Source organism: Streptomyces herbicida, assembly GCF_032656585.1.
GTDB classification, from domain to species: domain Bacteria; phylum Actinomycetota; class Actinomycetes; order Streptomycetales; family Streptomycetaceae; genus Streptomyces; species Streptomyces herbicida.
Genome location: NZ_JAUYWJ010000032.1, coordinates 1 through 54,755, shown reverse-complemented (window position 1 = coordinate 54,755; position 54,755 = coordinate 1). Strand labels below are relative to the sequence as shown.

The window sequence follows — 54,755 nt, the reverse complement described above, 5'->3', positions numbered from 1 at the left end:
ACGCCTTACGACCCAAGGAGCGAGCGCCGCGATGCGGAAGTCGTACTACGCAGCACACGTCTACATGATCGTGGGAGTGGTTTCCGGGCTGTTCTACCGGGAATTCACGAAGGCCAACGACTTCACGGGGGACACTCAGCTGGCCCTCATGCACACCCATCTGCTGGCTCTGGGCATGCTGGGCTTCCTGATCGTGCTGGCCCTGGACAAGCAGTTCCAGCTGTCCGGGACGCGGTTGTTCAACTCGTTCTTCTGGTTCTACAACGTGGGGATCGCCATCAGCACGGCCATGATGGGCGTCCACGGCTGCCTGACCGTGCTCGGCGACCATGTCCCGGAGGCCGTACCGCTGATCGCGGGGCTCGGGCACATCCTGCTCACCGTCGGGCTGATCCTGCTGTTCGTGCTGCTGGGCAAGCGGCTGAACGAGTCGATGGCCAAGCCGCCGTCCGAGGAGCCCGAGCCGGCCAAGACCTCGGTCTGAGCCGAACGGACCTGCCCGCCCTGCGAGTTCGGGCGACCTGCCCGCCGGCTGCATTCAGGCGACCTGCCCGCCGGCTGCATTCAGGCGACCTGCCCGCCGGCTGCATTCAGGCGAGCTGCGCGGCGGGGCCGGTCAGTACCTCGGCCAGGACTGCCAGCCGCTCGGGCGTGGCCTCCGGGCCGAGCCGGCCGCCGTGGGTGAGCGTGGCCAGACCGTGCCAGGCGCTCCAGACGACCTCCGCCAGGACGCGGGGGTCGCGGTCGCCGGCGAGGGGCCGGACCACCTCCTCGATCTCGCCCAGGACCTCCCGCAGCGGCTGCGGGGCCGGTTCGCCGTCCGGGGGTGCGGCGCCCGCCTCGAGCACCAGCATGGCCTGGTAGAGGACCGGTCCCCGGACGGCGAAGTCAGCGTAGGCGCGGGCGACCGCGCGCAGCGCCTCGTGCGGGTCGTCCACGCCGAGGCGGGCGGCGCGCAGTGCCGTGGCGAGTTCGGCGAGCCCCTCCTGCGCCACCGCGTGGATGATGGCGTCCTTGTTCTTGAAGTGCTGGTAGAGCACGGGCTGGCTGTACTCGATACGGTCCGCGAGGCGCCGTGTGGTGACGTTGTCCCAGCCCTCCGCCTCGGCCATCTCGCGAGCCGTGGCGAGAATGAGCCGGTGCCGTTGGGCCTGCTCGCGAAGGCGGCGCTCTCGGGGGGTCATGACCCCACGTTAGCATTTCGCCGAAACTCTAGCTAGCGATGATAGGGTCCCTGCTTTTGGCAAGTTCCGTGCGTTCGGCGGGCTTTCTGCACGGATGCTCGAGCGGCCTTCGAGGTGCGGTCGGCACGATCGCGGCAAGACCGCCACAGAGAGGGCCAACAGAGAGGGCCATCCGATGCCGATGCGGACTTCCCTGGAGGCACTGCTCGACCTGGCCGCCGACGTGATGGGTCACGACCCGCGCACCCTGCCGGCCGAAGCCGCCGGCTCCCCCTTCATCACGCTGGCCGGCACCCTCGAGCAGGCGATGCGACTGCAGGCGCGCGCCGAAGAACAGCTGCGGTTCTCCCTGGACCTGGCGCTGCTGCTGGGGCCCGCCCCGCTCGCCGAGGTGCTGGCCCTGGCGGTGCCGGTGGCGGCCGTGTCCCCCGAGCAGCGGCCGAGGCCCTGGCAGGGTCCGGTGCTGCCGCAGCAGCGCACGGCCCTCGCGCCGGGCCGGCCGGCGCGCGCGGCGTACCGCGTGCTGAGCGCGGAGCTTTCCGGACCGCTCAAACCGGCGGCGCTGCGTACGGCGCTGGACGCGCTCGGCGCCCGGCACGAGGGGCTGCGGACCGTGTTCACGCCGTCCGCCACGGGTCCGGTGCGCCGGGTGCTCGCCGACTGCCCGATACCGCTGGTGACGCTGGAGCGGGTGACGCCCCGCCCGGCGCAGGACGCGGTGGCCGCCGTACACGCGCGCCTCGCCGCGGACGTACAGGAACTGGCGGGCCTTCCGGGCCGCCCCCCGCTGGCGTTCGTGCTGACCCCGCTCGGGTCCGGCCGCCAACTGCTGTCCTTCCTCCACCACGAGGCCGTGGCGGACGCCTGGTCCGCGGCGCTCGTCTGGCAGGAGCTGCTCGACGACTACGGCCGCACTTCGACGGGCCGCCCGCCCGCCCGGACGGTCGCGCCCGGCCCGGACCCGGTGGCCCGGCGTGCGGAGTCGCTGCGCCGCTCGGGCGCGCTGCGCGCCCTGACGGCCGAGCGCGCCGGCCAGTTGCGGGACGTGCCGGCCGGGGCGGCACCGACAGCCGTCGGACGGCCGGAGGACTTCGACTTCCGTGGTGAACGGCTGTCGTTCGGGATCGACGAGGACCTGCGCGACGCGGTGGACGCGACCGCCCGGCGGGCCGGTGTGCCGCACAGCACCGTCGTACTGGCGGCCTGGGTGCTGACCCTGGGCAGGCGGGCCGGCGTCGACCGGCTGCTGGTCGGCACGGAGATGCCGCTGCGGCCCACGGCCGCGCTGCTGCGCACCGTGGCGCCCTGCACGGCGACGCTGCCGGTGCGCTGCGAGGTGGAGCCCACGACCGACTACTTCCTGCGGGGCCTTGCCTGCGCCTTCAGTGAGGCGCTCGCGTACGCCGAGGTCGACGCCGCCTGGCTGACGCGCGAACTCGGGCTGCCCGAGGCGCCGTCCCGGCCGGCGGCGCCGACCCGGGTGACCTTCGCGGCCCACGACGAGCTGCTGCCCACGAGCGTGCGGGCCGGCGGCCTGACCGCCCGCTTCCACCACGGCCACCTGGGCGGCGCCACCGCCGACGCGGCCCTGACGGTGCTGCGCTGGCGCGAACGCCCGCTGCTGGCCCTGGATTTCGCCACCTCGGCACTGCACCGCTCCGACGCCGTCCGCCTCGCGGCCGAACTCCGCACCACCCTGCGCGCCCTGGCCCACTCCCACCCCTGGACCCCGGTCGACGACCTCCTGCCGCGGGCGGCGGTGAGGGGGGCGCGGGCGGCGGCGGTGGGGTAGCCGGCGACGCCGGGGCCCACGAACACGGTCCGGGCGCATGTGCGTCCGGACCTGCCCTGGTCGCCGCCGGTTTCCGGTCGGATGGCGGGGCGGTTCTGTGGCGGGGTCGGCGGTGCGGGCTCGACGACAGCGCCCTTCGGTCAGCCCAAGGGGACCTTGGCGAACGTCTCCCACTCGTACATCTGACGGTCGCGGTGCAGCACGATCAGCTCTGCGCTGGTGATCCGCGCCCGCGCGGGCGTGAAGTCGAGGCCGGCGAGCGCGGCCGCCACCGGCGCGGCCGGGCCGTCGGCGGCGCTGTAGGCCACGGAGACGTGCGGGATGAATCCCTCGGCGCGCTCCGGTGCCTCCCCGAGGACATCGCCGATGGCCGCCCGGATACTGTTGCGCACCTGGCGCACCGGCTCATCCGGGTGGACGTGAAGCAGGATCGCCTCCGGGTCCATGACGGCCGGGCCGATCTCGACGTCGAAGGCCGGGATGTCGGCGAGGCGTTCTCCTGCTGCCGCCACGATCGAGTCCACGTCCTTCTCCTTGGACTCGCCCACGAAGCCGATGCCCTGCATGGTGAGGTGCAGCCACTGGTCCGGGATCGGGGTGAAGGCATCGCCGAGCGGTGCCAGGGCGGCCCGGTACTCGGCAGCGAGGCGGTGCACGTCGTCCTGCTGCTCGAACGTCAGGTGCCAGGTGTAGAAGCGCCGACCCACGCTCCAGCCGGGCCGCCACCACCAGTGGTTCCGCATGGTCTCGGTGTCGGATGTCATGACCCGAGATCCAATCAGGCGGCGTCCTTCCCTGGCGAGAGTGCGAGCTGCCGTGGAGCCGAGTAAAGGCAGAATTCCTCGATCGCGCCGCGCAGGCCCACCCTGACCGAGCCGGCGGACGGGCCGCGGCCCAGGACGGCTGTCAGCTCGCGCAGCCGCATGGTGACCGGTGCGAGCCGATGGTCTGGAGGGAGGGCGAGTACCGGGGCGAGAGCATCCAGCGCCCCTTCGGCCTCACCGGTGGCCAGGTGCGCCGCCGCCTTGCTGATGTGGATCTGCGCCTCCGTGCCGTACGCCCGGACCGGCTGCGTGGTGAGCAGAGTGAGGGCGTTGTCCGCCGCTCGCAGCGCTTCGGCCGGTTCGCCGACGCGCAGGCGCACGGCAGCCGCGTAGTTCTCCTGCCGTGCAGGCTGGCAGGAGAAGAGGCCGCCAATGTCGTCGATGTCGACGACCGAGTCTCGGGCGTCCTCGGCGCGGGAGAGGGCGTTCACCGCCTCCTCGTGGGCACCGAGCTGAGACCAGGCGTCTGCCTCCTGACAAGCCAGCAGGACGCCCACAGTTCCGGTCGGCTGGCAGGTGGCCCCCCGGCGCGCGTAGGCAATGGCGTCCCGGAGACGGCCGTCCCAGAAGCAGATCTTCGAGCGGGTGGACAGCACCCAGGCGCGCAACGTGTTGTGACCGGACAGCTCGGCGCACAGCCAAGCGGTGCGGCCTTGGGTGTCGGCGTCGCGGAGCTGGCCGAGATCCGACGACATCCAGGCGAGGAGCCCGCACAGGTATCCGGCCACCATGTACAGGTCGGCGGACTGACGCGGGTACTGGTGCCCCTCCAGCAGCGCGAATGTCCGGTCGCGCAGCTGCCGGGTGCGGTTGAACAGCAGGATCGGGTCCGATGTGAGGTAGTCGGCGGCCAGGGCACGCGTCTCGGCCATGAGTTGCTCGATGGCGATGTCACCGACGTTCGAGGCTTCGGCCCACTGCGCCCAGGTCGCTGACTCGTCGGCGGCCAGGTGTACGAGGTCCGGTCCGGACGGGGTGGCAGGAGCAGGGGCAGCCGGAACAGCGGCGGGCAAGGTCTCCGGCTGCGGGCTGGTGAGGGACCGCAGTTCGGCATCCGGCAAGGCTCGCCGGTCCTCAAGGTCGAGGAGATCGGTGGCCCGACAGTCATAGGCGGTGGCCATGGCGAAGAGCACGGCCGTGCTGGGGCGGCGCGCCGATGGGCCGGGCCACTTCTCCCACTTGCCGACGAGTGAGGCGTCTGCGGCGACAGCCTCCCCAGGGCTGTGCACGCTGGCTTGCGTGATCCGGTCGGCCGCCTCGTGGAGAGTCCAGCCACGGGCGTGGCGCCAAGCCTCGCGGGGCCTCATCCGGTAGCGGGTGCGCATCTCGATGGCAATGTCCGCGGCCGTACATCCGGCGGCGGTCATGTTGTGGCGCAGGGCCTCCCGGTTTTGCTTGGAGCCGGGCTTGGCGGGGGCACTCATTGGCAAGCTCCCTGTGGTGCGTCGTGGGCCCAAGGTAGCGGCGACGTCGCCCAGTTGAGTGACAAGCGCCCCGAGCTGGGTCCGCACACTGCCCAACGGGTTGCCCAAAAGTGCGAGTTGCCGCAGGTCGCGGCGTATAGCGGCGTCCAAGAAAGTTGGGCACGGCTGCCCGTGACGCGGAATGTCCTTCTTGGAACCGTAGGAACACGGAGACCAGCACCCACCGACCACTCTGCGGGTGCGGACAACCCACCAATTCAAGCGCCCCGGGCCGCGTCCACGACCGGGGGCACGTCAACGCCCAGCGAGGGAGCGTCGACCCAATGCACGGTACCGCCCGGCCTCAGAGAAGCACACACGGTGCGAAGATGACGATCAAGGTCTATACGGTCACCCCCGAGGGCATCGTGACCGCGCCGCGCGCCAGTGTGAGCGTGCCGCACGACTACGTACCGCCCCTCCAGGGACTCGGTACCCAGCTCCCGCCCTGTGCCTGCCCGGGGCACACCAAGGTGGGTGCGGTGCGGTGACCGCCATCAGCCCTCATGCAGAGATGGCGCCGCTGGACACGGTGGCGATGCGCGGTAAGGCGCACGACTTCATTCGCGCCGGGGATGTGCTCCTGCGCCACGGGGAGTTGAAACAGCACAGCACCGAGTTCAGCCAGAACCTGTGGCAGCTGATCGACCAGATCGGACAGCATGCCGCGCGCCGGCCGCAAGAAGTGGTCGTGATCGTGGCCATGGCCGGAGTCGCCGAGGCGCAGCGCCGACTCGGCCTGATCGAGCGTCCCGGGCTGCAAGGCGAACACGAGCGCGTGAAGAAGCTCGCCTGCTCCGTGCTCGCGCTGTGCGACCACTACGAGACCCTGTCGGGGATCACGATGTGCCTGGTCTGCGACAAACCCATTGCGGACGGCGATGAGACCGTCCCGTACGACCAGCTGAGCCCGTCCGGCGGCGCCACCAGATCCGGGCGCATGCATGCCGCGTGCGGCAACCGCGCACGCCGCAGCCGCTGACCGGCGCCACCTGCCCCGGTGATCAGGGGCCCCACGGCGGCCGCTTCGGGTCAGGGCCGCACCCTCAGCGCCCCTCCCGCTGGAGCAGCGGCAGTCTCCGGCGGCAAGGGCCCCACGGCCCCGTCCCGGCCACGGGCGATCGGAACGGGTGCACGACGGCGCGGAGACCGCTTCTCCGACAACGGATGAACCCGGAGGTTGGCTATGAACCTGTACGAGATGCCTGCAGCCGCAGACACCCCCGCCAGGAACTGGTGCGGCGGGAATCTGGGCGGCGACAACGAAACTTGTGTCACCACCACTCCACTGGCTGAAACGGACGCGTTCATCGTCGGCGATTCCAAGCCGCAGGGCGCCGGTCGCGAACTGCGCATGACCGGTGCGGAGCTCGACAGTTTCGCCACCCGGTGGGCCCGTGACCGAGGCCTGAAGCTCTAGCCTGACCGCCCGCCACACGCACTCCAGGGGCCGCCCCGCCACCACGGGGCGGCCTGTCAGGGAAGGACATGCATGACCACCACCGCACCCGAACAACCAAGACTGACCAGCCAGAACTGGGGCGGTCACTGGCACGGCTTCGGCCCTTGGATCGGCCCGCCGGAGCACTACGCGAAAGAGGGCAGCAAACGCCCACCTCACCCCGTGCAGCCGGGGCCCGACAGCGACCACGCCGGCCGCTACCGCGAGGCCGCCGGCGAGTTCGCAAGCGGCAACCTGCCGCCTCTGATGACCGGTCACTGGCTGATGAAGCGCGGGCAGGCCGAAGCCTCCCGCACCTGGACGCACGTCACCGACGCCGTGGAGTGGCTTCGGGGGCACTACACCAGCAACCTTCCCTTCGAGCGGCCCGACGGCTTGCAGGCCTACGCCGAGTTGGACGTCAAAGTCGCCTACGTCTACGACGTCCTCCCCCGCGGAGTCGACGTCACCTGGGTCCACTACACCGAGTCGCGCAGCCTCTTCTCGGCTGCCGTCGTGTGCTGCCCGAACCTCTTCCACCCGGCAACTCCGTGCCCGCTGAAAGCCTCATCGATGAGGAGCTCCGATGTCGCTCAGTCTGCTGTTGCCCCCGGATGGGGTAGCTGATCTGCTGGCCGACTGGCCCGACGCGCCGCGCGTCTACGAGCGTGGCACCACGGAGATCGACCACGTCGCCGCCGGCCAGCTGGACGAGTGGATCGACACCGGGTGCGTGCCCGCCTGCGAGGTCGCCGCCGTGAGGGCCGGCCCTGCGCTCAACCCGGGCGCCTTCAAGACGAACGGGCGCCTCGACCCGGCCAAGCTCCGCCGTCTCTACATCGCCGGCTACACCATCCGCCTGGGAAACCTGCAACGCGTCATCCCCACGTTCACCCGCGTCTGCCAGGCCATCCAGAAAGAGACCAGATACAGCAACTACGTGCACGCCTTCCTCACCCCCGCCGGTGAACAAGGACTACTGCACCACTGGGATCAGCAGATGGCAGTCATCGTGGAGGTCGCGGGCGCCAAGACGTGGCAGCTGTGGAAGCCGGTGTACGACGCTCCCATGCGCGAGTACCAGGAGTCGTGGCGAATCTGGCAGGACCACTTCATCCCGATGTGGGAGAGCGCCGGACCGGACCTGACGATCGACCTCGCAGCCGGGCAGACACTCGTGCTGCCGCGAGGCTGGGTGCACAACCCGCACGCCCGGGACAGCACCGCGGACAGCATCCACCTGACCTTCGCCATCAGGGAACGAACGCCCTTCTGGGCTGCCGAGCAGCTCGTTGCGCGGGCGATCGAGCGGCCTGAATTCCGCCGGATCATCCTGCCCCGAGGTACACGACCTGACGGTCCCTCAAGCAGCCCCGTCCGTCCGCTTCCCCCGTGGCGGATGGGCGGGGCCTCTCCGTCGCGGGCGGCCAGTCGGTCGACGAGGACGGAGACTCAAGTGTCGTCTGCGGCGGAGATGTGCCCCGGCTGGTGGTCGTCTTCGCGGCGGAACGCGGTGCTGCTCAGCCACGCGGGTGACCACGCAGACCGAAGCGGGAGGACGAGGCCGACTGCGGGTAGCGCCGCAAACATGACAGACAGTCATGATCCCGCACAGGGTGGTGGGCCTGAACACGGACGCCGTTCGTCGGACAGCACCCTGAGCGCAGGGGTGGCCCTGCGCCACTGGTCCGCCGTCGGCGCAATCGCGGGCCTGTGTTTCTTTGGCCTCCTTGCAGCGATGTATGACGAGTTCTACACAGAATTCGGTATCACTTCGACGGATGTTGAACTGTCATATTCGGACACTTTGACGCGTTCATGGGGCTTCATCATTACCGTTGCCGTCGCACTGACTGTCGGCATTTGCGTGGTTCTTTGGATCTGGAAACGGATCTTCAAGAGAAAGCATGGGAGGGACTGCAAGATCGATCAGCTGCCAGTCCCTGCTTACCTCACCGCGCTGGCCGCGATCTTCGCAATCTTGATCTGTGCCGGGCTCATCGGCGAGAACTTCATGGAGGCGGCCGGCAAGCGTGGCGCGGCAGGCCAACCCGTCACGGGCCTGCGCCTAGGACTCTTGTTCTTCGATGTGCGAGCGCAGCCAGTCGCAGAAATCGTGTCTGTTGCGTCCAGTCCCGTGACCATCCCGACACGGGGGCTGACATTCCTGGGAAAAAGCGGCCGCTCCTTCGTTCTTTATTGCACGGCCGACGGCCAGATCTTGAGACTCTCCATGGAGCGATTCACGCTCCGCACATCCACCCACCAGGCATTGAGGGAACCGGGGGCCAGGGACTGCGGGACGGCGGTTACACGGCAGCTCCCCCAGTGAGAGTGCCGGAAGGATGCACATCCCGAATGGACGCGAGCGTAAGCCGGCCATGGTCACCTTGCCGAAGCCGGGACGGTCGCTGGGGAACGGGGACTCGGGCGTCCCGCCGATCAGCACCGCTCCGAGGAGGACCGCCCATGCCGCGCTCGCGTAGAACGCCCGCAGCGGGCTGTCGCACGTGAACAGGCCGAGATCCAGCTTCCGCTCGAGCATCGTCTCCCGGGCCACCGCCACCAGACGGCGGCCGTGTCCGCGGCCCCGGGTCTCGCGCCGCGTCCCTGCTTCTCGCCCACCGGGCCAAGTTGCAACTCACCCGCGGCAGCCCCGTGAGCCGGGCTCACGTCAGTCGTCGTAATCGTCCGCGCCCGTGTCGTCCAGTCGCCGGCGCCGCTGAGGCGCTCGCGCAGGTCCTGGAGGCGGAATTCCCCGCGGCCATGTCGCTCGCCGAGCCTCTCGAGATCTCGGAGGGTTCGGGTATCGGCCGCGGCGTGGACGTCGATGAGGTCTCTGGCCGCGCCGCGATCGGCCAGAGCCCGGACCTTGGTACCGATGACGTCGTCGATGGCGAGGACCGGACCGTGTTCGGTGGGCTGAGGAGCGGTCCAGAAGTTTTCCTTCAGGATGTCGACCTCGCAGCTCTCACCCGTGTCGGGGCTCGTCGCCACCAGGCGCGCGGACAGAGGGTCGACGCTGATGATGTTCACCTGCCAGCCACGGTCCGCAAGGCCCTGGTGCAGGTCCTGGGCGATGGTGTCCATCGAGGCCGGGTTCTCCGTCGCGACATCGATGTCCTGACTGAGCCGGTCGACGAGCCCGTGTGCCTGGACGGCGTAGCCGCCTGTGATCACCAGCGGGTAGGGGCTGCCGATCGACATGACGTCGGCAAGGAGCCGGCGGTGGAGGGAGCTGAGGTTCACGCTGCCGCGGACACCCGGTCGGCGAGCTCGGGAAAGGCCTCTTCCCACACGGTCCGGATGTGGCGGCTGACGAGCGTGCGCAGCACAGGCCATTGCTCGAGCAGCAGGTCGGCATCGAGGAAGGCCACGAGATCGTCTCTCTGTCCCTCGGCCAGGACAACGCGGTACAGGCTCATGCGCTGCCGGGGCCGGTCCAGGTCGTAGGTGCGCATGCCCGACCAGGCGATGTGGAGCGGCAGCGCGACCTGGCCGTATGTAGGCCCGGTGAGCTCGTCGATCGCGCGCGGGAGTCGGCCTGCGTAGCGCGCGTGCAGCAGCTCGGCAGTGGACGACGGGCTGGACGGGGATGGTGCGGCCATGGGAACGATTATTCCGTCCCGTCCGAGCATGCGGCTACACAAAGAGGGTGTCCGACACTGATTCCCTGGATCCCGCCGGACAGCCGGGGCAGGGGCCGTACACATACCCTGGGGTCTGCCTCAGTCGCTGGGACTCGATACACGCGCCCCGCGAGCAAAACGCGACTGGTCGCGGCGCCGGACACCTGAGCTCCCGGCGTCCCGGCGGACCTCACCAGAGCTTGTCGATCTCCCCGGGATACAGCTCGACACGGCTGTCGCGGAACAGCGCCTCCGCCCGGCGGGCCTCGGGTGAGAAGAAGCCGGCCATGGTCACCTTGTCGAAGCCGGGACGGTCGCTGGGGAAGGGGAACTGGGGCGTCCCGCCGATCAGCACCGCTCCGGGGAGGACCGCCCAGCCCGCGCTCTCGTAGAACGCCCGCAGCGGGCTGTCGCACGTGAACAGGCCGAGATCCAGCTTCCGCTCGAGCATCGTCTCCCGGGCCGCCGCCACCAGACGGCGGCCGTGTCCGCGGCCCCGGGTCTCGCTCCGCGTCACCACGGTGCTCAGCCCTCCGGCGGCATAGCGCCCGCCCGCGTGGACGATCTCCTTGGACAGGATGTCCAGCGCGGCCACCACCCTCCCGTCGTCCACGAGCAGCATCGACAGCGGCCGCAGCGCGGGATCGTGGGCCGGTGCGTCGGGCGGAGCGACCGCCCCGGGCTCGGACGGCCACGCCTGCTCCTGGATCTCGCGCACCTGCACGCGCAGCTCGGAGGGAGTGGCTTCTTCGGGGAACGACAGGATCTGCACGCCCCGATTGTGGTCACTCATCGCGCAGGCGCAAGGAGGTTTTCGCAGCTCCTGGCGCCGCGCCGGGCAGAAGCAGGGCGACGCCGGTGCGCACGCCGCGGGGGAATCGGCGCGCGCACCGGGGCCGTTGGTCCCCCGGCGGCCCGAGGGGACCGGACGGTGGCCGGGACCGGTGCGGGCCGGTCCCGGCGGGTTCAGCCGGCCAGTTCGACGAGCCTGGCGACGTTCTCGGCCGGGTCGGGCATCGCCGCGATCTCCGCGGCGACCTTGCGGGCGGACACCCGGTAGCCCTCCTCGGCCAGCAGGCGACGGGTGGCCTCGGTGACCGCCTCGGGCGACTGGTCCGCGGCGAGGACGACCTCGCCCGCGCCCGCGGCGGCGACTGCCTTCCCGTTGGCCGGGCCGTCGGCGCCCTGCGGCAGGACCAGCTGCGGCAGTCCGGCCGCGAGCGTGGCAAGGGTGGTGCCGGCGCCGCCGTGCTGCACGACCACCGACGCGTGCTTGAGCGCCTCCGGCTGTGCCACCCACGGCACGGCCACCACACGTTCGGGCAGCTCGCCCAGTTCCTCGACCGGCACGACGGGTCCGGCCGCGACCAGCACCGGCACGTCCAGCGGCAGCAGCCCCTGCAGGACCGTGCGCAGCACCTCGGGCGAGCCGAGCGCGGTGCCCAGGGTGAGGTAGACGAACGGCCTGCCCGACTCGCGGATCCGCTCGGGCAGTTCGCCCGGCTCGGAGTAGGCGACCGTGCGCTGTTCGATGCGGGGCAGCGGCGCGGCCAGGAAGCCGGGGTCCTGGATGGACGGCGGGACGATGTCGATGTAGCTGCGGGACAGGGCCAGCAGCTGGCCGAAGGGCACGTCCACGCCGAGGTCGCCGGCGGTGGCGAGCAGCTCCTGGCCGATGCGCTCCTCCTCCGGGCCCTGCGCCATCACGCCCACGCCGTGCGCGACGGCGGGCACGCCCGCGAGGGCGGCGGCGAAGGCGGCACCGGGGTTCAGCGCCTCGTAGACGACGAGGTCGGGCCGCAGCCGCTCCAGGGCGGTGGCGAGGTCGGCCGCCACCCAGCGCGGCAGCACGGAGCCGAACACCTGCACATGCAGGTCCGCCAGCACCTCCGGCGGCACGTCCTGGGCCCCGAGTTCGCCCGCTCCCGCGAGGTCGGCTCGAGATTTCACTGCTTCCATGAACGCCTCGGGCACCGACCGGCCCGCGGCCACCGGCTCGAGGCCGGCCGTCACCACGGCGGGGTGCAACTGCTCACCCGTGGCGAAGGAGACCTCGTGGCCCGCAGCCCGGGCGGCCTTCGCCAACGGCAGGAGGGGGTAGACGTGGCCGAAGTTACCGGCGCCGGCAAAGAGGATTCTCATACCGCCTCAGCGTAGGGACGCGCACACCGGTTGTCTAGTGCTGACAGATTTCCTGTCGGCGACAATTACCGCTGACAGCAGGTCATTTGAAGGCCGGTCGGAAGTCGCTCGGCGGATCGAGCGGCTCTCTGGGGCAGGTCGAGGTGCTCTCCAGGCACAGCCGATCGCGCCGCCCCATCGTCGTGGTGCGGCCGCCCGCCCCAGGGTGCGCGCGACAAGCCGAAGGAGCCCCTTGATGACCATCACCACCCAGGCAGTTGCGCCTCCGGGTGTCTCGAGGAGTCATGTGCAGCGGTTCATGCTGTCCGCGCAGGCCCTCGACAGCGCGGTGACGCCCAACGAGGTGTTCCACGAGTGGTTCTCCGCCCAGCGCCGCACCAACCGCTACGACGTGCGCCGTATCCCGTTCTCCGAGCTCGTCGGCTGGCACTTCGAGGACGCCACCGGGAACCTGGTGCACGACAGCGGGCGGTTCTTCTCGGTCGAGGGCCTGAGCGTGCGCACCGAGTGGAACGGGCACGAGGCGTCGTGGGAGCAGCCGATCATCAACCAGCCCGAGATCGGCATCCTGGGCATCGTGGTCAAGGAGTTCGACGGCATCCTGCACTGTCTGATGCAGGCCAAGATGGAGCCCGGCAACGTCGACACGGTGCAGCTCTCCCCCACCGTGCAGGCCACCCGGAGCAACTACACCGGGGTGCACAAGGGCGCCGCGGTCCGCTACATCGACTACTTCAAGCCGCCGCGCATGCAGTCGCGGGTGCTGTACGACTCGCTCCAGTCCGAGCAGGGCTCCTGGTTCCTGCGCAAGCGCAACCGGAACATCGTGGTGGAGGCCGTCGGGGACGTCCCCGAGCACGAGGACTTCGTCTGGCTGACCCTGGGCCAGATCCACCAGCTGCTGCACGAGTCGAACGTCGTCAACATGGACGCCCGTACGGTGCTGTCGCTGATCCCGGCCTTCGGCGAGAGCGGGCTGCCGCTGCACCCGACCGAGCAGGTGCTGAGCCGGCTGACCGAGGTCAAGGCCCGGCGCGAGCTGGTGCAGCGCACCCTGCCGCTGAACCGGGTGGAGCGCTGGCGGCGCACCGACGAGGGCATCGAGCACGAGACGGGCCACCACTTCACCGTCATCGCCGCGTCGGTGGCGGCCGCCAACCGCGAGGTGAAGAGCTGGACCCAGCCCCTGCTGGCCCCCGCCGAACAGGGCCTGTCCGCCTTCCTGATCCGCCGTATCTGCGGGGTGCCGCATCTGCTGGCGCAGGCCAGGTCCGAGGCGGGCGTGCTGGACGTGGCCGAGCTCGGCCCGACCGTGCAGTGCCAGCCGGGCCGGGCGCTGACCCTGCCGCCCGAGCTGCGGCCGCGGTACCTGGACGTCGTCCTGCGCGCGACCCCTGACGAGCTGCTGTACGACACCGTGCAGTCCGAGGAGGGCGGACGCTTCCACCACGCGGGCAACCGCTACGTCCTCATGGAGGTCGGGGACGAGTTCCCGGTGGACGTACCCGAGGAGTTCGTGTGGGTGACGGCCGAGCAGCTGAGCGCGCTGGTGCGGCACAGCAACTACCTGAACATCGAGGCCCGGACGCTGCTGACCGGGCTGCGCGCGGTCTGGTCGCTGGGCGGGGTGTTCGCCCGGTGAGCGCCACGGCCGTACGACCCTTGCGCCTGGGCGTGCTGGGCTGCGCGGACATCGCCCGGCGGCGCATGCTCCCCTCGCTGGAACGGCAGCCGCTGGTCGAGGTGACCGCGGTGGCCAGCCGCACCTCGGAAAAGGCCCGGCAGTTCACCGACCGCTTCGGCGGCACGCCCGTCGAGGGCTACGAGCGGCTGCTGGAGCGCGACGACGTGGACGCGGTGTACATCCCGCTGCCGCCCGAGATGCATGTGGAGTGGACCCTGCGGGCGCTGGCGGCCGGCAAGCACGTGCTGTGCGAGAAGCCGTTCGCCACCAGCCGGGCCGACGCCGAGAAGGCGGTGGCCTTCGCCAAGGAACGCGGACTGCTGCTGATGGAGGGCTTCATGTTCCTCCACCACTCCCAGCACGCCCGGGTACGGGAGCTCGTCGCGGACGGGCTGATCGGCGAAGTCCAGCTGTTCTCCTCGGAGTTCGGCATCCCCCTGCGGCCGGCCCAGGAGCCCGGCGGCACGCCCCGGCGGGCCAGCACCCTGCCGGAGGTGGCCGCCTATCCGATCCGCGCCGCCCAACTCTTCCTGGGCCCCGGGCTCCGGGTGGCCGGGGCCCAGGAACGCCCGGTCAGTGCCTACGGGCCGAGCCCCGCGGGCAGCGCGCTGCTGGTGTCGCCGTCCGGCGCCGCGGCGCAGCTGGCCTACGGCGTCGAGCACGCCTACCTCAGCGGGTACCGGCTGTGGGGCAGCCGGGGGCGGCTGCGGCTGGAGCGGGCCTTCAGCACCCCGGACGACTTCACCCCCGTACTCAAGGTGGAGCGCGACGGTGAAGTGAGCGAGCTGGCCCTGGAGAAGGACCACCACTTCACCAATATCGCCGGTGTCTTCGCCCGTGCCGTCCTGCACGGCGAGGACTTCGCCCCGCACGCGGAGGCGATCCTGGACCACGCCCGGCTCGTGGAGGAGGTCGAGCGGGCGGCCGGCCGCTGACGGAGCGCGGCCACAGGGAAAGCGGCCCGGCGCGACGACAGGGATCATCCCGTCGTGGCGCCGGGCCGCAGGTGTACCGGCCCAGGTGCGCTCAGGCGCCCTGCAGGGCGTAGAAGTCGACGCCGAGCTGGTGGAACATGCCGGCCATGTCCAGCTGGTCCCAGTGCTCGGCCAGCAGCCCGTCCTCCACGCGCCAGATGTCGATGGACTGGAAGCTCAGCGTGCGGCCCGTGCCCTCGACGCCGAAGAAGGTGCCCCGGTGGGTGCCGGAGTACTCGAACCGGCCCGCGATCCGGTCACCGTCGACGATCACGTCGTGGGCGACGACGTGGACGTCCGGGAACGCGTCGAAGATCTGCTGGAAGAAGGCCGCGTTGGCCTCGATGCCGTCGGCGACGACCGGGTTGTGGTCGATGTGCCCGGGCGCGGTGTGCTCGCTCATCGTGCTCACATCATGACTGTTGATCATGTCGACGAAGGCCTGGATGAGTGCGCGGTGGTTGTCTGCCATGGGTGTATTGCCTCTCTCGGGCTCGCCTCACGGAATTCCTGACGGAACTCCTGCCGAATTCCTGACGGAACTCCCGACGGAACTGCACCGAGGATCCGCACTCCCTCTCGAGCCCCCCTGGAGGGTTCCTGTGGGCCCGGCCGATCCCCCACCCCCGCTCAAGTGCCCGCTCCTAGCCTCGAGGCCATGAAGGCTCTCGTACTCTCCGGCGGGGCCGGAACCCGCCTGCGCCCCCTCACCCACACATCGGCCAAGCAACTGGTGCCCGTGGCCAACAAACCCGTGCTGTTCTACGGTCTGGAGGCGATCGCGGACGCCGGTGTCACGGAGGTCGGGATCGTCGTCGGGGACACGGCCGACGAGATCAGGGAGGCCGTCGGCGACGGCTCCAAGTTCGGTGTCTCCGTCACCTACATCCCGCAGGAGGCGCCGCTGGGCCTGGCCCATGCCGTGCTGATCGCCCGGGAGTTCCTGGGCGAGGACGACTTCGTGATGTACCTCGGTGACAACTTCATCGTGGGCGGCATCTCCTCCCTGGTCGACGCCTTCCGCGCGGACCGTCCCGACGCCCAGATCCTGCTGACCCAGGTCTCCGACCCGCGGCAGTTCGGCGTGGCCGAACTCGGGGCCGACGGACGCGTGGTCAACCTGGAGGAGAAGCCCGAGTCGCCGAAGAGCGACCTGGCGCTGGTCGGCGTCTATCTCTTCACCCCGGCCGTGCACGAGGCCGTACGCGCGATCGAGCCGTCCTGGCGCGGCGAGCTGGAGATCACCCACGCGCTGCAGTGGCTGATCGACGACGGACGCGACGTCCGCTCGACGACGATCTCCGGGTACTGGAAGGACACCGGGAACGTCACCGACATGCTCGAGGTCAACCGGACGGTGCTGGAGCGTGCGGAGCCGCGCCTGGCCGGCAGCGTCGACGAGGCCAGCGAGATCATCGGGCGGGTGCAGATCGACGAGACCGCGACGGTGACGGCGTCTCGCATCGTCGGCCCGGCCGTGATCGGTCCGGGCACGGTGGTCACCTCCTCCTACATCGGCCCGTTCACCTCGATCGCCGGCGACTGCGAAATCACTGACAGCGAGATCGAGTTCTCGATCGTGCTCGACCACTCCTCGGTGCGCGGCGCCCGCCGTGTGGAGGCGTCGATCATCGGACGCAACGTGGAGGTGACGCCCGCTCCGCGGGTGCCCGCCGCGCACCGGCTCATCCTCGGCGACCACAGCAAGGTGCAGATATCGTCATGACGACCACCACACGCATCCTCGTCACCGGCGGCGCCGGCTTCATCGGCTCGCACTACGTCCGCACGCTTCTCGGCCCCGACGGGCCGGGCGACGTCTCCGTCACCGTGCTCGACAAGCTGACCTACGCCGGCAACCCGGCCAACCTCGACCCGGTCCGCGGCCACACCGGCTTCCGTTTCGTGCAGGGCGACATCTGCGACCGCGACCTGGTCGCCGAACTCGTCGCCGGGCACGACCAGATCGTGCACTTCGCGGCGGAGTCCCACGTGGACCGCTCCATCCTGGGAGCGGCCGAGTTCGTCCTCACCAATGTGCTGGGCACCCAGACCCTGCTGGACGCGGCCCTGCGCCGCCCCGGGGCCCCCGCCCGCTTCCTGCACGTGTCCACGGACGAGGTGTACGGCTCACTGGCGGAGGGCTCCTGGCCGGAGACGGACCCCCTCAAGCCCAACTCCCCCTACGCCGCGTCCAAGGCCTCCTCGGACCTGCTGGCGCTGTCGTACCACCGCACCTTCGGCCTGGACGTCCGGGTGACCCGCTGCTCCAACAACTACGGCCACCACCACTTCCCGGAGAAGGTCATCCCGCTGTTCGTCACCAACCTCCTCGACGGCTTGCGCGTGCCGCTGTACGGAGAGGGCCTGAACGTCCGCGACTGGCTGCACATCGACGACCACGTCCAGGGCCTGGAACTGGTCCGCACCGGCGGCCGCGCGGGCGAGGTCTACAACATCGGCGGCGGCACGGAGCTGAGCAACAAGGAACTCACCCAGCTCCTCCTGGACCTGGCCGGCGCCACCTGGGACAGCGTCGAACACGTCCCCGACCGCCTCGGCCACGACCTGCGCTACTCGGTGGACTGCACCAAGATCTCCACAGAACTGGGCTACCGCCCCCGCAAGGACTTCACCGAGGGCCTGGCGGAGACGTTCACGTGGTACCGCGAGAACCGGTCGTGGTGGGAGCCGCTGAAGGAGCGGGCGGCGCTGTGAACTGACCGGGCGGGTCCCGGTCCCGCATGCCGCCCCGGACCCTGCCCGGTCCGGGGCGGCCGCGCTTCAGGAGGACGGGGGTCCCCTGCGGGTTCCGTCCGAGACCTCGAGGTTCACGAACCCGCGGTCGTAGCGCCCGGGCAATTCAAGGAGAGCATCCATCTCACTCGTGTCGGCTGTGTTGGGAGCCCAGACCGCAGCCGTGATCAGGACGACTCGTGCACAACCAGTCGCGACTGCCGACCAGCGAACGCACTTCGCAGCGCCTGGGCCTCCCGGTTCCGCGAAGCGAAGACTCCCTGCTTGTCCACGTGGACGACCAGGACGTCGTAGCTGTCGATGACCTCAGAGATGCCTCGTGTCTGGATGGTGTCCCGCCAGGCTTCTGTATTCCGTCCGAACCACTCTGGCAGTCCGCAGGGCTCGGCGACAGCGTCCCAGAAGTCATCGAGCGTCTCCATCGACCGGCCCCGCAGGTCAATGACCAGCTCCGACTCCGTCTTCTTGGCCATCGCGGCAGAGTAACCGGCATCCGCCACACCGCGGCACACAGGTGGCGGCGTGCAGTCGGTCAGCCGTGCTGGGCGCTGCCCAACCGGTCGACCTGCTTCTCGACGAGGGCGAGAGGGAACTTCGCCTTCCCGCGCACGTTCAGCTTTTCGAAGTCGGCCGTGGTGTTGCCGACTCGGACGAAGACATGGTGCTCATCCCGCAGTCCACCTCCGTCCGGCAACTGCGAAAGCTGGTGAAAACTCAGGGCTTCGTCACCCACGTCGGGGGCCTTGTCCACGGTGATCCTGACACTGAACCTTCCGGTCCACCCAACCCCGGTGTAGGACCGGCAGGTCTTGAGTGAGTCCTGAAGTCGGCGAAACGCCCCCTGCGCCTTCGCGCCCTCGTACGAAGCGAGTGTGGAGCCGCCACCCCAGATGTCGTCCTTCCAGTTGAAGATCTGGGTCACGACAGCGGACGCGGTTTTGGCGTCGAGCACGTCGAGAGCCGTCTGGCACGAGGCGTCGGAAACCGGCGGGAAGGTTCGCTGCTCGCTCTTCGGAACAGGGTCCTGTATCGGCACGCTGTGAGCCCGAGGCACCTCATTGGCCTTCAAGGCGAGAGCCTTCAGCTGCTCAGCCGTCAGCGGGGGTCTAGAGGTTCTTGAAGGTCTTGCCGTCGTCTGAGACGCCGATGAGCGGTTCCCCTCTGCGGCCGAACAGCCGGACACGACGAGCGCCCCAGCAACTAGCACCGTATTTGCCGATATCCATCGCTTCGTCAACGCAGCCATGACTAACTCCCCTGGTCCATGTGCAAAGACAGGCAGACGCTAGCCGTAGTCGCCGGCGGACCTCGCATCCATATCCCATTTGATCTCGCCGCCGGGCGACCGCCTGACCTGTGGAACCGGTCGGCCAGGTGGCGCGTGAAGGTGCCAATCCATCCGGTCCCCGCGACGAACTGTCATCCCGTACGCGAGGGGAAGCCCGGCCCTCTCTTCGTCGACGGCCCGTCCGCATGAACACCGTCAAGATCCCAGCCCGCCGGCACCGGCGCCCTGCGCGTCCGATGGGAAAGCGTGGCCCGCATCGCCTTCCACGACCGGTTCCGTTTGAACGGCATCTCGAAGAGCTCCGCGAACAGCCACGCCCCCAGCACCGAGGCGGGCACGGCCAGGAGCAGGGTGAAGAAGAACGTCGGCAGGCCGGCGGAGACGAAGTGCGGGGCTACCTTTCGAATGACGAGCATGACGATCGGGAGATGGATGAGGTAGAGGCTGTAGGAGAAGTTGCCGAGACTGCGCACGGGACGCGTGGCGAGGAGCCGGGTGAGGAGGGCGGGCCTGCCGGTGGCCACCGCGGCCAGGAGCATCGTCATGGCGGGTACGACGGCGAGGTCCACCCAGAAGTAGTGGTCCACCGTCCAGATCGATCCCTTGACGACGACAAGCGCCAGGGCCGGCGCGGCGGTCAGCGCGGCGAGCCAGTGCCACGGCAGGCTCCGTACCCGCTCGGGCGCGGCGACGATTCCCGCGCCGACCAGGCCGGCGACGAACACCGGAGCGAGATCCGGGGTCAGCCGGTTCATGCCCTCCACCGGCGTTCCGTTCGCCGCCGCCAGGCCGTGCGCGACCACCAGGAGTGTCACGCCCGCGAGCAGGACCACCGCGCCCAGGCGGCGCCTGATGAGGAGGAGCAGCGGGAAGCAGAGGTAGAGCTCCGCCTCCACGCCTATCGACCAGAAGGCGCCGTTCGGCGTCGGGGCCGTGAACATGTCCTGGAGGACGAGGCCGTACACCAGGAGCGTCCTGCCGGTCGGCGGTCCGAAGTGCGAGGCGGGCACGACGAACCAGGCGACCGCCAGGCTGAGCGCGAGTGCCGCCCAGTACGGCGGCAGGATCCGCCAGGCCCGTCTGCGCAGGAACCGTGCGGTGCCGCCCAGCTGCCAGCCGCGGCGGGCCGGCGAGATGGCCAGGGAGAACCCGGACAGCACCAGGAAGAAGACGACGGCGAGACGCCCGTACATCAGCCAGCCGAGCCAGGAGGGACCCGAGTTCTGGGGGAAGCCCGGAAAGGTGAGCAGCCAGCAGTGGAACAGCAGCACGTACAGTGCGGCCAGGCCGCGGAGTCCGTCGAGGCCCTGCACATGGCTGCGATCGTGCACTTCGTCCGTCCCGTCCCCTGGCCGCGCCCGGACGGCCAGGTCGATGTCGGTGCTGACGGGATGGTTCGATTGTAGTGAGATCGTTCGGCCCTTTCTCTCGGCGCCGTGTGCACGGCACGTAGCCACCCCTTGCGGCGTTCCGGGTGATATGACGCCACCCACTGCGACTGATACGTCGCGGGCAGCTACGTCGTTCAACACACGACCGCGCCCCCGGCGCGGACCGGGGGCGCGGTGGGGCGGGCCGGGGGACTGAAGGGCACGCCCGGGGGCGCGGCGCCGGCAGGATGTGCCTCAGCCGCCGCGCGGGCTCAGCGGGCTATGCCGAGGCTGAAGGGGATCAGGCCGTAGCGGATGACGAAGGGGCCCAGGAACAGGATCAGCCACTCCTGGGTGCGGGCGCTGTAGAGGCCGCCCAGGTCGAGGATCCAGTCGTCCTTCCAGCCCAGGTCGCGCAGCAGGCCGACGACGGCCTCCTTGGCCCCGGGGTCGTCGCCGGAGACGCACGCGGTGGGCGGCATCGACAGGATGGAGGGGTTGGTCATCACCCGGCTGTCCATCGAGTTGAGGGCCTTGACCACCCGGGTCCGCGGCAGCGCCTTCTGGAGTTCCTCCGCCAGGCTGGACTCCGCGTAGACGGGCGCGGCGGGCAGTCCGTCGGGGCCGCGTACGTACGCGTTGGAGACGTCCACCAGGACGCGGTCGCGCAGCTGCGGCTCCAGGGGGCGCAGGAGGTCGAGGGACAGTTCGCCGGGGGTGGCGTTGAAGACGACCTCGGACGACTCGGCGGCCGACGCGTGCGTCTTCAGCCGTACGCCTGCCTGCGCCAGTTCCCCCTCCGGTGCGCGGTCCGGGTGGCTGGAGCCGATCAGCACCGTGTGGCCGGCGCGGGCGAGGCCCAGGGCCAGGCCGCTGCCGACGGTGCCCGAGCCGAGGACCGCGATGGCCGTCATGACAGCACCGGCGTCCGGTACGACGCCTTCGCCTCCTCGTACGTCGGCAGCAGACCGGCGGCGACGGCCTCGGCGAGGGTCGGTGCGGCGGCGTCCTTCTCCGAGCGGACGAACGGCTCGGAGGTGTCCCAGGGAATGCCGATCGCGGGGTCCAGGGCCTGGATGTCGACCATCGTGCCGTGCACGTACTCCTCGGAGCACAGGTAGTTCATGCAGGTGTCGTCGGTCAGCGCGAGGAAGGCGTGGCCGAGACCGTCGGCGAGGTAGACGCCGATGCCCGAACCGGCCTCCTGCAGCGTGGTGTCGAACATGCCGAAGGTGGGCGAGCCGACCCGCAGGTCGACCACCACGTCCAGGGCGGCCCCGCGCACGCAGGTCACGAGCTTGGCCTGGCCCGGCGGCAGGGTGGTGCCGTGGATGCCGCGCAGTGTGTTGCGGTGCGAGACCGAGTAGTTGACCTGCCGGACGGCGAACGTCTGGCCGCTGGCCTCGCTCAGCTCGCTCAGTCGCCACGCCTCGAAGAAGTGGCCGCGGTTGTCCGGGATGTGCGACGGCGTGATCCTGAAGGCGTCTTTGACCTTCATTTCTTCGATTGCCATGCTCCGCTTCCTCGGTTTCCTCGGTTCGTCTCTCGGCGTGTTCGGACAATCGGCATGTTCGGACAACGGGGTCGAGCTGGTCGAACGCCCGGGCGCGGCGCCGGACCCCCCGCGGGCGTGGTCGGGTTGCCGGGGCCCGGTGCCCCGGAGCGGGGAGCCGGCGCCGCGCCCGGGGGTCAGCGGGCCGGGGCGGGTGCGGACTTCTCGTCCGCGGTGGCCGGGGACGACTTCGCCACCGGCGCGGACTGGGTCGCGTCCTGGGCATGGCGGCCCGGCACGATCAGCATGAACAGGGTGCCGAGGCCCACCGCGGCGGCGCCCACCCACATCGCCGGGACCAGGCCGTCGACGAAGTTCTGCGGGGAGGCGAAGCCGCCGTTGGCGCTGAAGATGGAGGCCAGGAGGGCGACGCCGAGCGCCGCGCCGACCTCACGGGTGGCGGCCGTGACACCGGAGGCGATGCCCTGCTCGTGCTCGGCCACCGAGCCCATGGTGAGGTTCATCAGCGGGGCGTAGAACATGGCCATGCCCGCGCCGCAGATCATCAGGGCCGGCAGCTGCTTGACGTAGGAGACGTCCGGGTCCATGACGAGCGCCCAGTAGGCCATGCCGGCCGTCATCATGGCGAGGCCGACGGCGACCACCGGCTTGCCGCCGATCCGGTCGGAGACCATTCCGGCGATCGGCGCGACGACCATTGGCATCGCGGTCCAGGCGAGCAGCCGGACGCCCGCCTGCATCGCGGTGTAGCCCTGGATGAGCTGGAAGAACTGGGTCATCAGGAAGATGGCGCCGAACATGCCGACCGACATCAGCACACCGGCCAGGTTGATGCCGGTGAACGCGCGGCCGCGGAACAGCCGCATGGGGACCATGGGCTTGTCGGTGCGGTTCTCCCACAGCACGAACAGGCCCAGCACGGCGGCGCCGCCGACCAGCCCGGTGAGCACCATCGGCGAGGTCCAACCGTCCCCGTGACCCTTGATCAGGCCGAGGACGATGCCGAACAGGCCGACGCCGGACAGGACCGTGCCGACCGCGTCGAGGCGGGAGTCGGCGATGCTGCTCTCGGCGAGCTTGCGCCAGGACAGCGGAGCCAGGAGCAGACCGAGCGGCACGTTCAGCCAGAAGATCCACTGCCAGGACAGGTGCTCGACGACGACACCGCCGACCAGCGGACCCGCGGCGATCGACAGGCCGTTGATGGCGCCCCAGATACCGAGGGCCGAACCGCGCTTCTCGGGCGGGACGGCGACGGTCAGCAAGGTGACCGACAGCGGCATCACGATGGCCGCGCCCGCGCCCTGGACGGCCCGGGCGGCGATGAGTTCGCCGACCCCCGGCGCCAGCGCCGCCGCCGCGGAGGCACCCGTGAACAGCAGCAGACCGAGGCAGAAGACCTTGCGCCGGCCGAACCGGTCACCGAGTGCGGCACCGAACATCATCAGGACCGCGAAGGACAGCGTGTAGGCGTTGACCGTCCATTCCAGGTCCGCGAGGCTGCCGCCGAGCTTCTCCCGGATGGTGGGCAGCGCCGTGATGATCACTAGGTTGTCCAGGCCCGCCATGAAGGAGGCGAGGCCGGTGGTGAGGATGGCCCAGAAGACCAGCCCCTTCGTTCCTCCGCCCGTAGATGGGGGGTTGACGGTGCTCATTCGAGCATCCTTTCTGGAGGCGGTCAGTGCGAGATGCTCGTCGCGGAGACTTGTCCGACGTACGACAGCGCGGACCGGGCACACGGCCGGCCGGCGCGGACGACGCTACGGACGGGCACTCGACTTCCCCTTGAGTCTCGGTCGGCGACCGCTCGACCCCCTCGTGGTGCGCCGCGGGGCCCCGGGCCGTGGCCGGCCGGGGCCCCGCGATGCCGCGGCCCGGGATCAGGCGAGCTGGCGCTTGAAGGTGTCGATGTCGAAGTAGAGCGTCTCGTCGACCAGCACGTCACCGTCGAAGTGGAAGATGACCAGGATCGGCGCGTCGATGGACTTGCCGCGGTTGGGTATGTCCCGCCAGTCGGCTTCCTGCTTGCCGCGGGCCCAGGCCTCGAGGATGATCGCGGTGGGGGTGTGGTGCAGGTGGAGCACGTCGTGCTCCAGGTTCGGGAAAGCCGCCTGCATGCCGTCGAAGTAGCCCTTGCGGATGGCCTCGGGGCCGACGAAGGATTCCTCCTCGAAGGCCTGGATGCGGTAGACGGGGCCGCGCGGGAACGTGGCGAAGACGCCGTCGATGTCCCACTGGGTCTCGGCGATCGTGTGGGCGATGACCACCGCCTCGCGCCGGGCGCGCAGGTCGGCGTCGGGCGCGGGGAGATCCGCGCCCGGGAGAGTGAATCCGTTGTCGCTGGCCATGTTCCCGTTCCTCCACGCGTCGCGGTGAATCCGTTGGGGCCGACGCTAGGACGCACGCCTAGGCCGGCCCTCGCACGGAACTCGAAAACCGGCCGAGCGACCTGAACCGGCCGAGCGACCCGACTCAGGCCATCAGGCCGTCTGCGGCTGCCCGGCCCGCTCCTGCGGCGGACGGTAGGTCGGGCGGTAGCCCATGGCCACCGACAGCGGCGCCAGCGCGGTGCACAGCGCCATGTCGACCAGGAACGGCCGACCGGTGACGACGCGGTACTCGTCACGGAAACCGAGGGCGAGCAACGGCATCTGGAGCCTGGGGGTACCGTCGGGCTTGAGCCGACCCTCGTTGGTCAGGCCCCACAGGGTCTCGAAGACCTTCTCCGTCTTGTAGGCGGGCGTGGTGCGCCAGGTGATCCGGGCCCGCTCCGGGCCGGGGTTGTAGATGGAGTGCACGGCGCCCGGCGGGATGTAGAACTCGTCGCCGGGGCCGTACTCGTGCAGCTTGCCCTCGAGCAGCAGGTGCAGATGCCCGCGCTCCACCTGCATCCGCTCGGTCTGCCTGGGGTGGTAGTGCTGGGGCGGCTTGATGCTGGCCGGGGAGTACTCCACGGCCACCTCGACGTAGGCGCCGTTGGTCTCGGCCGCCGTTTTCAGGAAGGTGAGCCGGTCCTCGCCGAGCCGCAGGACGTCTCCGGGGCTTGCCATGGGGGTCTCCCTCGTAAGGGTGGGGGGTCAGGTGGTCTGTGCCCGGGCCGTGCTGGTGGCGCGACGCCGGCCGGGCAGACCGACGACGGCGTTGATCAGGTTGAGCACCGCGATACCGGCCGCGATCCAGAAGCCCAGATGCAGTCCGTCGAGCCAGGCGACGGCCGGGGCGGTGCCGCTGGTGAGTTCCGAAGTGGTGCGGGTCAGGGCGCTGGTGGCGACGGTGGCCACGCCCAGCGAGGCGCCGACCTGGAACGCGGCGACGAGCACGCCGGAGGCGATGCCCTGCTGTTCCTGCGGTACGTCGGACACGCCGGCGACGTTGACCGGGATGGTGCAGCACTGCATGGCCGCGCCGAGGATCAGCAGCGCGGGCAGCACCTGGGTGACGTAGTCGCCGTCGTGCGGGGCCTGGGTGAGCAGGAACAGGCCGGCGACGGAGCCGACGGCGCCCGCGATGTAGACGGGGCGGGGGCCGAACTTGTGCATCACCCGGGTGGCCGGGGCGGTGATCACGATGGCGATGATGCCGAGCGGCAGGAACGCGAAGCCCGACTTCAGGGTGGACCAGCCGAGGGTGCGCTGCAGGTAGTAGCTGCTCAGGAAGAGTACGGCTGCCTGCACACCGCTGGTCAGGATGCGGCCGATGGAGGACGCGACCAGGGAGCGGGTGGCGAACAGCCGCATCGGCATCAGCGGGTCGGCGACCCGCAGTTCGACGAGGACGAACGCGGTCAGCAGCACCACCGAGCCGGCGAACGGGCCCACCACGTACAGCCCCGAACGCCAGCCGTGGTCCTGGATGTTGACGATGGCGTAGACGAGGGCGGCCAGACCGCCGGTCACGCTGACCGCGCCGAACAGGTCGGGGCTGGAGCCGGGCGTGAGGTCCTCGCGGCGGCTGCCGAGCAGCAGCACTCCGGCGACCGCGACGACGCCGAAGGGGATGTTGATGTAGAAGATCCAGCGCCAGTCGAGGCTGTCGGTGATCACACCGCCGAGGACGACGCCGAGGGTGCCGCCGAGTCCGGCGAGCGCCGCCCAGACGGCGAGGGCGGTGGTGCGTTCGCGGCCCTTCGGGAAGGACGTGGTGACCAGGGACATGGCCGCGGGCGACAGGAAGGCCGCGCCGCAGCCCTGCAGGGCGCGGGCGGTGATCAGCACGGCGGTGCCGCCGGCCAGTCCGCACGCCAGGGAGGCGGCCGTGAACAGGACGGCGCCGACCAGGAAGGTGCGCCGCCTGCCCCAGCGGTCGGCGGTGCGCCCGCCGAGCAGCATCAGGCCGCCGAAGCAGAGGATGTAGCCGGTGAGGACCCACTCGGTGGCGGTGGCGCTCGCCTTCAGGTCGGACTGGATGGCGGGCAGGGCGAGGTTCACCACGGTGGTGTCGAGGAGCACCATGAACTGGGCTATCGCGACGAAGACGAGCAGGGTCCAGCGCCGTGGATCCGGCGGGGTGTGGTCCTCGGCCTCGACCACGGCGGTGTCGACCGGCTTGTCGGCGGGTGACGCGTGGTGTTCGGTGCCCATGGCTCCCTCTCGTGTGTCCATGGCTCCCCCTATCTGCTCGGTGAGTCCTCGGCGCCGGACGCGCGCCCGGCCGGGGCGCGTCCGGCGGCCCGGCCGGGCCCCGTCAGGCGGCGGGCACCGCGATGTAGCTGAGGGCGTTGTAGATGGTGCGGTCGGGGTCGGTGATGGCACGGCGGCCGTGCATGACCCGGGTGTTGTCGATGACGGCGACGTCACCGTGCTGCCAGTCGAGGTTCTCGGTCAGGGCGGCGGTGACGGCCTCGACCTCGGCGAGCAGCTCCGGGGAGAACTCGGTGCCGTCCGCGAAGGTGATCTTCGGCTTCTCGTAGTTGAAGGAGGGGCCGAGGATGCTGTTGGCGAAGGACGGGCGCGTGCCGAAGACGGTGGAGTCGGCGGCCGGGGTGGTGTACGAGTAGCGGATGCCGCCGTCGGCCTCGGGCACGATCTCGGTGCCCTTGAGCGTGCCGGTCAGGGCGAGCAGTTCGGAGATCTGGATCTCCTCTGCGGGCTTGGTGCGGCCCATCAGGTGGTGGGCCATGCCGCGCCACTGGGGCTCGGAGACGTACCGGCTGTAGACGATGTCCTGCGCGGAGAACGCCTCGCGCGCGGCCGGGGACAGGGCCTCCCAGACGCGGTAGCCGTCGCAGACGGTGGTCTGGGAGCCGGAGGAGGCGGCCTTCTCGCAGAAGAACCAGGCCAGGTGGGAGCGGAAGGGGCTGTTGCCGTTCTCGGTGTGCAGGCCCACCTCGTCGAAGCCGGCGTCGACCTTCTGCGCGACGTCGGAGTAGAAGTCGCGGGCGGGGTCGAGGGTGGTGGAGGTGGAGGTGTTCTGCACCAGCGCGGTGAACGACGTCATGTCGGTGTCGAAGCCGCGCAGCAGCAGGAAGCCCGCCTCCTTGAGCAGTTCGAGCAGCTTCGCGGAGTCGATGGCGTCCAGGGCGGTGCCCTCGGCGGGTTCCACCAGCAGGCCGCTGCCGGTGCCGTAGGTACTGGTCTTCAGGGCGGTGTTCGAGGCGGTGGTCATGCCTTCTCCTTGATACGGGTGTCACCGGCGGCCGCACCCAGGGCGCCGCCGAGCACATGGGCGCGGATGACGTCCCGACGCGGGCGGCCGGTGACGGTGAAGCAGCGGGCGTAGTCGGGGTCGTCCTCGGACATCAGGCGGATCACCGCGGCGCGCTCGATGTCGGAGAGCCGTTCCCGGCCGAACTCCTCGATCCGGCGGCGGGCGGTGTCGTGGTCGAGTCCCGCCTCGACGACGAACAGGCCGTGCACCGCCTCGAGTCCGTCGGCGACGATCGCCGCCTCGCGGACGAAGCCCAGTTCGCGGTAGCGGGCCTCGACCCACTCCGGCGAGACGTTGCGCCCGCCGGCGGTGATGACCAGGCTCTTCTTGCGGCCGGTGATGCGCAGATAGCCGTCCTCGTCGATCTCGGCGAGGTCGCCGGTGTGCAGCCAGCCGCGCTCGTCGACGACGACGCTGGAGGGGTCCTCGCGGGTGTAGCCGGCGAACAGCGAGCTGCTGCGGATGAACAGTTCGCCGTCCTCGGCCAGTTCCACCTCGACGTGGTCCAGGGGGCGGCCGACGGTGCCGAAGCGGACCTCGCCGGGGAAGTTCCAGGAGACCACCGAGGAGTTCTCGCTCAGCCCGTAGCCCTCGTGCACGGTGAGGCCGAAGTCGTGCAGGCGCTGGAGGATCTCGGCGGGCACCGGGGCGCCGCCGCAGGCGACGAAGACCGGGCCCTCGTGGCCGAAGATCCGCAGGTGCCGTTCGGTCACGTTCTCCTCGGGCCGCTGGTCGCACAGGGCGAGGAACAGCCCGGCCACGGTGGGCGGGATGACCAGGGCGGTGGGCCGGGCCCTGCGCAGCAGTTCGAGCATGCGGGGCGCGGCGTCGGCGGCGGTGCCGACCAGCGCGGTGCCGGGCGGCATGAAGGTGACCGAACCGCCCGCGAGGAAGGGCATGTAGAGCCCGGCGACCTGCTCGATGAGCAGGCTCAGCGGGACGATCGACAGATAGCGCTCGAACAGGGCGGTGCCGGTGCGGGCGCGCAGCGAGGTCAGCAGGGCGTCCAGGCCGTGCCGGCGGATCTGCACGCCCTTGGGGGCGGAGGTGGTGCCGGAGGTGTGGATGACCTTGACGATCGCGTCCTCGGCGGGCACCGGCCACTTCGGTGCGGTGGCGGGCGCGGCGGCGCGCAGGGCGGGCAGGTCGACCTCGGTCACCGGGCAGCCCTCGGGCAGCACCCCGCCCTCGCGGTCCTTGGACCAGCGTTCGAGGGCGCGCGCGCCACCGGCGTCGACGAAGCACAGGTCGGCCGTCTCGAAGAGGGAGGCGGCCTGCTCGGCGGCGAAGGCGGTGGGGACCGGGATCTCCACGGCGGAGGAGAACAGCAGGGCGAGGTCGGCGGCGACCCAGTCGGGCGAGTTCTCGGCGAGCAGCCCGACGCGGGCGGGGCGGCCGTGCTCCTGCTCCCACTCGCTCAGCCGGGCGGCGAGGACGAGGGCCGCGCCGATGAGGTCGCGGTAGCTGAAGTCGGTGGCCGGGCCGCCGTCGGCGGACAGCACGCGCACCATGACGTCGTCGCTGTCGGCCCGCGCGAGCAGTCCGGCGGCAAGGCTCACGGTCTCGGTGTCAGGCTGCACGGGTCAGCACCTTTTGCTCGGGGCGGTTGCCGACGAACCGCATGTCGACCGATTCGAAGCAGTAGCGGCCGATCGCGGCGAGCAGCAGGTTGCTCTGTGCGGCCGCCTCGGCCCAGCCGACGACCGGCCGGGTGTCGTAGTAGGACCCCCACTGGGCCGCCTCCTCGGGTGTGAGGCGGTCGCGGGAGGCGTCGACGAGCGGATGGAAGACCACGCCGAGGTGCTGCATCAGCATGGCCAGCCGGCCGGTCATGGTCATCACCGCGTACGGGCGGCCGAGGCAGGCCATGACCAGGGGCAGGGCCTTGATGATCTCGCCGCCGGCGCTGGCGCGGACGGAGGCGATGTTGCCGATCTGCAGGATCTGCTCACGTGCTACCTCAGAGCCCAGTTCGTCGGCGATGATCTGCTCGACGGGGCCGTCCAGGTAGCGCTCCAGCAGGATGCCCTCCTGCTCGGGGAAGGACAGTCCCGCGCAGGCGAGGGCGGACTCCGAGTCGTCCTCTGCGGTCTCGAAGTAGGCGAGGAACGCGTCCGGGTTGGGCCGGATGCGGGCGTCGTACTGTGCGGCGAACACGTCCTGGACGAGGTCGGCGGCGACCTGCCAGTCCGGGGTGTCGCGCATGGACAGCGTGATTCGCATGGGTGCACCCCCTCTTACGGGGTCGGGTGGGACAAGTAGTCGGATGTGAGATCTGCTGGGTGGCCGCAGTGGTCACCGGCCGAGGACGGCGGGGCGTGGTGCCGTCACCGGCCGCGCCCGTACCGCGAGTTCGGCGGCCATGAGGCCGCTGTTGATGGAGGTCTCGGCGAGGATGCCCGGGGCGGCGACGCTGTCGCCGATCAGGTACACGCCGTCGCCGCGGTCGATGGCGGGACGGTCCCGCCAGGTGTGTCCGGGGTAGTCGACGGCTCCGGTACGGCCACGGGAGACGCCCTCGCGGCGCCACAGCATGCGGTCGCGCCAGCCCGGGGTGGTCAGGTCGAACAGTCCCTCCAGCCGCTCGATGGCCTGGGCCTTGTTCTCACCGGGCCGAAGCGGCATCGCGCCCTGGAAGAGCGCCTCGCCCTCGGGGGCGAGGGAGGGGTCGTGGTCGGAGTACTGGGAGGTGAAGCCGCCCTCGTCCATGTCGAAGGAGACGTTGCCGTCCTTCTTGGAGTGGGTGACGGCCATGTCCACCAGGGCGGAGGTGCCGCTCGGCCAGTCGAGCGTGCTGTCGCCGAGCAGGCCGCGGGCGGCGGCCAGCGAGGTCGCCACGATCACCGGGCCCTTGTCGGTGGGCAGTTCGGTGATGCGGGAGTTGGTCTCGATGATCACGCCGTGCCGGCGGGCGACCCGCGCCATGCGCTCGACGACCGTGCCCCAGCCGCCGATGAAGTACCGGCTGGGCAGCGGGAACTTCGGTGTTCCCACGCGCAGCAGCCGCTCCCAGACGAACGCCGCGGACAAGGTGCCCGGGTCGCCGTGGAAGACGATCGGGCCGAGGAAGCCGAGGGCCTCGTTGACCGTCTGCTGCGGGAAGATCTTCGATGCCCAGTCCTGGAAGGACTGGTCGACGGGGACCGGCCGGTCGCGGTTGAGCAGGGTCATGCGCATGTAGCCGGGCGGCAGCGTCATCCGCAGCCGGCCCTGGTGGCGAAAGCGCATCCGGGTCCACTCGTGGAAGGACAGGCGCACATAGCGGCCGGCCACACCGCGCGAGATGAGCCACTGCCAGGCCTCGCCGTTGTCCATGATGGTGTGCGGGCCGTCGTTGGTGATGTACGGCCCCTCGGCCGAGCGTGCGCGGCCGCCGAGGTGGGAGTGCGCCTCGTGGACGGTGACCCGGGCGCCCTGCTCGGCGGCGGCGATGGCCGCTGTCAGGCCGGCCATCCCGCCGCCGATGATCGTTATGTTCACCATGGTTGCTCCTCAGTCACCTTCGCTTCCGCGGCCCGCGTCAGCGGTTGAGCGTGGCCATGGAGTTGGCGGGGTAGCGGTCCCCGACGGTGCTGCCGTACGGGGCGATCTCGTCCAGTGCCGCGAGGTCGGCCGCGGTCAGGCGGACGTCCGAGGCGGCGACGTTCTCCTCGAGGTAGGCGACGCGCTTGGTGCCCGGAATGGCGATGACCTCCTGGCCCTGGGCGAGCACCCAGGCGAGGGCTAGCTGTCCGGTGGTGACGCCCTTGTCCGCGGCCAGGGCGTCCAGGCGCTCGACCACGGTGAGGTTGGCCGCGAGGTTCTCCTCCTGGAAGCGGGGGACGATGCGGCGGAAGTCGTGGGCGGCCAGCGTGTCGAGGCTGCGGATGCGGCCGGTCAGCAGGCCACGCCCGAGCGGGCTGTAGCCGACGAAGCCGATGCCCAGCTCGCGGACCGTCTCCAGCACGCCGTTGACCTCGACGTCGCGCGTGGACAGCGAGTACTCGGTCTGTACGGCGCTGAGCGGGTGCACGGCGTGGGCCCGGCGGATGGTGGCCGCGGAGGCCTCGGAGATGCCGATGTGGCGCACCTTGCCGGCGGCCACCAGCTCGGCGAGGGCGCCGATGCTCTCCTCGATGGGCACCTCGGGGTCGACCCGGTGCAGGTAGTACAGGTCGAGCCGGTCGGTGCCCAGACGGCGCAGGGTGCCCTCGACGGTGGCCCGGATGTACTCGGGGCGGCCGTTGATCTGTCCGGTGATGGTGCCCTCGGGGGAGACCTCGTTGCCGACCTTGGAGGAGACGACGACGTCGTCGCGCCGGCCGGCGATGATCCGGCCGACGAACTCCTCGTTGGTGTGCGGGCCGTAGAAGTCGGCGGTGTCCAGCAGGGTCACGCCGAGTTCGAGTGCCCGGTGGGCGGTGCGCAGGGCCTCGGCGTCGTCGGCCGGGCCGTAGGCGAAGGTCATGCCCATGCATCCGAGGCCCTGCTCGGAGACCACGAGCCCCTGGCTGCCGAGCTTACGTTGCCGCATGAATCGGTTCCTTCCTGAGCCGTGCGGGCCTCGGAGGGCTGGCGGTTCGGGTCTTACTCCCCCGGGCACTTACCATTGATATAAATCCTAGCATTGACATAATCCGGGAAGCCAGCAGCCCGGCCCCGCAATGCCCGTACGCAGCGGCCGGCTTGACGGACGATCAGCGGGCGACGAGCTCGCTGGTGACGGAGGACCACTGGTGACCCTGCTCGGCGGCGCCGCCCTCGGCCAGTGCGGCCCACGGGTCGCTGCCGAACACCTCGGTGGCCGCCTCGCGCAGCCAGACGTCGAACCCGTCCGCGGAGTCGCGCAGCTTGCGTCCCGACAGGGCCGGGTCACGGGACTCCACCTGGAGCACCACCACGTCCTGGCCGCCCACGTTCTGCACGGCGAAGGACTCCTGGACGATGCCGACCCGCCGCCGGGAGGCCTCGTAGGCCAGCCGACGCGACCCGCCGAGCTCCGCCTGGACCTCGGCCCAGCGCTCGGTCTTGCCGGGCAGCAGCGGCACCAGGACCGAGCCGGGCCGGGCGCTCCTGCGGGCCTCGGCCCGCGCGCCGCCGCGCGCCGAGGGGGCGAGCCGGCGCATGCCGAGCACCTCCAGCATGTTGCCCTCCACGCCGATGCCCCAGCGCTCCGCGATCAGCCCGTTGTCCAGCAGACGCCACACCACGACGCCCTTGAACTCGATGTACTGACCGGTGGGCGCCATGCCGAGGAACTCGCCCTTGTGGGTGCCGCGCCAGGTGTTGTGGATGACCACGTAGTTGGCGTTGGCGCTCATGTCCTCGATGGTCACGTGCAGGTCGGGGAAGCCCTCCCGCAGACCGGCGATGGTGTACTTGACGCCGTCCAGGTCCTCGGTGGCGCCCGGCAGCGGCTGGTGGTCGATCATGTCGGGGCTGTAGATCTTGTCGACGATGGAGAAGTCGCCCTTGTTGACGAAGACGTCGAAGACCGAGCGGATCGTCTTCTTGTTGCGCTCCTCCACGCTCTCACCGGTCTGCACCGTCTGCTGTGTCGACACGTTCCGTCCTTAATGGTCGAAGTTTCACGGGATGTGACGGTCTACGGGATGCGACGGGCCGTCACTTCCCGGGGAACGGCGCTTCCCAGGTGAGGGTGAGCCCCGCGTACAGGTAGCGGCTGGCCTCGATGGCGAGCAGCAGCACTTTGTGACCGGGGCGGATACGGCCCTCGGTCCAGCCCGCGTCCAGCGCCAGCGGCACCGCGGCGGAGCCGGTGGCGCCCACGTCGGTCAGGTTCTCCACGATGTTCTTGGAGAGGGTCGCCTGGTCCTCCTCGGACAGTCCGGCGGTGCCGTACTCGCTGGCGAAGTACTCGGCGTTGCCCTCGGGCAGCACGCACGCGTCGATGTCCGCGAGGGCGAGCCCGGAGCGCTCCAGCATGTCGTGGATGCCGCGCACGAAGACCCGGGGGCCGAACGTGGCGGTGCCGGGGATGTCGAGCTTGATGTCCATCAGCCGCTTGCGGCGCTGCTGTTCGGCCAGCGGGACGTCGGTGCCGCCGCCGACGATGAGCATGCCGGGCTTACGCCTGCCGCCCATGGAGGCGGTGGCGAAGACCTGCTTGCTGCCCTCGTGGGCGGAGCCCTCCTCCCCGGCGCGCAGAACCACGGCGCCTGCGCCGTCGCCGAAGGTGTAGACGGTGAGCCGGTCGCGCATCCGCACGCGGTGCGGGTCGAGGCCCAGGAAGACGGGGGCGAGCAGCGGGGAGACCGCCTCCACGCCGATCACCAGCGCGGTCCTGTAGGTGCCGTCGGCGAGCTGGCGGCGCGCGATGTCCAGGGCCTGGACGGCGCCCACGCAGCCGGCCCGGACCTCGATCACCGCGACGCTCTCCAGGCCCAGCTGCTCCTGGACGTAGGTGCCGGCGACGGGCAGCAGATAGTCGGGGCTGGCCGTGGACACCACGATCAGATCGATCTCGTCGGCCTCGACACCGGCCCGCTCCAGGGCCTGGCGGGCGGCCGCGGTGGCCATCTGCGAGGTGCTGATGCGGTGTTCACCGGTGTCGGGGTCCACCATCCAGTGCCGGCGCTGGACCTGGATGCCCTCCAGGACGTCGTCGGGCAGCGGCCCGGTCACCCGGGCCAGGGCGTCGTTGTCGAGCGGCTCGCCCGGCAGATAGGCGCCGGTGGCGAGGATCGACACATGGCGGTCGGTGCTGGAGGACATGTCACTTCTCCGTAGCGGGACGCAGGACGAGGCTGATGTGGGTGCCGCCGAGCGAGGAGCTGTTGATGAGCACGGGCCCTTCGTCGACGCCGTGCTCCCAGCCGGTGACCGCGAGCAGGGCGGCCAGCTGGGCGCCCGCGCCGACGGGTTCGCCGACGATCCGCTTGGGGGTGTGCACGGCCGCCCGGGTGGACAGCCGGTCGGTGGCCAGCGCTTCGGGCGCGTCGGCCCGCTTCAGGCCGGCCGCGTTGGCCCAGATCCCGGTCAGTTCCCCGGCCGTGACCCCGGCGTGGTCGAGGGCCTGGCGCATGGCCCGCTCCACTCCCCCGCCCTGCGGGTCCCAGCGGCCGACGCCCTGGGCGTCGGAGGCGGTGCCGTGCCCGGCGAACTCGGCCAGGATGCGCGCCCCGCGGGCCCGCGCGGTCGACTCGCGCTCGAGGACGAGGGTGATGCCCGCCTCGGCGAGGGTGTAGTCGGTGTCGTCGAACAGCGGCAGCCTGCGGTACGCCTCCAGCACCCCCGGCGAGAGATCCTCGACGGCGGGCACCAGCACGGCCTCCGCCCGGTGCTGCAGCAGCAGGTCGTGGGCGACGGTCAGCGCGGAGGCACCGGCCGCGTGTCCGGTGGTGATGGTCGACGTCGGTCCCTTGGCGCCGACGTTCATGGCGACCTGGCCGGCGGCGGCGTTGAAGACGGTGTTCGGGAAGATCGCCGGGCTGCCGTGGTCGGGGCAGCCGGCCAGGACCGGCAGCAGGAACTCCTCGATGCTGCGCATCGGGCCGAGTCCGGTACCGAGGACCACGCCGACCCGCTCGTCGGCGGTGAGCCCGGCGTGCTCCAGCGCGCCGCGCGAGGTGGCCACGGCGAGCTGGCCGAGCCGGTCCATGCGGCGCCGCTCGCGCGGCGGGATCGCCTTCGGGTCGAAGTCGGCGCGGGCGACGTGCAGTCCGTCCTCCTCGGCACCGAGGACCCGCCCGTCGCGCCAGGCCTGCCACAGCGCCTCGGCGCCCTCGCCGGCCGGGGTGACCGCCGCGAACCCGGTGATCACGACCTTGTCATCGGCGGCATCGGCCCGCGCCGCCGCGGCGGTGCGCTCCTGGCCCGGCCGGCCGAAGGCGACGCACGCGTTGGCGCCGGCGAACGCGAAGTTGTTCGACAGCGCCGTGTCCATGACCAGCGGACGCGCGGTGGGCACCGCGTCCAGGCCGCACTTGGGGTCCACCTCGGTGAAGTTGGCGGTGGGCGGCGCGATCTGCTCGACCAGCGCCTGCACCGTGACGATGGCCTCGACCGCGCCGGCCGCCCCGAGCAGATGCCCGATCATGGACTTGGAGCTGCTCAGCGCGGTGTTCTCGGCGGCCTCCCCGAGCGCCGCGCGCACCGCGTTGCTCTCGGCCGAGTCGTTCTTCGGCGTGCCGGTGCCGTGGCCGTTGATGTAGGCCACGTCCTGCGGGTCGATGCCGGCCGCCTCCAGCGCCGCGCGGATGGCACGGGCCGCGCCCTCGCCCTTGGGATGCGGGGCGGTGGCGTGATAGCCGTCGGCGGACAGGCCGTAGCCGAGGATCTCGGCGAGGATCGGGGCGCCCGCGGCACGGGCCACCGACTCCTCCGCGAGGACCAGGATGCCCGCGCCCTCGCCGAGCGAGAGGCCGTCGCGGTCCCTGGAGTAGGGCGCGGCGGGCTTGGTCGACAGCGACTGCAGGCTGGTGAACCCGGCGAACGCCGTCTCCGTGAAGGCGTCGCTGCCGCCCACGAGCATGGCGTCGACGCGGCCCGCGCTGATGGACTCGCTGGCGTGGGCGATGGCGTGGGCGCCGGAGGCGCAGGCGGTGTTCACCGACAGCGAGGGGCCCTTGAGCCCGAAGGCGCTGCTCACCGCCTCGGCGATGGTCTGCGGCAGAACCAGCAGATTGTGCCGGCCGTCGTCCTCCGGGGAGGCGCCCTCGTCACCGCGCCGCGCCAGCTTCTCGGCGCTGCGCAGACCGCCCATGCAGGAGCCGAGGGCCACGCCCCAGCGCTCCGCGGGCACCTCGGTCAGGCCCGCCTGGTTCAGTGCCTCCTCGGCCGCCAGCAGGGCGAAGTCCACGGCGGGTTCGCGTTCGCGGCCGCCGAAGGAGGCCAGGTAGTCGTAGTCGGGACGGCGTTCGGTACGGACCTCGCCGCCTATCTCGGTGGCGTAGCCCTCCATGGGCATTCCGCGCACCGGGGTGATGGCCGCCTCGCCGGACCGTATGCCCTCCCACAGTGCCGTGGCGCCGTCGCCGTGGGCGGTCACCGCGCCCACACCGCAGACCACGACCCGCCGGGACCGAGCGCCGCGATCCGGCGAGGTGTTGCCGTGCTCGCCGTGGCTCATGTCCGCGCTCCTTTCGGATGTGTCCTCGGGTATGTCCGTCATGAGGTCCGCTCCAGGGCGATGGCCACCGCCTGGCCCTCCAGGCCACGGGCGACGGCCAGCGCATGGCCGGGCCGGGTCTCGCGCGGGGTGAGCGGGACGTAGTCCAGGTCGCACTCCTCGGCGGGGTTGTGGAGGTTCTGGGTGGCGGGTACGACACCGGAGTCGAGGGTCAGCGCGGCCACGGCGGCGTTCAGCGCCCCGGCACCGCCGACCAGGTGCCCGGTCTGCGGCTTGACGCTGCTGATCTGCGCGGCCTTGGCGGCCGTACCGAGCGCGTCGTGCAGGGCGATGGTCTCGCTGGCGTCACCCTGACGGGTGGCGCAGCCGTGCGCGGCGATGTAGCTGCCGTCGGGGAACGAGCCGCCCGCGTCGGTGAGCGCGCGGCTGATCGCCCGGGACAGGCCGCGCGCGCGGGGCTGCGGGCTGGGCGGGCGGACGCAGTCGTTGCCCGAGCCGAAGCCGGTGACCTCGGCGTAGCAATGGGCGCCGCGGGCCAGGGCGTGCTCGCGCTCCTCGAGGATGAGGAAGGCCGCGCCCTCGCCGAAGACGGAGCCACTGCGGTCGCGGTCGAACGGCCGGAAGGCCTCCTTGCCCAGGTCGCTGCGGTCGCTGAGCACGCCGATGCCGTCCATCTTGGACATCGCCCACCAGCCGGTGGCGTCGTCGTAGCCGCCGGCCACGACCACGTCGGCCTCGCCCCGGCGCACCGTGCGCATGGCCCGGCCGATCGCCATCGCGCCGGAGTCGGCGGTGCCGGCGAAGTAGGCGTTGGCGCCGCGGATGCCGTACTTCTCGGAGATGTGGAAGCCGGCCGCGGGCTGCAGGCCCTCGACGAAGAACAGCGGGGCGATCACCGAGGAGGCGGTCTGGCCCAGCTTGTGCAGGTCCGGGGTGCCGTCCGGGGAGCGCACGGACTGGAGCTGGGAGATCAGCTCGTCCATGCGAGGCATTTCCTTGTTGCTGCCGAGGAACAGACCCGTGCGGTGACCGAGGTCGCCCGCGTCCTCCAGGCCCGCGTCGCGCAGCGCCAGGATGGCCCCGGCCAGGGCCAGTTGGTCGCCGCGGCACAGCATGCGCAGGGTGCGCCGCTTCGCCCACTGGTTCGGGTCGAAGTCGCGGATCTCGGCGCCGATGCGGGTGTTCAGCGGCGTCGGGTCGTAGGACTGCAGCGGGCCGATGCCGATCCGGCCCTCGAGCAGGCTCTCCCAAGTCGGTGCGGCGCCCTGGCCGATCGCGGTCATCAGGCCGATGCCGGTCACCATCACGCGTCGCCTGTCGTGGCTCATGCTGTGCCCTCCCAGGGCTCGTCGGCGCTCACCAGCGCCAGGGAGCGAGCGGTGGCGACCACCCGGTCCCCGACCCGGGCGGTGGCCCGTACCTCGGTCGTCTGCTGGGTGCCTCCCGTCACGTCGGCGGTGATGTGCACCTGGTCCCCGGGGCCGACGAAGTGCTTGAAGCGCACGCCCCGGACGGATGCCAGACGCCAGGCCCGCTCGCCCCCGACGGCGGCCTTCGCCAGGGCCGCCATGCTCTCCAGGAGCAGCACCCCGGGAAGGATGGGGAAGCGCGGGAAGTGGTGGTCGAAGCACGGGAGGGTGTTGGGGATGTTGCGCACGGCCACGGCCCGGCGGCCCGGCTCGAGTTCCACGATCCGGTCGAAGGCGGGGGCCACGGCGTCCGTGACCGTCTGGGTCGTGCTCATGCGTCCTCCCGCGGCGCACCGATGACGATGCTGGTGTTGCTGCCGCCGAAGGCGAACGCGTTGATCAGGGCCGCGCCCACCGGCATCTTGCGCGCGGTGTGCGGCACGTAGTCGAGGTCGAGGCCGGGGGCGGTGCGCTCCAGGTTGACGGTGGGCGGCACCAGCGAGTGCCGCATGGCGCCGATCGCGGCCAGTACACCGAGGCCGAGGCTCGCCGAAGTCAGGTGCCCGGCCATGGACTTGGGCGCGCTGACCACCAGCTTCTGGGCGTCGGCGCCGAACACCTTCTTGATGGCGACCGTCTCGGACTGGTCGTTGCCGTGGGTGCTGGTGCCGTGCGCGACCACGTAGTCGATGTCACCGGTGCCGAGGCCCGCGTCGGCCAGGGCCCCCTCCATCGCCTGGATCGCGCCGGAACCGTCGGGCGGCGAGTCGGTGATGCGATAGGCGTTGAGCGTGGAGCCGTAGCCGAGGACCTCGGCGAGGATCTCCGCGCCGCGCTCGACGGCGGCCTCCCGTTCCTCCATCACGACGGCGACGGCCCCCTCGCCGATCACGAAGCCGCTGCGGTCGGCGTCGAAGGGCCGCGAGGCGTGCTCGGGGTCGTCGTTGTGCTGGTCGGTCAGTGCGCCCAGGAGGCTGAAGCCGAGCAGGTCGAGCCAGGTGGTCAGGGAGTCGTACCCACCGGCGACCATCACCTTGGCGTCGCCCTCCTGGATGGCCCGGAAGGCCTCGCCGATGGCGTGCCCGGAGCCGGAGCAGGCGGTACTGATGCCCAGCATCGGGCCGGTGCCGCCGATCATGCGGGTCATGGCGGCGAGCGGCACGTTCTGGTCGTCGGTCAGCGTCACGGCCGGCGGACGGCAGATGAACGCGTCCGGGTTGCCGGTGCTGGTGCGCAGGTGGCCGATGTCCAGCAGCACCTGCAGTTCGGGCCGGCCGACGCTGGCGCCCATGGCGACACCACGCTCGTCAGCGCCGTACACCTCCTCGGCGAGGGTGTCGAGCCCGGCCTTGCGCACCGCCTCCCAGGCGGCCGCGACGCCGAACTGGCCCACCCGCGAGAGGTGTTTACGCCCGATGTGCTTCGGGATGGCCCTGGCCGCGTCGAAGTCCTTGACCTGTGCGGCGATGCGCACCGGGAACCCTTCGGCGTCGAAGGTGGTCAGCCGGCCCACTCCGTTGCGTCCGGTGGCCAGGCCCTCCCAGGTCGTCTCGGCGTCGTTGCCGAGCGGGGTGACCGCTCCCACCGCGGTGATCACTACACGTTTCATCCCACCGGCCCTCCGCCCTGCAGCTGGTGCGCCATGCGCCTGGTGTTGTCAGGGTCGTCGAGCCGCTCGGCGTCGATGAGCGCGCACAGGATGCCGGTGGCCTCCAGGACGCTCTCGCCGTCGACCGTGACGGTGCCGTCCAGGATGGCGGCCTCGTCGGTCATCGACTCGATCGTGGCGTGCATCTGAAGCACTTCTCCGGGGGCCACGTCCCGGTGGGCGGTGGCCTCGCCGACCGCGAGCAGTGCCGCACGCAGCCGGTGGTCGGTGCTGATCATGATCAGCCAGGTCGCCGCCTGGCACAGGGCCTCCAGAGCGAGGCCGAAGGGCAGTGCCGGTCCGTCCGGGGTGGCCTGCCAGTACGTCTCGTCGACCGAGGTGACCTTGCGCGCGGTGATGGTCTCGCGCGGGGTGAGCGTCTCGATCCTGTCGATCAGATGGAATCGCATCGTCGTCCCGTCTCCCGTCCCCCGGTGCCCTACGGGCGCCCGATGCCGAGCTGGGCGGTGAAGCCGCCGTCGACGGTGAGCAGTTCGCCGGTGGTGTAGGCGGAGTCGGGTCCGGCGAGGAACACCGCGGCCGCCGCCACCTGCTCGACCGTGGCGAACCGGCGCAGCGGGATCTGCCGCTTGATGCTCTTGCCGCCGTCGCGCTGGAAGACCTCCTCGACCAGTTCGGTCGGCGTGAAGCCGGCCAGCACCGCGTTGACCCGGACCCCGAAGCGGGCGAGCTCGATCGCGGCGCAGCGGGTGAAGGAGTTCAGCGCGCCCTTGGAGGCCGAGTAGTTGGACTGGCCGATCCAGCCGCTCTCGCCCATGGCGGAGGAGATGTTGACGATGGACGCCTCGCCCTGCGCCATGAACTGGTCCATGACGGCGTGCGTGGTGTGGTACGCGCCGCCGAAGTTGACCTTCATGACGTTCCACCAGGCGTCGGGCGCCGAGTCGTAGATCAGCCCGTCGTCGCTGATGCCGGCGTTGTTGACCAGGATGTTCAGCGAGCCCAGCCCGGCGGTGGCCTCGTCGACCAGGCGCTTGGCCTCCTGGGGGTCGGAGACGTCGGCTCCGACCGCGACGGCCCGGCCGCCCGCCGCTTCGATCTCCTTGACCACCGCCAGCGCCTCCTCCTGGCGCGAGCGGTAGTTCACTGCGACGGCCGCCCCCTGTTCGGCCAGGGCCAGGGCGATGGCCCGGCCGATGCCGCGGGAGGCGCCGGTGACCAAGGCGGTACGGTCCTTCAGCTTCATCTCTCTCTTCCCGTTTCTGCTACGAGGTGGGCGGCCTGGCTGCCGGCGGGACGGGCCCGGGGCAGGGCGGGGCGGGTGCCGGGTCCTGGCGTCAAACTCCCGTCGTCCGCCCGAAGGGCGGGCCTTGCGGCGCCAGGTGCGTGCTCTCGGTGTGCCGGGCGCGGGCCCCCGTACTGGATGTACTTGGGTCTGTGTCCGGTGCGGCGAGTGGGGGTCCCCCCTGCTCGAAGAGCTTGGGGGAGCGTGCATGGCGTCGCGGGGCAGGCGGGAGTCTGACGACAGGTCCCGGGCCCCGCGGCCGGTGTCCGGGGCGCCATTGACCCGGACACCGGCCGCGGAAGACACGGGATCCGCTCAGGCGGACGCGGCGGCCTTGGCCCGCTCGGTCAGGAGGTCGGTGAGGTTCTGGACGGTGAACAGGCCCAGCACGCCCTCGGCCGTCAGCGGCTCGTCGAGCTGGCTGCGGTCGAACTGCGGCAGGACACTCTCCAGGTGCGTCAGACCGCGGTCGTTGACGACCTCGTTCTCGTCGCCGAACTCCTCGTCCGGGATGCCGCCCTGGAGCAGGTCGGCGATGTCGGAGACGGTGATCTTCACCTTGGTGGCGCGCTCCAGGCGGAAGAGGATGTCGAGCAGGTCGATGGACTCCGCGCCGAGTTCGCCCAGCAGGGTCGCCTCGGGAACGGCCTCGGACTCGTCGATGCCGAGGGCGTCGGCGACGGCCGCCTGCACCGCGGACAGGTAGTCGGTCGACGTGGGAATCAGGGTTTCGGACACCGTTGGCTGCCTTTCGGGTGGTGGAGATACGTGCCGGAGGGCTCGGTGCGCCCTTCGCACGCGGATGGTCGGGAGGTCGGAGTCGGAGCGGACAGGGAAGGGACCGGGGCCGGCGTCCGGTGCGCCGACGGCCGCGGCCGGTTACGCGGCGACCGCGGAGGCGGTGCGCAGGTCGCGCAGGAGGGTGGTGATGCGGCGCGCGTCGTTGGTGCTGCGCACCTGGGCGTCGGGCACGGTCCGCTTGGCGAAGCCGCTGAGCACCCGGCCCGGGCCGACCTCGAGGTAGCCGTCGACCCCGTAGGAGGCGGCGGCGTCCAGCACGTCCACCCAGCGCACGGGACCGGCCAGCTGACGCCGCAGCAGATCGCGGGCGTGCGCGCCGTCGCGCACCAGGGCACCGGTCACCGAGCTGAACACCGGCAGCCGGGGGGCGCCGAACTCGACCCGCTCCAGCTCCGCGGCGAACTCGTCCTCGATGACCTGCATCAGCGAGCAGTGGAAGGGCGCGGAGACCTTCAGCGCCACGGTGCGCTCGGCACCGGCCGCGTCGGCGAGCCGTACGGCCTCGTCGACCGCGGCGCTCTGGCCGGAGATGACGGTCTGGCCCGCCTCGTTGTAGTTGGCCACCTCCACCACGCCGGAACCGGCGGTGGCCGCGCAGATCTCCTCGATCTTCGCGGGCGCGAGGCCGATGATCGCGGCCATCGCCCCCGTCACCCGGCGCGAGACACCGGCCATGAGCTCACCCCGGCGGCGCACCAGACGCAGGGCGTCGTCGGCGTCGAGGACACCGGCGACGACCAGGGCCGTGTATTCGCCGAGGCTGTGCCCCGCGGCCGCGCCCGGGACGAAGCCCGTCTCCTGGTGCAGCACCTGGTACACGGCGAGGCTGGTGGCGACGATGGCGGGCTGGGCGATCTCGGTGGGCTCCAGCTCCGGCTCCGCCGCCGTGCTGCACAGTTCGGTCAGCGGCAGGCCGGTCGCCTCCTCCGCCCGCTCCAGCACGCGTCCCGCCGTGCGGGGATGCTCGCGCAGCAGGTGCTCTGCCATGCCGGCGCGTTGCGATCCCTGTCCGGGAAACATCGTGAATTGGTTGTCGCTCATCCCCGTTCCTACCTCACTGAATTGTGGCGGCGTGGGTCATCGAGCCGTCGACGAGCGGTTCTCGACTCCGTGAATCTCGCACCCCGCTCTGGCGCATTCCTTGAATGTGTCTCGAAAACGGATTCGGCCGCTTTTCCTTGACGCGGCGGGCGGGCACACCCGAGCGTGTTGCCATGCCGAGGATGAGTGCGCAGGAGAGGCGGACGGCCGTGGTCGGCGCGGCGATGATCGAATTCGCCCGCCGGGGATACGACGGCACCTCGACGCAGGACGTCGCGCGGCGTGCGGGAGTCTCGCAGCCGTATCTGTTCCGGCTGTTTCCCGGCAAGCGGGCGCTGTTCCTCGCCGCGGCGACGCGCTGCGTGGCCGAGACCGCGCGGCTGCTGGCGCGGGCGGCCGAGGGGCTGGAGGGCGAGGAGGCGCGGCACGCGATGGCCATCGCGTACACCCGGGTCATCGTGAAGGAGCCGGAACGGCTGCTGATGCAGATGCAGGTGTACACCGCGGTGGCGGGCGCGGAGGCCGCGGGCGATCACGAGTTCGGCGAGACGGTCCGGGCCGGCTGGGAGGACCTGTGGCAGGAGGTCCACCTGGCCCTGGGCGCCGACCCCGACGACACGGCCTGGTTCATGTCCCGAGGCATGCTGGTCAACACGCTGGTGGCCCTGAACTTCCCGCCGGAGCACCGGGTCTGGGAGGCACTGGATCCGTCGATCGGCGTGGAGACGGCGAGCCGGCCCCCGCGCCGATGATGGGCGCAGCCCATCAGGGGCGCGGGGCTGTACCAATATGCGGCTCCGCCGCGCGGGCGCGCCCAGCCACAGACGACCCGCACTCTCCGAACGGTCCGTACCTATTCCGCCGTCGTCGGAGCCGCAGCCCGCCGGGAGGCACCCGACTTGGCCCACCGCATCCCGTACGCGACCTGCCCCTGCTCAGCCGCCTGGAAGGCCTTCGTGTTCCAGTTCTTGCGCATGAAGGACTCACGCATCTTGATCAGCAGCGGGTTCTCCACCGCGCCCATCTTCCCGATCCGCCAGGCGATCTTCTGCAGCGGAGCGGTCCGCGCCCGCCGCTCGGCCTCGTACCGGCGCAGCGCCGCGACCGGGTCGCCCGGCTGGTCGAGGTACTCGGCGAGCACCAGGGAGTCCTCCAGCGCCTGGCAGGCGCCCTGCCCGATGTTGAAGGTGATCGGGTGCGCGGCGTCGCCGAGCAGCGTGACCCGCCCCCGGCCCCACTCGCGCTCGGGCTTGCGGCCCTCGACGTCACCGCGCAGGATCCACTCCTCCGGCGTGGCCCGCAGGATGTCGGCCACCGGTCCGCCCCACCCCTCGTGCCGGCGCAGCAGCATCGCCCGCGCCGTACCGGCCTTGTCGCGCCCGCCGGGCGCCCCGTTGGCGACGCTCATCCAGTGCACCAGGCCGGGCGCGACGTCGTAGTACGTGAACCGGGTGCCCGGTCCGAACATCGCGTTGAAGGTGCCGGGCGGGATGTCGGCGTGCTCCATCGGAGCCCGGCCGCGCCAGGCGATGTAGCCGCTGAAGCGGTTGCGGGCGGGCCCGAACAGGCAGTCGCGCACGGCACCGTGGATGCCGTCGGCGCCGATCAGCAGGTCGCCGCGCTCACTGCCGCCGTCGGCGAAGTGCACCGTCACCCCGTCCGCGTCCTGGTCGAAGGACACGACCTGGGCGCCGGTGCGCAGCGGCGAGCCCTGCAGGGCGTCGCGCAGCACACCGTGCAGCACGGACCGCTCGACGGCGATGGTGGGTGCCCCGTACCGCTCGATGAAGTCACCGACCGGCCAGGCGCCCAGCACCTCGCCGCGCCAGGTGCTGAAGTGCGCGACGTGCTGGACGGGCGCGACCTGCAGAACCTGCTCGGCCACGCCCAGGTAGTCCAGCGCGAGGACGCCGTTGCTCCAGATGTGCAGGCCCGCGCCGCCGTCGCGCAGCGAGTCGGCCCGCTCGAACACGACGGTCTCGAACCCCCTCTGCTGCAGTGCGAGGGCCGCGGCCAGGCCGCCGATCCCTCCGCCGGCGATGAGTATGCGACGGGCACGTCCTATGGCCATCTCTTGGTCTCCTCGTGGCTCTGTCCGGGCGCAGGTCCGGTGCGAAGTCCCCGACGGAACAATGTTGTTGTCAACGCTAGCATTCAGAGCGGCGACCAATATAGTCTCGAAAGAGTATCTAGCATCGACATATCCGTGTGGCTCAGGACCACATGCCAACCGGCAGACCCACAAAGGTGGTTGTGTGTGATGGAAGCGCTCCTGCAAACGCTGGCCGTGGTGGCCACCATGGCCAACGCGGTGGTCTACGGGACCGACGTCTTCTCCGCCCTGGTGCAGCGGCCCGCCATGGCCCACGTCGACGACGTGGTGCTCACCAGTGCCATGGGCCAGACCCACCGCTTCGGTGACCAGCGCATGCCGGTACCGGGCGTGTTCGGGCTGGTGGCCACGGTCGCCACGGTCGCCGTCGCCGCCGTCGACGGCAAGGCGGTGCCGGCCGTGGCCGCGGGCGTCGCGGCCGTGTCCCTGGTGGTGTGGCTGGCCATCTACAACAAGGTCAGCGCCCCGGTGAACAAGGAGCTCACCGGCGCGGCCCTGGACTGCCGGGTGGCCCCCGACGCCCGCGGGCTCCAGCAGACCTGGGACAGCGTCATCAACGCCCGCGTGGCCCTGCAGGCCCTGGCCCTGGGCGGGATGTGCGTGGCGCTCATGAGCAGCTGAGCCGGCCGAGCGGCTCGGCGAGCCAAGGAGGGAGGGGGCCACCCGGCCGGGTGGCCCCCTCCCTCCTTGCCGTGCGGTACGCCCTACTGCAGGGCGATGTTGCCGAGGACGGCCTCCGCGTCCACGTCCGTGAGGGCGTCGGTGACGGCCTCCGGCTCGCTGTTCGGCACGTTCTTGTTGTTGCTGGCCACGGCAGCGCCTCCTTCTCGGATACCCGGAATCGAGGTTCGCCAGCCGCCGCCGGGGGGTCAAGGCAACTCCCCCGCATTCCGCCGGAATTCAAGACGCATTCCAGAATTTCGGCCCCGGTCCAGGGCCGCTCCGCGCGCATTCGAGCAAGCCTGAACAGGCTATGTGGCAAACAGTTGCCAAACAGGCCGATGAAGGAGCAGGACATGCCCTCACCCCATTCCGTGGGCCGCGCGCTGCGTCGCGTGCGGCTGCGGGCCGTAGGCGCGGTCGCGGCCAGGATCATGCGGGACGCCCCGGCCCCCGCTCCGCGCGGGACCCCTCGGCTCACCCTCTTCGCGGGCCGCCCCTGAGCGGGGCCCCAGCCGCCGACCCAGCACCGCCCGGCCGCCGCCCTGCAGCGGTCCTCGTACGAATCTCGTACGTTCTTCGAGCACTTCTCCAGCGGATCCCGGCAGGCTCTCGAACTGCCCGGCTCCTGCCCGGGGGCCGGTTCCTGCCCTTTTCCCGTTTCCAGGGGGTCGATGATGAGGCCGTGGGCGAGCGCGCCTTCCGCAGCCGGTACGGCGACGGTGTCCCCCGGCGACGAGGAGGCCGCGCGGCACACCGCGACCCAGCCCGCCGAACCGGTCCAGGACCAGTCCGAAGACGACATCGGCTGGCCCAAGCAGTAGGCACGACCGGTCGAAGAAACGATTCTGCCCAACCTCGGCGAGGAGGCCGCCGCCCCGCACGCGCCGTACGGCGCCGAACAGGGCCGCGGAACCCTCAGGCCGCGGTCAGGTACTGCCGCACCAGCATCCGCGGCACCGGCTTCGCCCCGATCCTCCGGGGAAGGGTCTCGAGCGCTTCGAGCCGCCGTATCTGCTCGCCGGGCCCCAACTGGGCGTTGGCGCACTCGGCGACGGTGTCGAGGATGCCCGGCACGTCCCGGGCGGCCTCCCGCAGCACGACCCCCGCCCACACCGACGAGCCGGTGACGGGATCGGGGACGTCGGCGACGGCGCAGTCCGCGACGCGGGGGTCCTGGCGCAGCACGCGCTCGACCACTCCGGGCGCGACGACGGTGTCGCCGCAGGCGAAGGGGGAGCCGGACCGGGGCACCAGGTGCAGCTGGTCGTCCAGGTCGAGGTAGCCGACGTCGCCCGTGGCCAGCCAGCCGTCGGCACGGCCCGAGGGCACCTGCGGGCCGCGGATCTCCACCTCGCCGTCGGACCACACCGGCGCGGGCGCCCGGGTGACGGGGTCGACCACCCGGCACTCGGTCCCCGGCAACGGCACGCCCACCGCGCCGCGTTCGGGCCGTGCCCCGGGCGGCTGGACGTGGGAGAGCGCGCTGAGCCCGCCGACGCCGTAGCCCTGCAGCACGGGCACCCGCAGGGTGTCCCCCAGGCGGCGGGCGACGACCGGTTCCAGGGCCACACCGGCCGAGAGCACGGCCCTCAGGTGGCCGCCGGGCAGGACCGTACGGTGGTCGGCGAGCCGTTCGTCCTCGGCGAGCCGGGCCAGCCGGGTCGACAGCCCGTAGTAGTGGGTGGCCTGCCGGCTGCGGCTCACGGTCATGCCCGCGCACGGGTCCGGATCACTCACCAGCACCTGCTCGGCCCCGGCGTGCACGGCGGCGCCGAGCAGGGCCGGGTGGTAGGCCGGCATCTGGTTGACCACGACGCTCGCGGGGTCCAGGTGATGGGCCACGGCGATCTGCGCGGCGTTGGCGAGCAGGTTGCGGTGGCTCAGGCGCACCTCCCGCAGCCCCGCGGCGGGATGCGGCACGAGCTGCACGCAGGCCACCGCGTCGAGGTCACCGACGGGAGTGTCGAAAGGCGTACCGGGTACGGCGCTCAGGGCGTCCGCCAGCGGCGCGGCCACGCCATCGTTGTCACCGTCGGTGACGACGATGGCGTGCAGGCACGGCAGCCGCCCCGCCCGCGCCTCCGCGGAGAGCAGCTCGGCCAGGGCGCCGGGTACGAAGGCGACTTCGGCCCCGGACGCCGTGCACAGCTCTCGGGCGGCCGCGGGTCCCGCCGCCGGGTCGAGCAGTGCCAGCAGCCGCCCGCTGCGCACCGCGCCGAAGTACAGCGCGGGAAAGGCGGCGTCCAGGGCGCAGGCCACCACGACGGCGGAGTCCGCCCGCCGCAGGGCGCCGTTGATCCAGTGCGCGACGCGGTCGGCCTCCCGGTCGAGCGCCTCGAAGGTCGTGCTGCCCCCCTCTGCGGTGACGGCCGGCCGGTCGCCCGCGCGGGCGGCGGCCCGCCGCAGCAGTCCGTCCAGGGGGCTGTCCAGCTGTCTCAGGATGCGCACGGCGAACTTCCCTCTCCGGTACCGGGGCTCACGCCGCGAACAGATCGAACGTGGAGGTGTGCCGGGGGCCCGCCAGGACGTCCAGCTGCGGGTCGACGGCCAGCATGGCCTGGTGCAACCGCTGCAGCTGGGGCGAGGGCTCGACCCCGAGCTCGTCGATCAGCCGCATCCGCAGCCTGCGGTAGACCTCCAGTGCCGACGCCTGCCGCCCCGACCGGTACAGCGCCACCATGACCTGGGAGTGCAGGCCCTCGTGCTGGGGGTGGCGGGCGGTCAGTTCGGTGAGCTCGGCGATCAGTTCGGCGTGCCGCCCGAGCCTGAGCTCGGCGTCGATGCGCCGCTCCACGGTCACCAGCCGGCTCTCCTGCAGCCGCCGTACCTCGATGTCGAGGATCGGACCGACCCGCACATCCACGAGCGCCGGGCCCCGCCACAGGTCCAGCGCGGCCCCGAAGCGGGCGGCGGAGACCTCGCTGTCGCCCACGTCGAAGGCCGACTGTCCCTCGCGGATCAGGCGCTCGTAGTCGTGCACGTCCACCGATTCCTCGGGGATCTGCAGCAGATAGCCACCGTGCCGGGTGGCGAGTACTTCCTTGGCGCGGCCGGGCGCGCCGGGCCCCATCGCGGTGCCCAGGCGCCTGCGCAGCTGGAGGATGTAGGTCTGCAGCGTGGTCAGCGCGCTCTGCGGCGGCCGGGTCGACCAGATCTCCTCCATGAGCGTGGGGACGGGCATCACACGGCCCGGATAGAGGGCAAGCAGTGCCAGAATCTGCCGCGGCTTGCTCGCGGACGGAACGATGGATCCCCCGTCGACCTCGGCACTCAACGGACCCAGAACCTGAATCCTCACGGTCTCCTCCGTACCTCGTCGAGTTCCTTGTCTCTTTCCTTCCAGTGGCCAGAATTGTGCCTCCACTTCAAGGCAAGCTAGCCGCATTCCCCTTCTTCCAGCCAATTCCTCTAGCGGTTCTCGAGCGAAGTCCCATGGACGGTATTGCGCTTTCGATCAGGCCCTTTCAAGAGCATCTGTGCGAGTGTCACATACATGCTCGTCAGACCGGCCAGGACGTGCGGAATTCAACATTCCGTCGAGCACCGGCAAGGTCTTTCAGAATTTCGATCAACACACCGGGTCAATACCTTGAGAATTTCCGCACAAGCCCGTAGCGGCAGACATCGAAATAGTGATGAAGTGCGCGCGGAAGACGGGCGCCAAAGAACGTCGCGCCCTTTCGTGGTGTCCTTGCGGAAACCGGCCCGTTACGCGGCAGCGGCGTAGGTGTCTCCTCCCACGGGCTCGGGCAGCAGGAACCTCAGCGGCGCCGACCGGCTCCAGGGGAAGCCGTGGTTGAGGTGGACGACCGCCTCTTCGTTCCCGTCCGCGGGCACGGCCACGGCGACCAGCACACCGGGCACCGGCTCCAGTTCGAGGAACCGCCAGGGGCGGCCGGTGTCGTCGGCGGGCGGCGTGAAGCCGCGTACGCCGCCCTCGTGGTCCAGGGTGAAGACGAAGCTGTCGAACGGGATGCCGAGGCCCAGCCCGCGCGCCTTGGAGTACGCCTCCTTCAGCACCCACACCCGCAGCGCGCGCCGGTCCCGCTCGGGCCCGGGTTCGGCCTCCCTCACCCAGTCGCGCTCCTGCGCCGAGACGGCGTTCACGATGGTGGCGATGGCGTTCTCGTCCCGTTCCGCGATCCGCTCGACGTCCACGCCGATGCGGGCCCGGCGCACGATGCCCAGCAGGTTGTAGCCGCCCGCGTGGGAGAGGTTGAAGTCGAGCACCCGCCCCCCGCGCGAGGCCAGGTCGGAGGTGGGCCGCAGGAAGGGCCGCCCCCGTGCCGAGCGCCAGATGACCAGTTCCGCCTCGGCCAGACCCGCCTCCAGCGCCAGGGCGCGCCGTACGAGGGTGTGGGCGATCAGGTACTGGAGACGGTCGCGTTCGAAGAGGAACTTCCCCGCGGTGCGCTGCTCCTGGGCGTCCAGCCAGTGCTCGGCGAGCAGCCGGGCGATCTCGGGGCTGAGCCCGTCGTTGGGACACAGCCACAGGGTGACCTGGGCCGAGTCCGTCCCCTGCTCGGCGGCCGTCACGTCTGCGCTCCTCGGGGCAGTACCGCGCTCGGGGGCAGTTCCGTCACCGGTCCTGCGAGGTGGGCGCGGCCCGCGCCCAGCACGTCGACGCCGGCCAGCCACAGCCGGATCAGCTGCTCGAAGCGCCGGCCCTGCCACAGGGCGTCGACATAGGCGCGGGTCTCGGGAAGACCGGCGAGCAGCAGCGGTTCGGTGGGCGGGTCCCGCAGATCCGCGCTGTGCACCGGCGGTCCGTCCGGCGGGTCCTGGGGGCCGTTCCGTGCGGCGAACGCGGCGAGCGCGGTGGCGAGTTGGGCGGTGTCGTACACCACCAGCGCCAGGCGGCAGTCCAGCGCGGCCCGTCCCAGCCGGAGTTCGCGGGCCACGGCGGCCAGGGCGGGCGCACCGGGGCCGGTGACGCGTTCGCGGTCGGTGAGCCAGGCGGCGAGCCGTTCGGCGGTGGCGGCCAGATGCCCGGGGGTGGCCGCCGACAGCAGCACCAGGTGCGGCCCGCCGTCGTCGTCCCCCGGTACCCGTGCCACGGGCGAGGGGTCCGGCTCGCGCAGTACCACCACGGCGTGCTGGGCGTCCGGCGCGTATACGCCGACCAGGACCGTGCGCGGCACGGTGCCCCCGTCGAGAGCGCGCCCGGCCTCCCAGACGGCGGGCCGCGGCCGGCCCGGCCCCGGAAGCAGGGTGGCGTGGCGCAGTTGGAGGACGGCGCGGGTCAGCGCGGTCGCCGCCGCCTGTCCCGCTCCCGCGGCCCCGGAGCCGTATCCGTCCTCTTCGACCTGCACCTGCGCGGCCGGTGTTCCGGCGGCGTGCAGGGCCCGGTGCCGCAGCCGGTCGCGCAGCGCGGGGTGCGCGCCGCGTCCCGGATGCCCCACTGCGCTGGCCGGTACGACGGCGTGCACGACGTCACCGGCGGCGCGTGCGGCGGCGAGCGGTTTCAGCAGGACGGCGGTCGTGCCACCGGCGCCCGGCTCGGTGGCCGCGACGAGGGCCGCCGCGCACTCACCGGCGCGCAGCGCGCCGAGGGCCAGGTGCAGGGCGGTGAGAAACGTGGAGGGCCCGGTGTCGACGTCCTGGCTGGGGCCGCGCAGATCCAGGACGCGCGAGAGACGGGCGGCGCCGGCGGCCGCGAACACCCCGACATTGCGGCGCTCGCCGTCCGGGCCGGTCAGCGCGTCGAGGCGGGCACCGGCGTACCCGGCGCCCTCCAGGACCTGCCGGGCGCCGGACAGCAGCTGCCGCTCGCGGGAGTCCATGCGCGCCGCTTCGCCGGGGTCCGCCCCGACCGGGTCGGGGTCGACGGCGTCCATGGCGCCCGGGGCGCTGTCCCGCACGGCCGCACCACGGGCGCGCAGTTCCGCCTCCCAGAAGGCGTCCGGACCGTCGGCTCCCGGCCAGCGCCCCTGCAGACCCACGACGGCGCACCATCCCGCGCTCGGCGAGTCGGCGGGAGGGTCGGCGGACCCGAGGGGCTCGGGCCGGACGGTCGGCGCGGCCGTCGCCACCGACGGCACCGCCGCCGACGGCACGGGCAGCACACGCGGTACGGCGGGTGTGTCCCGTGCGCCCGCCAGCAGCGCCAGCGCATGCCGGCGTTCCAGGGTGCCGTCCTTGAACCGTGTGAGTATCTCCCGGTTGTCCATGGGCACGGAGCGCTCCGCGCCTCAGGCCGGCCGGGTGCCGAGCAGGGCGGCCGCCTCGTCGACGCTGAGCAGATCGTCGCGGACCGCGTCGAGCAACGCCTCCAGGTCGACTTGCGCGCCCGCAGCGTCCTCAGCGCCTGATGCACCCGATGCGCCCGAAGCCGCCGACACTGCCACCGTGGGCGACACCGTCGGCTTCGAGGCCCCCGTCGGCACCGCGGCCCCGGGCGCCGATACACCCCCGCTCGCACGGGAGTTGGCCGCGACATACGCAGCGACCGAGGCCAGGTCGGGGTGGTCGTAGAGCAGCGCGGTGGGTTCGCGCAGCCCCCAGATCCGGTTGACGCCCTCCACGAACTGCGCGGAGAGGATGGAGTCCAGGCCCAGCAGGGCGAAGGGGGCGTCGGCCTCGATGTCGTCCGGTGCGCAGCCGAGGATCTGCGCGAGCAGGCCGCGCATGTGCTCAAGGACGTCGCCGTCGTGGTCCCCGGCCGGGACCGGTGCGGACACGGGCACGGCCGGGTCGGATGCGGCACCGCCGAGTTCGGCGGCAAGCCGGTCGGCCAGGGCCTTCGGCGTCGGGTACTGGTAGAGGGCGTCCGGCGGCACCGAGGTGCCGAAGCGGGCGTTGAGCGTGCCCATGAACCCCACGCTCAGCAGGGAGTCCAGACCCAGCACCGCGAAGCTCTCCTCGGCGTCGACGGCCTGGGCCTCGACAGCAAGGAAACCCGCCAGCAGCGCGGTGAGTTCGGCCAGCACGTCGGCGGCCGGCATCTGCGGAGCGGGGTGCCCCGGCGGGGGCGAGGCAGCGGTCATGGTGGCGTCTCCAAGGTCGGTTCCCGGGTGGCCGTCTGCGCATTGTGCAGGCGGGTCCACCGCGACCGCATCGCCGTCCGGGGTGATCCACGGGCCGCCGACTCGCTCCTGCGAGGGAGGTGGATCAGCCAGCCGCCAGGGCCGCCTCTCCCGGTACCTCGGCGGCCGAGGCCTGGACGGAGTGGAGCAGCCGCTGCAGCCGGGGCGACGGCTCGAGGCCCAGCTCCCGTACGAGCGTGGTGCGCAGCTGCCGGTAGACGTGCAGGGACTCGCTGCGCCGGCCCGAGCGGGCGAGGGCCACCATGAACTGCGCGTGCAGGTTCTCGTGGGTGCGGTAACGGCTGGTCAGGACGGTGAGCTCGGCGAGCAGTTCGCGGTGCCGGCCGAGGTGCAGGTCGGCCTCGATGCGCTGGTCGAGCGCGCACAGCCGGCTCTCCTCCAGCCGCTTGGCCTCGCGTGCCAGCAGCGTGCCCTGCTGGACGTCGGCGAACGCCGGTCCGGTCCACAGGTTCAGCGCCTCGGTCAGCCGGGCGGACGCGTCGGCGTAGGAGGCCGCGTCCATGGCCCGGTAGCCCTCGCCCGCGAGGCTCTCGAACCGGCGCACGTCGCTGCTGCCGCCGCCGGCGGCGAGCAGATAGGCACCGGGCAGGGTCACGAGGACGTCCTTGGCGCCGCGGGGCCGGTCCCGCTCCCCCGGTTCGCCGGCGGCGAGCGCGAGCGCCCGGGCGATGTGGTCGCGCAGGTGCAGGACATAGGTCTGCAGGGTGGTGCGGGCGCTGCGCGGCGGCCGCCCCTCCCACAGCTCCTCGACCAGGTCCGTGACGGGCACGGCGTGGTCGGCGTTGAGTGCGAGCAGGGCCAGCATCTGACGCTGTTTCGGCGCGGTGGGAGTGACCGGCACTCCGCCCTCCCGCACCGCCAGGGCCCCCAGTACGTCGATGTCCAACGCCGTCTCCCTACGACAAGTACAGCCAAGAACAGCACGAGCGGTCGGCCAATATCATACCGGTCGCGCTGCTTTAGACCAGCGTCGGCCCGGGAAATTGGCTTGGAGCCGTCCCGTGAACCCCCTGCGGAGGCTCAACTCTCCCACATACCTGCCGCAAAAAAGAACCGTCCGGTTCCCTTCTTGGGGAGAACCGGACGGTGCGGTCTTTGCGGGGTGGGTACTGCGGGCCGGCTACTGCGGGGGGTTGCCGTGCTTGCGGGAGGGCAGGTCGGCGTGCTTGGCGTGCAGCATCGCCAGTGACCTGATCAGCACCTGCCGGGTCTCGGCGGGGTCGATCACGTCGTCGACCAGGCCGCGCTCCGCCGCGTAGTACGGATGCATGAGCTCGGCCTTGTACTCCTCCACCATCTGACGCCGCATCGCCTCGGGGTCCTCGGCCGCGGCGATCTGCCGCCGGAAGATGACGTTCGCGGCACCCTCGGCGCCCATGACGGCGATCTCGTTGGTCGGCCAGGCGTAGGTCACGTCCGCACCGATCGCCTGCGAGTCCATGACGATGTACGCGCCGCCGTACGCCTTGCGCAGGATCAGCGAGATCCGCGGCACACTCGCGTTGCAGTAGGCGTACAGCAGCTTCGCCCCGCGTCGGATGATGCCGTCGTGCTCCTGGTTGACACCGGGTAGGAAGCCGGGCACGTCCACCAGGGTCATGATCGGGATGTTGAAGGCGTCGCACATCGTCACGAACCGGGCCGCCTTCTCCGACGACTCGATGTCCAGCACGCCGGCCAGGCTCTGCGGCTGGTTGGCGACGATGCCGACGACCTGGCCGTCGAGCCGGGCCAGCGCGCAGATGATGTTGCGCGCCCAGCGCTCGTGCACCTCGAGGTACTCGCCGTCGTCGACGATCTCCTCGATCACCTTGGCCATGTCGTAGGGCCGGTTGCCGTCGACCGGCACCAGGTCGAGCAGCGCCTCGCAGCGCCGGTCGGCCGGGTCGGCGGTCGCGGCGTGCGGCGGGTTCTCCCGGTTGTTCTGCGGGAGGAGCGAGAGGAGGTAGCGCACCTCGTGGATGCAGGTCTCCTCGTCGTCGTAGGCGAAGTGGCAGACACCGGAGGTCTC

Annotated in this window: 54 protein-coding genes and 1 pseudogene; 15 read left to right on the top strand and 40 right to left on the bottom strand. The window is 71.3% G+C overall.

Annotated features, from left to right (window positions below; all coding sequences use genetic code 11):
* Positions 1–31 precede the first annotated feature (31 nt).
* Entirely contained in the window at positions 32–484 is a 453-nt protein-coding gene (locus tag Q8A52_RS43140) for a DUF2871 domain-containing protein (RefSeq protein ID WP_316762725.1), read from the top strand.
* A gap of 106 nt (positions 485–590) precedes the next feature.
* Here Q8A52_RS43140 and Q8A52_RS43135 read toward each other — a convergent pair whose 3' ends face one another.
* Positions 591–1,184, bottom strand: a complete 594-nt coding sequence (locus tag Q8A52_RS43135; RefSeq protein WP_316762722.1) for a TetR/AcrR family transcriptional regulator — start codon at positions 1,182–1,184, stop codon at positions 591–593.
* A 175-nt stretch (positions 1,185–1,359) separates the two neighbouring features.
* On the opposite strand from Q8A52_RS43135, the gene Q8A52_RS43130 reads away from it, so the two are divergent.
* A complete protein-coding gene (locus tag Q8A52_RS43130; protein WP_316762718.1) occupies positions 1,360–2,976 on the top strand; it encodes a condensation domain-containing protein in 1,617 nt (538 codons plus the stop codon).
* A gap of 140 nt (positions 2,977–3,116) precedes the next feature.
* Here Q8A52_RS43130 and Q8A52_RS43125 read toward each other — a convergent pair whose 3' ends face one another.
* Both Q8A52_RS43125 and Q8A52_RS43120 read right to left on the bottom strand, forming a co-directional pair.
* Positions 3,117–3,740: a 2'-5' RNA ligase family protein gene (locus tag Q8A52_RS43125; RefSeq protein WP_316762716.1), complete on the bottom strand. Its 624-nt coding sequence runs from the start codon at positions 3,738–3,740 to the stop codon at positions 3,117–3,119.
* A 14-nt stretch (positions 3,741–3,754) separates the two neighbouring features.
* Positions 3,755–5,224 carry an XRE family transcriptional regulator gene (locus Q8A52_RS43120; protein WP_316762714.1) on the bottom strand — a complete coding sequence of 490 codons (1,470 nt, stop codon included), beginning with the start codon at positions 5,222–5,224 and terminating at the stop codon, positions 3,755–3,757.
* A gap of 368 nt (positions 5,225–5,592) precedes the next feature.
* Between Q8A52_RS43120 and Q8A52_RS43115 the strand changes: the two genes are divergently transcribed.
* The 5 genes from Q8A52_RS43115 (at position 5,593) to Q8A52_RS43095 (ending at position 9,036) form a co-directional block, all read left to right on the top strand.
* Entirely contained in the window at positions 5,593–5,754 is a 162-nt protein-coding gene (locus tag Q8A52_RS43115; RefSeq protein WP_316762711.1) for a hypothetical protein, read from the top strand.
* Positions 5,751–6,245, top strand: coding sequence for a DUF6415 family natural product biosynthesis protein (locus Q8A52_RS43110; RefSeq protein WP_316762708.1), 495 nt, complete (start codon positions 5,751–5,753; stop codon positions 6,243–6,245). Before Q8A52_RS43115 ends, Q8A52_RS43110 begins: the two co-directional genes overlap by 4 nt.
* A 204-nt stretch (positions 6,246–6,449) precedes the next feature.
* Positions 6,450–6,683: a DUF397 domain-containing protein gene (locus Q8A52_RS43105; RefSeq protein ID WP_316762706.1), complete on the top strand. Its 234-nt coding sequence runs from the start codon at positions 6,450–6,452 to the stop codon at positions 6,681–6,683.
* A 72-nt stretch (positions 6,684–6,755) separates the two neighbouring features.
* Complete coding sequence (locus tag Q8A52_RS43100) at positions 6,756–7,331, top strand: hypothetical protein (protein ID WP_316762705.1); 576 nt, start codon at positions 6,756–6,758, stop codon at positions 7,329–7,331.
* A complete protein-coding gene (locus tag Q8A52_RS43095; protein WP_316762702.1) occupies positions 7,291–9,036 on the top strand; it encodes a JmjC domain-containing protein in 1,746 nt (581 codons plus the stop codon). The genes Q8A52_RS43100 and Q8A52_RS43095 overlap by 41 nt, the downstream gene beginning before the upstream one ends.
* A gap of 374 nt (positions 9,037–9,410) precedes the next feature.
* On the opposite strand, the pseudogene Q8A52_RS43090 reads toward Q8A52_RS43095, so the two are convergent.
* From Q8A52_RS43090 to Q8A52_RS43075, 4 genes and pseudogenes are all read right to left on the bottom strand, one after another.
* Positions 9,411–9,953 (bottom strand): annotated as a pseudogene (locus Q8A52_RS43090) (nucleotidyl transferase AbiEii/AbiGii toxin family protein); the annotation flags it as partial.
* Complete coding sequence (locus Q8A52_RS43085) at positions 9,950–10,312, bottom strand: hypothetical protein (RefSeq protein ID WP_316762699.1); 363 nt, start codon at positions 10,310–10,312, stop codon at positions 9,950–9,952. The pseudogene Q8A52_RS43090 and the gene Q8A52_RS43085, both read right to left, overlap by 4 nt.
* 211 nt (positions 10,313–10,523) lie before the next feature.
* On the bottom strand, positions 10,524–11,105 hold the full coding sequence (locus Q8A52_RS43080; RefSeq protein WP_316762697.1) for a GNAT family N-acetyltransferase: 582 nt from the start codon (positions 11,103–11,105) through the stop codon (positions 10,524–10,526).
* 194 nt (positions 11,106–11,299) lie between these two features.
* Positions 11,300–12,475 (bottom strand): glycosyltransferase, encoded by a 1,176-nt coding sequence (locus Q8A52_RS43075; protein WP_316762694.1) that lies wholly within the window; start codon positions 12,473–12,475, stop codon positions 11,300–11,302.
* 235 nt (positions 12,476–12,710) lie between these two features.
* Between Q8A52_RS43075 and Q8A52_RS43070 the strand changes: the two genes are divergently transcribed.
* Entirely contained in the window at positions 12,711–14,117 is a 1,407-nt protein-coding gene (locus Q8A52_RS43070) for an NDP-hexose 2,3-dehydratase family protein (RefSeq protein ID WP_316762693.1), read from the top strand.
* Entirely contained in the window at positions 14,114–15,094 is a 981-nt protein-coding gene (locus tag Q8A52_RS43065; RefSeq protein ID WP_316762691.1) for a Gfo/Idh/MocA family protein, read from the top strand. Before Q8A52_RS43070 ends, Q8A52_RS43065 begins: the two co-directional genes overlap by 4 nt.
* Positions 15,095–15,185: 91 nt before the next feature.
* Here the strand turns inward: Q8A52_RS43065 and Q8A52_RS43060 are convergent, their stop codons facing one another.
* A complete protein-coding gene (locus Q8A52_RS43060) occupies positions 15,186–15,605 on the bottom strand; it encodes an ester cyclase (RefSeq protein WP_316762688.1) in 420 nt (139 codons plus the stop codon).
* Between the two features lie 186 nt (positions 15,606–15,791).
* Here Q8A52_RS43060 and Q8A52_RS43055 point away from each other — a divergent pair, with 186 nt between their 5' ends.
* Together Q8A52_RS43055 and rfbB are read left to right on the top strand one after the other, a co-directional pair.
* Positions 15,792–16,859 carry a glucose-1-phosphate thymidylyltransferase gene (locus Q8A52_RS43055; protein ID WP_316762685.1) on the top strand — a complete coding sequence of 356 codons (1,068 nt, stop codon included), beginning with the start codon at positions 15,792–15,794 and terminating at the stop codon, positions 16,857–16,859.
* Positions 16,856–17,851 (top strand): dTDP-glucose 4,6-dehydratase, encoded by a 996-nt coding sequence (rfbB, locus tag Q8A52_RS43050; protein ID WP_316762682.1) that lies wholly within the window; start codon positions 16,856–16,858, stop codon positions 17,849–17,851. The genes Q8A52_RS43055 and rfbB overlap by 4 nt, the downstream gene beginning before the upstream one ends.
* Before the next feature lie 206 nt (positions 17,852–18,057).
* Here rfbB and Q8A52_RS43045 read toward each other — a convergent pair whose 3' ends face one another.
* The 24 genes from Q8A52_RS43045 to fabD form a co-directional block, all read right to left on the bottom strand.
* Positions 18,058–18,363, bottom strand: coding sequence for a barstar family protein (locus Q8A52_RS43045; protein WP_316762679.1), 306 nt, complete (start codon positions 18,361–18,363; stop codon positions 18,058–18,060).
* Positions 18,364–18,422: 59 nt separating this feature from the next.
* The gene (locus Q8A52_RS43040) at positions 18,423–18,959 is read right to left on the bottom strand and encodes a hypothetical protein (protein WP_316762676.1); all 537 of its coding nucleotides are present in this window, start codon (positions 18,957–18,959) and stop codon (positions 18,423–18,425) included.
* A 350-nt stretch (positions 18,960–19,309) separates the two neighbouring features.
* Positions 19,310–20,509 carry an acyltransferase family protein gene (locus Q8A52_RS43035; protein WP_316762673.1) on the bottom strand — a complete coding sequence of 400 codons (1,200 nt, stop codon included), beginning with the start codon at positions 20,507–20,509 and terminating at the stop codon, positions 19,310–19,312.
* Positions 20,510–20,820: 311 nt separating this feature from the next.
* A complete protein-coding gene (locus Q8A52_RS43030; RefSeq protein WP_316762670.1) occupies positions 20,821–21,462 on the bottom strand; it encodes an NADPH-dependent F420 reductase in 642 nt (213 codons plus the stop codon).
* Positions 21,459–22,061 (bottom strand): dTDP-4-dehydrorhamnose 3,5-epimerase family protein, encoded by a 603-nt coding sequence (locus Q8A52_RS43025; protein WP_316762666.1) that lies wholly within the window; start codon positions 22,059–22,061, stop codon positions 21,459–21,461. Before Q8A52_RS43025 ends, Q8A52_RS43030 begins: the two co-directional genes overlap by 4 nt.
* Before the next feature lie 176 nt (positions 22,062–22,237).
* Positions 22,238–23,716 (bottom strand): MFS transporter, encoded by a 1,479-nt coding sequence (locus tag Q8A52_RS43020; RefSeq protein WP_316762663.1) that lies wholly within the window; start codon positions 23,714–23,716, stop codon positions 22,238–22,240.
* Between the two features lie 225 nt (positions 23,717–23,941).
* A complete protein-coding gene (locus Q8A52_RS43015) occupies positions 23,942–24,409 on the bottom strand; it encodes an ester cyclase (protein ID WP_316762661.1) in 468 nt (155 codons plus the stop codon).
* A 132-nt stretch (positions 24,410–24,541) separates the two neighbouring features.
* A complete protein-coding gene (locus tag Q8A52_RS43010; RefSeq protein WP_316762659.1) occupies positions 24,542–25,111 on the bottom strand; it encodes a cupin domain-containing protein in 570 nt (189 codons plus the stop codon).
* Between the two features lie 27 nt (positions 25,112–25,138).
* Positions 25,139–26,662, bottom strand: coding sequence for an MFS transporter (locus Q8A52_RS43005; protein ID WP_316762656.1), 1,524 nt, complete (start codon positions 26,660–26,662; stop codon positions 25,139–25,141).
* Between the two features lie 82 nt (positions 26,663–26,744).
* Positions 26,745–27,665 carry a TauD/TfdA family dioxygenase gene (locus Q8A52_RS43000; RefSeq protein WP_316762654.1) on the bottom strand — a complete coding sequence of 307 codons (921 nt, stop codon included), beginning with the start codon at positions 27,663–27,665 and terminating at the stop codon, positions 26,745–26,747.
* On the bottom strand, positions 27,662–29,287 hold the full coding sequence (locus tag Q8A52_RS42995) for an AMP-binding protein (RefSeq protein ID WP_316762650.1): 1,626 nt from the start codon (positions 29,285–29,287) through the stop codon (positions 27,662–27,664). The genes Q8A52_RS43000 and Q8A52_RS42995 overlap by 4 nt, the downstream gene beginning before the upstream one ends.
* Positions 29,277–29,930, bottom strand: coding sequence for a thermostable hemolysin (locus tag Q8A52_RS42990; protein WP_316762649.1), 654 nt, complete (start codon positions 29,928–29,930; stop codon positions 29,277–29,279). The genes Q8A52_RS42995 and Q8A52_RS42990 overlap by 11 nt, the downstream gene beginning before the upstream one ends.
* 72 nt (positions 29,931–30,002) lie before the next feature.
* On the bottom strand, positions 30,003–31,190 hold the full coding sequence (locus Q8A52_RS42985; protein ID WP_316762647.1) for an FAD-dependent oxidoreductase: 1,188 nt from the start codon (positions 31,188–31,190) through the stop codon (positions 30,003–30,005).
* Between the two features lie 37 nt (positions 31,191–31,227).
* Positions 31,228–32,220 carry an aldo/keto reductase gene (locus tag Q8A52_RS42980; RefSeq protein ID WP_316762644.1) on the bottom strand — a complete coding sequence of 331 codons (993 nt, stop codon included), beginning with the start codon at positions 32,218–32,220 and terminating at the stop codon, positions 31,228–31,230.
* A gap of 163 nt (positions 32,221–32,383) precedes the next feature.
* The gene (locus Q8A52_RS42975) at positions 32,384–33,250 is read right to left on the bottom strand and encodes an ester cyclase (protein ID WP_316762641.1); all 867 of its coding nucleotides are present in this window, start codon (positions 33,248–33,250) and stop codon (positions 32,384–32,386) included.
* Between the two features lie 61 nt (positions 33,251–33,311).
* The gene (locus Q8A52_RS42970) at positions 33,312–34,421 is read right to left on the bottom strand and encodes a 3-oxoacyl-ACP synthase III family protein (protein WP_316762638.1); all 1,110 of its coding nucleotides are present in this window, start codon (positions 34,419–34,421) and stop codon (positions 33,312–33,314) included.
* 1 nt (position 34,422) lies between these two features.
* A complete protein-coding gene (locus Q8A52_RS42965; RefSeq protein WP_316762636.1) occupies positions 34,423–36,777 on the bottom strand; it encodes a beta-ketoacyl-[acyl-carrier-protein] synthase family protein in 2,355 nt (784 codons plus the stop codon).
* Between the two features lie 38 nt (positions 36,778–36,815).
* Entirely contained in the window at positions 36,816–38,105 is a 1,290-nt protein-coding gene (locus tag Q8A52_RS42960; RefSeq protein ID WP_316762633.1) for a beta-ketoacyl-[acyl-carrier-protein] synthase family protein, read from the bottom strand.
* Positions 38,102–38,521 carry a 3-hydroxyacyl-ACP dehydratase FabZ family protein gene (locus Q8A52_RS42955; protein ID WP_316762630.1) on the bottom strand — a complete coding sequence of 140 codons (420 nt, stop codon included), beginning with the start codon at positions 38,519–38,521 and terminating at the stop codon, positions 38,102–38,104. Before Q8A52_RS42955 ends, Q8A52_RS42960 begins: the two co-directional genes overlap by 4 nt.
* A complete protein-coding gene (locus Q8A52_RS42950; RefSeq protein WP_316762627.1) occupies positions 38,518–39,795 on the bottom strand; it encodes a beta-ketoacyl-[acyl-carrier-protein] synthase family protein in 1,278 nt (425 codons plus the stop codon). Before Q8A52_RS42950 ends, Q8A52_RS42955 begins: the two co-directional genes overlap by 4 nt.
* Entirely contained in the window at positions 39,792–40,244 is a 453-nt protein-coding gene (locus tag Q8A52_RS42945) for a hotdog family protein (protein WP_316762626.1), read from the bottom strand. The genes Q8A52_RS42950 and Q8A52_RS42945 overlap by 4 nt, the downstream gene beginning before the upstream one ends.
* A gap of 29 nt (positions 40,245–40,273) precedes the next feature.
* A complete protein-coding gene (locus tag Q8A52_RS42940) occupies positions 40,274–41,041 on the bottom strand; it encodes an SDR family NAD(P)-dependent oxidoreductase (RefSeq protein WP_316762623.1) in 768 nt (255 codons plus the stop codon).
* 354 nt (positions 41,042–41,395) lie between these two features.
* Positions 41,396–41,818, bottom strand: coding sequence for an acyl carrier protein (locus Q8A52_RS42935; RefSeq protein WP_316762619.1), 423 nt, complete (start codon positions 41,816–41,818; stop codon positions 41,396–41,398).
* A gap of 141 nt (positions 41,819–41,959) precedes the next feature.
* A complete protein-coding gene (gene fabD / locus Q8A52_RS42930) occupies positions 41,960–42,901 on the bottom strand; it encodes an ACP S-malonyltransferase (RefSeq protein ID WP_316762818.1) in 942 nt (313 codons plus the stop codon).
* A 194-nt stretch (positions 42,902–43,095) separates the two neighbouring features.
* Here fabD and Q8A52_RS42925 point away from each other — a divergent pair, with 194 nt between their 5' ends.
* Positions 43,096–43,674 (top strand): TetR/AcrR family transcriptional regulator, encoded by a 579-nt coding sequence (locus Q8A52_RS42925; protein WP_316762616.1) that lies wholly within the window; start codon positions 43,096–43,098, stop codon positions 43,672–43,674.
* A 101-nt stretch (positions 43,675–43,775) separates the two neighbouring features.
* Here Q8A52_RS42925 and Q8A52_RS42920 read toward each other — a convergent pair whose 3' ends face one another.
* Positions 43,776–44,993, bottom strand: coding sequence for an FAD-dependent monooxygenase (locus Q8A52_RS42920; RefSeq protein ID WP_316762613.1), 1,218 nt, complete (start codon positions 44,991–44,993; stop codon positions 43,776–43,778).
* A gap of 189 nt (positions 44,994–45,182) precedes the next feature.
* On the opposite strand from Q8A52_RS42920, the gene Q8A52_RS42915 reads away from it, so the two are divergent.
* From Q8A52_RS42915 to Q8A52_RS42905, 3 genes are all read left to right on the top strand, one after another.
* Positions 45,183–45,656: a DUF1772 domain-containing protein gene (locus Q8A52_RS42915; RefSeq protein ID WP_316762816.1), complete on the top strand. Its 474-nt coding sequence runs from the start codon at positions 45,183–45,185 to the stop codon at positions 45,654–45,656.
* 395 nt (positions 45,657–46,051) lie between these two features.
* Positions 46,052–46,198, top strand: coding sequence for a hypothetical protein (locus tag Q8A52_RS42910; RefSeq protein ID WP_316762610.1), 147 nt, complete (start codon positions 46,052–46,054; stop codon positions 46,196–46,198).
* A 171-nt stretch (positions 46,199–46,369) separates the two neighbouring features.
* A complete protein-coding gene (locus tag Q8A52_RS42905) occupies positions 46,370–46,519 on the top strand; it encodes a hypothetical protein (protein ID WP_316762607.1) in 150 nt (49 codons plus the stop codon).
* Positions 46,520–46,613: 94 nt separating this feature from the next.
* Here the strand turns inward: Q8A52_RS42905 and Q8A52_RS42900 are convergent, their stop codons facing one another.
* The 7 genes from Q8A52_RS42900 to Q8A52_RS42870 all read right to left on the bottom strand — a co-directional run.
* The gene (locus Q8A52_RS42900) at positions 46,614–48,146 is read right to left on the bottom strand and encodes a class I adenylate-forming enzyme family protein (protein WP_316762605.1); all 1,533 of its coding nucleotides are present in this window, start codon (positions 48,144–48,146) and stop codon (positions 46,614–46,616) included.
* Between the two features lie 28 nt (positions 48,147–48,174).
* Positions 48,175–48,996, bottom strand: coding sequence for an AfsR/SARP family transcriptional regulator (locus tag Q8A52_RS42895; RefSeq protein ID WP_316762604.1), 822 nt, complete (start codon positions 48,994–48,996; stop codon positions 48,175–48,177).
* Between the two features lie 410 nt (positions 48,997–49,406).
* Complete coding sequence (locus Q8A52_RS42890; RefSeq protein WP_316762602.1) at positions 49,407–50,234, bottom strand: 4'-phosphopantetheinyl transferase family protein; 828 nt, start codon at positions 50,232–50,234, stop codon at positions 49,407–49,409.
* A complete protein-coding gene (locus Q8A52_RS42885; RefSeq protein ID WP_316762814.1) occupies positions 50,231–51,868 on the bottom strand; it encodes a beta-ketoacyl synthase N-terminal-like domain-containing protein in 1,638 nt (545 codons plus the stop codon). The genes Q8A52_RS42890 and Q8A52_RS42885 overlap by 4 nt, the downstream gene beginning before the upstream one ends.
* A 21-nt stretch (positions 51,869–51,889) precedes the next feature.
* On the bottom strand, positions 51,890–52,684 hold the full coding sequence (locus Q8A52_RS42880) for an acyl carrier protein (protein WP_316762600.1): 795 nt from the start codon (positions 52,682–52,684) through the stop codon (positions 51,890–51,892).
* Between the two features lie 124 nt (positions 52,685–52,808).
* On the bottom strand, positions 52,809–53,630 hold the full coding sequence (locus Q8A52_RS42875) for an AfsR/SARP family transcriptional regulator (protein WP_316762595.1): 822 nt from the start codon (positions 53,628–53,630) through the stop codon (positions 52,809–52,811).
* 234 nt (positions 53,631–53,864) lie between these two features.
* The coding region (locus Q8A52_RS42870; protein WP_316762592.1) for an acyl-CoA carboxylase subunit beta at positions 53,865–54,755 on the bottom strand (891 nt) is incomplete at its 5' end.

What these genes read in the sequence shown, in the direction of transcription:
- Q8A52_RS43140 (WP_316762725.1), top strand. Translation starts at nt 32, where the DNA reads ATGCGGAAGTCGTACTACGCAGCACACGTCTACATGATCGTGGGAGTG.
- Q8A52_RS43135 (WP_316762722.1), bottom strand. Translation starts at nt 1,184, where the DNA reads ATGACCCCCCGAGAGCGCCGCCTTCGCGAGCAGGCCCAACGGCACCGG.
- Q8A52_RS43130 (WP_316762718.1), top strand. Translation starts at nt 1,360, where the DNA reads ATGCCGATGCGGACTTCCCTGGAGGCACTGCTCGACCTGGCCGCCGAC.
- Q8A52_RS43125 (WP_316762716.1), bottom strand. Translation starts at nt 3,740, where the DNA reads ATGACATCCGACACCGAGACCATGCGGAACCACTGGTGGTGGCGGCCC.
- Q8A52_RS43120 (WP_316762714.1), bottom strand. Translation starts at nt 5,224, where the DNA reads ATGAGTGCCCCCGCCAAGCCCGGCTCCAAGCAAAACCGGGAGGCCCTG.
- Q8A52_RS43115 (WP_316762711.1), top strand. Translation starts at nt 5,593, where the DNA reads ATGACGATCAAGGTCTATACGGTCACCCCCGAGGGCATCGTGACCGCG.
- Q8A52_RS43105 (WP_316762706.1), top strand. Translation starts at nt 6,450, where the DNA reads ATGAACCTGTACGAGATGCCTGCAGCCGCAGACACCCCCGCCAGGAAC.
- Q8A52_RS43100 (WP_316762705.1), top strand. Translation starts at nt 6,756, where the DNA reads ATGACCACCACCGCACCCGAACAACCAAGACTGACCAGCCAGAACTGG.
- Q8A52_RS43095 (WP_316762702.1), top strand. Translation starts at nt 7,291, where the DNA reads ATGTCGCTCAGTCTGCTGTTGCCCCCGGATGGGGTAGCTGATCTGCTG.
- Q8A52_RS43085 (WP_316762699.1), bottom strand. Translation starts at nt 10,312, where the DNA reads ATGGCCGCACCATCCCCGTCCAGCCCGTCGTCCACTGCCGAGCTGCTG.
- Q8A52_RS43075 (WP_316762694.1), bottom strand. Translation starts at nt 12,475, where the DNA reads ATGAGAATCCTCTTTGCCGGCGCCGGTAACTTCGGCCACGTCTACCCC.
- Q8A52_RS43070 (WP_316762693.1), top strand. Translation starts at nt 12,711, where the DNA reads ATGACCATCACCACCCAGGCAGTTGCGCCTCCGGGTGTCTCGAGGAGT.
- Q8A52_RS43060 (WP_316762688.1), bottom strand. Translation starts at nt 15,605, where the DNA reads ATGGCAGACAACCACCGCGCACTCATCCAGGCCTTCGTCGACATGATC.
- Q8A52_RS43055 (WP_316762685.1), top strand. Translation starts at nt 15,792, where the DNA reads ATGAAGGCTCTCGTACTCTCCGGCGGGGCCGGAACCCGCCTGCGCCCC.
- rfbB (WP_316762682.1), top strand. Translation starts at nt 16,856, where the DNA reads ATGACGACCACCACACGCATCCTCGTCACCGGCGGCGCCGGCTTCATC.
- Q8A52_RS43045 (WP_316762679.1), bottom strand. Translation starts at nt 18,363, where the DNA reads ATGGCCAAGAAGACGGAGTCGGAGCTGGTCATTGACCTGCGGGGCCGG.
- Q8A52_RS43030 (WP_316762670.1), bottom strand. Translation starts at nt 21,462, where the DNA reads ATGACGGCCATCGCGGTCCTCGGCTCGGGCACCGTCGGCAGCGGCCTG.
- Q8A52_RS43025 (WP_316762666.1), bottom strand. Translation starts at nt 22,061, where the DNA reads ATGGCAATCGAAGAAATGAAGGTCAAAGACGCCTTCAGGATCACGCCG.
- Q8A52_RS43020 (WP_316762663.1), bottom strand. Translation starts at nt 23,716, where the DNA reads ATGAGCACCGTCAACCCCCCATCTACGGGCGGAGGAACGAAGGGGCTG.
- Q8A52_RS43015 (WP_316762661.1), bottom strand. Translation starts at nt 24,409, where the DNA reads ATGGCCAGCGACAACGGATTCACTCTCCCGGGCGCGGATCTCCCCGCG.
- Q8A52_RS43010 (WP_316762659.1), bottom strand. Translation starts at nt 25,111, where the DNA reads ATGGCAAGCCCCGGAGACGTCCTGCGGCTCGGCGAGGACCGGCTCACC.
- Q8A52_RS43005 (WP_316762656.1), bottom strand. Translation starts at nt 26,662, where the DNA reads ATGGACACACGAGAGGGAGCCATGGGCACCGAACACCACGCGTCACCC.
- Q8A52_RS43000 (WP_316762654.1), bottom strand. Translation starts at nt 27,665, where the DNA reads ATGACCACCGCCTCGAACACCGCCCTGAAGACCAGTACCTACGGCACC.
- Q8A52_RS42990 (WP_316762649.1), bottom strand. Translation starts at nt 29,930, where the DNA reads ATGCGAATCACGCTGTCCATGCGCGACACCCCGGACTGGCAGGTCGCC.
- Q8A52_RS42985 (WP_316762647.1), bottom strand. Translation starts at nt 31,190, where the DNA reads ATGGTGAACATAACGATCATCGGCGGCGGGATGGCCGGCCTGACAGCG.
- Q8A52_RS42980 (WP_316762644.1), bottom strand. Translation starts at nt 32,220, where the DNA reads ATGCGGCAACGTAAGCTCGGCAGCCAGGGGCTCGTGGTCTCCGAGCAG.
- Q8A52_RS42970 (WP_316762638.1), bottom strand. Translation starts at nt 34,421, where the DNA reads ATGTCCTCCAGCACCGACCGCCATGTGTCGATCCTCGCCACCGGCGCC.
- Q8A52_RS42965 (WP_316762636.1), bottom strand. Translation starts at nt 36,777, where the DNA reads ATGAGCCACGGCGAGCACGGCAACACCTCGCCGGATCGCGGCGCTCGG.
- Q8A52_RS42960 (WP_316762633.1), bottom strand. Translation starts at nt 38,105, where the DNA reads ATGAGCCACGACAGGCGACGCGTGATGGTGACCGGCATCGGCCTGATG.
- Q8A52_RS42955 (WP_316762630.1), bottom strand. Translation starts at nt 38,521, where the DNA reads ATGAGCACGACCCAGACGGTCACGGACGCCGTGGCCCCCGCCTTCGAC.
- Q8A52_RS42950 (WP_316762627.1), bottom strand. Translation starts at nt 39,795, where the DNA reads ATGAAACGTGTAGTGATCACCGCGGTGGGAGCGGTCACCCCGCTCGGC.
- Q8A52_RS42945 (WP_316762626.1), bottom strand. Translation starts at nt 40,244, where the DNA reads ATGCGATTCCATCTGATCGACAGGATCGAGACGCTCACCCCGCGCGAG.
- Q8A52_RS42940 (WP_316762623.1), bottom strand. Translation starts at nt 41,041, where the DNA reads ATGAAGCTGAAGGACCGTACCGCCTTGGTCACCGGCGCCTCCCGCGGC.
- fabD (WP_316762818.1), bottom strand. Translation starts at nt 42,901, where the DNA reads ATGTTTCCCGGACAGGGATCGCAACGCGCCGGCATGGCAGAGCACCTG.
- Q8A52_RS42925 (WP_316762616.1), top strand. Translation starts at nt 43,096, where the DNA reads ATGCCGAGGATGAGTGCGCAGGAGAGGCGGACGGCCGTGGTCGGCGCG.
- Q8A52_RS42920 (WP_316762613.1), bottom strand. Translation starts at nt 44,993, where the DNA reads ATGGCCATAGGACGTGCCCGTCGCATACTCATCGCCGGCGGAGGGATC.
- Q8A52_RS42915 (WP_316762816.1), top strand. Translation starts at nt 45,183, where the DNA reads ATGGAAGCGCTCCTGCAAACGCTGGCCGTGGTGGCCACCATGGCCAAC.
- Q8A52_RS42910 (WP_316762610.1), top strand. Translation starts at nt 46,052, where the DNA reads ATGCCCTCACCCCATTCCGTGGGCCGCGCGCTGCGTCGCGTGCGGCTG.
- Q8A52_RS42905 (WP_316762607.1), top strand. Translation starts at nt 46,370, where the DNA reads ATGATGAGGCCGTGGGCGAGCGCGCCTTCCGCAGCCGGTACGGCGACG.
- Q8A52_RS42885 (WP_316762814.1), bottom strand. Translation starts at nt 51,868, where the DNA reads ATGGACAACCGGGAGATACTCACACGGTTCAAGGACGGCACCCTGGAA.
- Q8A52_RS42880 (WP_316762600.1), bottom strand. Translation starts at nt 52,684, where the DNA reads ATGACCGCTGCCTCGCCCCCGCCGGGGCACCCCGCTCCGCAGATGCCG.